This window comes from Mesorhizobium sp. B2-1-3A (genome assembly GCF_006442655.1).
Lineage (GTDB): Bacteria > Pseudomonadota > Alphaproteobacteria > Rhizobiales > Rhizobiaceae > Mesorhizobium.
On sequence record NZ_VFWK01000001.1, the window covers coordinates 843,413 to 899,903 of the forward strand.

Here is a 56,491-nt window from a genome sequence, read left to right on the forward strand (position 1 = left end):
TGAGCACGGCTCACAGAGTGAGAGGTTTTGCGAAGGGGATTGGGCTCCTGGATGTGGCCGAGCGATCGAAAAACCGAAAGGTCTTTTGGCTGAGGAGTCTGTTGAGCATCTATGATAGCGCAGACATGGCCAAGCTTGATGTGCCTTGGTGGGCCTTTTCAGCAATTGACTTTGTCGAGGCTCGTATCAAGGAGCGAAAGGGCCGTCTCCGCGTTTTCGAATACGGCTCCGGGGCAAGCACAATCTGGTTAGCAAGACGCTGTACGGAGGTAATCACCGTTGAGCATGACATAGGCTTCACTGAAGTCATGAGACCTCTGTTCTCTAAGTACCCCAATATACGACTGGAGATTCACCCCCCGGAAGTACCCACTCGGTTGAAATTTTCTGGATCACGCCGCAAAGGCTATACGAATTACTCGTTCGACCGCTACGTAGAATCGATTGATGCGCATAGCGGGAACTTTGACATGATTATCATCGACGGACGCTCTCGAATCCATTGCTTGGAAAAGGCAAAGGATCGTCTCGATGAAAATGGTTTTATTATATTTGATAACAGTGATCGTATTGAATACCGTGAGGCCATAAATACATCGCATCTAGATGAACATATAATGCGCGGCCTTACGCCCGCGCTACCTTTTCCGGGCCAAACTTCTATTCTCTACAAGAGCAAAAAATAATGAAATCGGTTTCAATTGTTATTCCAGTAAAGGAAGAGCGAGAAACAATTGTTCCTCTTGTCCAAGCCATTGACAGTGTATTCCAGTCCACGCTGGGAGGGAGCGCACATCTGAATGAGGTTATCTTCGTCGATGATGGCAGCCGTGATCAGACGTGGGCAGCGATAGAAAAGGTGATCGAAGAGTACCCTTTCGTTCTAGGAGTGAGGCTTCGCAGAAATTTTGGCAAGGCGATCGCGCTGCAGGAAGGAATTCAGCTCAGCACGGGTGAAATTGTCATCACGATGGATGGAGACCTGCAGGACGATCCAAATGAAATACCGCGCTTTCTCGACGCGCTCGAAGAAGGTTTCGATCTTGTCTCTGGTTGGAAAATAGTCAGGCACGACCCTCTTGGCAAAACTTTACCATCGAAAATATTCAATAAAGTAACTGCACTTGTTACCGGCGTCAAGATTCATGATTTTAATTGTGGATTTAAAGCATATAGAAGAAATATATTTGATAGCGTAAGAATTTATGGCGAGCTTCACAGATTTATCCCAACGATCGCACACAGCATGGGGTTTCGGGTTGGTGAAATCACGGTCAACCATCATCCCCGGCGATTTGGACAATCAAAATACGGATTAAACAGACTCCTGAAGGGATTTCTGGACCTTCTGACGGTGGTCACAATCACAAAATATAGCTACAGGCCAGGCCACCTTTTCGGAGGCCTGGGCGTAGCCGTTGGAGCAATGGGGGGCCTTATGCTCCTCTACCTCACAGCCGTGTGGTTTCACGGTCAGGCAATTGGGGGAAGACCGCTTCTAATCATCTCCGCACTCCTTCTGATTGTCGGCGTACAGTTTGTGCTCTTCGGGATGATCGCCGAGCTTCTGGTAAGCCTGAATCGCGACGGGCCGTCTAACAGTGCCGTCATAGTCGAAATCCGACGCCATGTGTTGCCTGCAGTGCGCAAAAAGAGAAAACAGAGCGCTACCGATAAATCGAATTGACGCGCATACGAGCTGAACTCCTCTGGTGACTGCCACTTGGGGAAAATAGATCGATAGGGTCGACATGGGCTTTGTTTCTAACGTCTTTGCAATTGCATATCCGGCCCTTCTCCTGGGCATATATATGATCGCCGTAGGACTGGCGATTGAAATAGCCCTTTCTGGTCAGCTGAAATTGCCTCGAAGCCTGGGAATAGCAATGGCTATCGGCGCTGGCGCCACAGTAATTCCAATGGCTTTCGCGTACCGTTTAACTGGCGACGCCATGCTTCCAGTTCTACCTTTAGGTGTTGCTGCTCTTATAATTTTTCTAATTTATCTAATCAATTCAGGGCGAATTTTGCTGCGTAACCGGACTGCGCCTTGGCAGCGTATCGCAGCGGGATTCAGTCGTCTCGCGGCACCCTCAGACTTTATTGCCGCAATCGCCGCAGTCTTGATCATATTGCCTGTCATCGGATTCGGCCTGACGTCCTGGACGTCAGGGACGAATGACTTCCCCAGCTATGCAGGATCCGCGCAAGTCTGGATGTCCGAGGCAGGCGCCTCTGATTTCATGACTAGACACACTGATGCATTTGGAGCGGGTCTCGCGAATAGGGCGAATTCGGAGAAGCCTATGGTAACGGCTCTCCTTGTCCTCGCCAGCGAAATATCTGGCGTACCGCCTTATCAGCTACTTACACCAATTATGCTGGTGTTGTTATTTATGCTATTTTCTGCACTTCTTATTTTATGCTCAAAGCTATTTATGATCAGCAATTTTTCAGCCACACTTGCTGTTATAATTCCGACTTTCTCGATTGTTCCTATTTCTCGTGTTTACGACGCTCAAATAGGCCAAGTTGCCGCCGTTGCATTGCTCGCCTGTTTTATCACAGTGATTGGAACCGGCTCAAGCCGAAAGACATGGGGAGGCAGTGCGGCATTCGCGGTTGTGGCAGGGTTGATTGGTGCTGCGGCCCTCGGATCGAACTTTACGCTCGCTATTGGATCGGGGCTAATGCTGTCGGCCTTGGCGATCTGGCTTTTGCTGCAGCGACCGGGAAACTTTCGCCGGCACTTATTAGCGGCAGGCATGTGTGCGGCTCTGATACTCATCTTGAGCGGCCCGATGCTGGATTGGTACTACTTCTCTTATCACCTCCAATCCACCGGCGAGGCTGGTTTCGACATACCGTTTGCGTCACCTCTCGCGGCAATCGGCCAGCAGGTCTTCCTTGTCTCCTCAGGATTGAAACAGGCATTGCTTTCATGGTGCATCGTGTTCGTGACCGTCGCGGCAATTAACTGGGCGGTGTTTCCGTACTACGGTCGGGAACGGATAACGAACATCTTTATCCTTGTTGCTGTAGCAATAAATGCATCGATAATTGGCCTAAAATTCGGATGGAACAACTATGCTATGCACAAGTGGCTTGGGGTGTTCATCGCATTGTGCATGCCACCGATTCTCGCTTACATAATATCGAGACTCCGTGGGAGGTGGAGGATCGCGGCTATATCTATCGCCGTGCCGCTAGCGGTCTCAAGCATAGCCATTGGCACTCAGAGGGGATCTTCAGTAACAAGTGTTATTCCTCAGGACTTGCTTGACCTCCAAGATGATGCGCGGATCAGCGCCCTGGACGCGATCAACATAAAGCTTGGGAATATCCACGAAAACTCCATTGCAGCGCTTGTTCTGAACTCAGGAGTAGTGACGGTCACAGAACAGACATATGCGAGCGGCACTTCGCCTACAAACGGGCCGTTTCTGGTGCATGCGGAGCAAACTTCTAGTAAACAGTATTCTAATGTAATCAAGCTGAACGACACCTACGCACTGGCATCGATAGATGATACGCCGGATGAAGGAGGAATTGACTTTAGCACTGATAACCCAGACGCGCGGCGTTTCCTTAGCGGGAAATGGTATGAATCGGAGAGTTGGGGTACGTGGTCGGGCGATAAAGACAACTATGTATCACTCGATCTACCTCCCAACCTCCATAACACCGATGTTGCCATGACGCTAATTGGAAGGGCCTTTGCCAACGACAAAGCGGCGCAAACGATAAGAATACTTGTGAATGGAGTACTTCTGTCGACTAAGAACTATACGAACACCGAAATGGATTCTCTTAAGATCGTATTACCACGCGATTTGATTCAATCCGGCGAGGGAAGGCTGACGGTGGACATTCAGACCGACAATCCACTGTCGCCCTCAGCATTTGGTTCCCCCGACAAAAGATTGCTGGCTTTCGGCTTGGCTCGGCTTGAAATTGAGGCTGGAGATAAGAACGGTACCGCCCCATAGGTAACATTGAGCAAGTGTGTTAGCCGCGAGTTTCAGGAATCCTTTGCTTAATTCGCGTCCGGAGACAAGATTGAGGATCGGGATCGACGGCAGGAATCTCGGATCGGCTACGGACGGGATCGGCCGGTTCGTCCACAATGCCCTGAAGGCATTGGCGGCTCTCGGCGCCGATGTGGTTGTCTATGCGCCTGGCAGGATCAATCCGGATTACGACCTTCCGCCTGGCGTCTGCGTGCGGGTCGCCAACTTCAAGGGGCCTGTCGCCCGCACGTTCTGGGGCCAGGCCGTGTTGCCCTCCTTGGCCCGGCGCGACCACGTGGAGGTGTTCTGGGGGCCGTCGCACCGTCTGCCCTTTGTGATGGGCGGCGACATCGCACGGGTGGTCACGATTCACGACCTCGTCTGGCTGCACGCCGCGCGGACCATGCGGACCCGGACCTGGGTGGGCGACCGCCTGCTGATGAAGCCCGCGCTGCGGACCGCCGATGCCGTGGTTGCCGATTCGACCGCCACGGCCACAGCCTTGACGGCCGAGTTCCCCTGGCTGAAATCGCCGGTCAGGACAGTCCACCCCGGCACGGTCACCCTGCCGGCCCCCGGCGATGTCTCGAGCCTGCGGCCGCTTGGCATCGGCAAGCCCTATGCGCTCTTTGTCGGCACAGTCGAGCCCCGGAAGAACCTCGGCAATCTGATAGAGGCCTACGGCTTGCTGCCGGCCGTCATCCGGTCCGGCTGCGATCTGGTCATCGTCGGCGGCACCGGGTGGAAACAGACGGGCCTTGCCGATAAGGTGCGCGCCGGCGGGCTGGAGGCGAATATCAAGTTTACCGGATTCGTCGACGACATGACGCTCGCCACGCTTTATGCGAATTGCCTGTTTCTGGCGATGCCATCTCTCTACGAGGGGTTCGGTTTTCCGATCGTCGAGGCACAGTCTTTCGGCAAGCCGGCGCTGACCTCGAACACGTCGTCAATGCCTGAGGTCGCGGGTGACAATGCCGCCCTCGTCGACCCGAATGACCCCGAGGCAATCGCCGCTGCATTCCACCGGTTGTGCGTCGAAGCGGAATTCCGAGACGGGATCGCCGCGGGCGCGAAAAGGAATGCCGGACGCTTCACCTGGGAAAACCACGCCAAGAGCATGCTGCGGATTTTTGAACAGGCCATCGAGCAAAGACGGAAGGCCCGCGTTTGAAAGTCCTGCACTTCTTCAAGACCTACTGGCCGGATTCGTTTGGCGGGGTGGAGCGCACGATACAGGCCATTGCCCAAAGCACCGCGAGCCACGGCATCGAAACGGGCGTGCTGTCGTTGAGCCCCACTCCGGCCGAGAATACCCAATGGTTTGACGGCCACATGGCCCATAAGGCCAAGCTCGATTTCGAACTCGCCTCGACCGGATTCTCGCGCGCGGTTTTTCGGAAATTCGCGGAACTCGCCGGGAAGGCCGACCTGCTGCACTACCATTTTCCATGGCCGTTGATGGATATGGTGCATTTTCATTCCCGCCACGGCAAACCGGCCGTCGTCACCTATCATTCCGACATCGTCAAACAGAGGCTGATACTGCCTTTCTACCGACCGCTGATGCTGCGTTTCCTGAAGGACGTGGACACGATCGTTGCGACATCCCCGGACTATTTGGGATCGAGCCCTGTCCTCAAAGCCTTCAAGGCCAAATCGACGATCATTCCCATCGGCATCGACGAAACCGCTTACCCCGCGTCGACCGAATCCGACACCATCTGGTGCCGGTCGGTGGTGGCGGAGCCCTTCGTGCTGTTCGTTGGCGTTCTGCGCTACTACAAGGGACTTGATGTGCTGATCGAGGCCGCGGACAGGGTTCGATGCAAGATTGTCATCGCCGGCTCGGGACCGATCGAGCAGCAACTCAAGCTGCAGGCCAGCACGTTGCGGCGCGACAATGTGATTTTCCTGGGCGAGGTTTCGGAGTCGCACAAGATGGCGCTCCTCCACGGCTGCCTCGGGTTCGTCTTTCCTTCGAACCAGAGGTCGGAAGCCTATGGGCTATCGCTGGTCGAGGCCTCAATGTGCGGCAAGCCGATGATTTCATGCGAGATCGGAACGGGAACCAGTTATGTGAACAAGGCCGGCGAAACCGGGCTGGTCGTTCCGCCTTCCGATCCGGCACGGCTTGCCGAAGCGATCAACCGGCTGGTCGATTCGCCTGACGAAGCAGCGAAGTGGGGGCGAGCCGCCCGAGAGCGCTATGCCAGGCTCTTTACATCGGACAGGATGGGAAAGGCTTACGCCGATCTCTATCACCAGCTCGACAGCCGTCGACGTTGAGTGCCGCTGCAAGGCACGCCTTGTGAAACTCGGCGAGCCGCCGTCAAGGACGCTTGGTCATCCGGCCGGGGCCTGCTCGCTTTGGAGCCGACGGACCACCGCCTCCGTCGACTGCCGCCAGTCGGGCGCGCTCCACCCGAATACATCAGCGAACTTCGCGCTCGACAGCCGCGAATTGGCGGGGCGCCGCGCCTTGGTCGGATAGTCCTTGCTGGCAATGTCGCGCGCTTGCGCCCAAGCACCGCCGGCCGCCCGGCTGGTGTCCAGGATGTGACGGGCAAAGCCGCTCCAGTTGGTCTCGCCGGTGCCGGCCAGATGATAGGTGCCGAACGCGCCGACGCTGTTGTCGCCATGCAGCGCCGCCGCCGCATGCAGGATGGCGTCTGCCATATCGAGCGCGGAGGTGGGATTTCCCCATTGATCGGCCACCACCGAAATCTCGTCGCGGTCGGCGGCCAGCCGCAGCATGGTTTTCACGAAATTCCTGCCGAACGGGCTGTAGACCCAGGCGGTGCGCAGGATCAGGTGGCGCGGGCCGGCGGCGGCCACGGCCTGTTCGCCGGCGAGCTTGGAGGCGCCGTAGACGCCGAGGGGCGCCGTCGCATCGGTCTCGACATAGGCGTGAGAAGCACTGCCGTCGAAGACATAGTCGGTCGAAAGATGGATGACGGGAGCGCCGAGCCGAGCCGCCGCTTCAGCCACCTTGCCGGCGCCGGTCGCGTTGACCGCAAAGGCGAGGTCGGGCTCGTCCTCGGCCTGATCCACAGCCGTGTAGGCGGCGGCCGACACCACGATATCCGGCTTCGCGGCCGCAAGGGCGTCGATGATGGTCTCGGGTCTTGCCAGGTCGAGTTCCGGGCGGCCGATGGCGACGACCTCCATGCCGGCCTTCCCTTGGCATGCCTCCAGCAGGCTTGCCGCGACCTGGCCTTCGCGTCCGGTGACGACGAGCCTCACGCGCCAGCCTTGCGCGCTTCGCCCAGTCTTTCTCCGGCATAGCGCTGCTCGCGGATCGGGCCCCACCACCATTTGTTGTCGAGGAACCAGTCCACGGTTCTGGCCAGGCCGCTGTCGAAATTCTCGGTCGGCGTCCAGCCGAGTTCACGGCCGATCTTGGAGGCATCGATGGCGTAGCGGCGATCATGGCCGGGGCGGTCGGTGACGAAGGAAATCAGCTCGCGATAGCGCTTGCCGCCGGCCCTGGGACGCCTGGTGTCGAGCAGGTCGCAGATCGTCTCGACGACGGCGAGGTTCGTGCGCTCCGAATTGCCGCCGACATTGTAGCTCTCGCCCGGCGTGCCCTTGGTGGCGACGAGTTCCAGGGCCCGGGCGTGATCCTCGACGAACAGCCAGTCGCGCACATTGGCACCGGCGCCATAGACAGGCAGCGGCTTTTCGTCGAGCGCGTTCAGGATGACCAGCGGGATCAGTTTCTCGGGAAAATGATAGGGGCCGTAATTGTTCGAACAGTTGGAGAGCACGACCGGCAGGCCGTAGGTCTCGTGCCAGGCGCGCACCAGATGATCCGAGGCCGCCTTCGAGGCCGAATAGGGCGAGGACGGGGCGTAGGGCGTCTCCTCGACGAACATGCCGCCGTCGAAAGGCAGATCGCCGAACACCTCGTCGGTCGAGACATGGTGGAAACGGAAGCGGCTCTTCCTGTCATCGGCAAGGCCACGCCAATATTCGAGTGCGGCATTGAGGATCCGGTAGGTGCCGACAATGTTGGTCTCGATGAAGGCGCCCGGTCCGTCGATCGAGCGATCGACATGGCTCTCGGCGGCGAGGTTCATGACGATGTCGATATCGTCACGGTGCAGGAAATCGAGCACCGCGTTCTCGTCGCAGATGTCGGCCTGGGCGAAGCGATAATTGTGGGCATTCTCGATCGACCGCAGCGAGGCCAGGTTGCCGGCATAGGTCAGCTTGTCGAGATTGGTCACGCGGTAGGCCGGATTGGCGCACAGATGACGGCACACCGCCGAACCGATGAAGCCGGCCCCGCCTGTCACCAGAAAGTTCATGCTGCTGTCCTCATCAGGCAAACACCTCGGTGTCGGCGAGCATCGGCGCCTTGCTGTCCTTGTCCGAAAGCTGGAACCCGCCGGCCACCGAAGGCCATTCGATGCCGATCGCGGGATCGTCGAAGCGGATGGACCGGTCGTGCTTAGGCGAGTAGGTGTCGGTCACCTTGTAGAGGACCTCGGTGTCGGGCACGAGGGTCAGGAAGCCGTGGGCAAAGCCCTTGGGCACCAGAATCTGGTTGCCCTTTTCGGCCGAAATCTCGTGGCCGGTCCATTTCCCAAAGGTCTTCGAACCGCGGCGAATGTCGACACAAACGTCCAGAATCCGGCCGCGTATAACGCGCAGCAACTTGTCCTGCGCTCGGGGCGCAAGCTGGTAATGGAGCCCGCGCAAGACACCTGCCTCGGCGGAATAAGAATGGTTGTCCTGCACGAAAAGCAATTTTATTCCAGCCTGCGCAAACCGCTCGGCGTTGTAGGTTTCCATGAAGAAACCGCGCGCATCGCCGTGCCGCTTTGGAACGATTTCCAGCACGCCTTCAATGCCGAGGGACCTGATCTCCAACGCCTAGCCCTCCGACAGATCGGCGACACGCCGGCGCAGATAGGCGGCATATTCATTTTTTCCCAACCGGGTTGCCCGCTGCAGCACTTGCTCCGCCGTCAGCCAACCCTGCTCGAAGGCGATCTCCTCAGGGCAAGCGACCTTGATGCCCTGTCGATGTTCGATCGTGCGCACGAAGGAAGACGCGTCATTCAGGCTGTCATGGGTCCCCGTGTCGAGCCAGGCATAGCCGCGCCCCAATCGGTGCACATGCAGCAGGCCGCGATCGAGATAGGCGTTGTTGACCGCCGTGATCTCCAGCTCGCCGCGGGCCGAAGGTCGAATGGACGAGGCGATGTCGACAACGGTGTTGTCGTAGAAATACAGCCCTGTAACAGCCCAGTTGGATTTCGGCTTTTGCGGCTTTTCCTCGATCGTAATCGCGGTTCCGGTGACCTTGTCGAAGGACACGACACCATACCGTTCAGGATCATCCACCCGGTAGGCGAAAACCGAAGCGCCCGCCTCGCGCGAAGCGGCGGCGCGGCAAAGCTGCGACAGCCCATCGCCAAAATAGATATTGTCGCCCAGGATCATCGACACGCTGTCCTTGCCGATGAACTCGCGGCCGATGATGAAAGCTTCCGCAAGCCCATTGGGGTGCGGCTGCTCCGCATAGGAAATGTCCAGACCGAACTCCGATCCGTCGCCGAGTAAATCGCGAAAAACGGGCAGGTCTCGCGGCGTCGAAATAACCAGAATCTCCCTGATATCCGCGAGCATCAGTACGCTCAGCGGATAATAGATCATCGGCTTGTCGTATACCGGAAGAATTTGTTTGGAGACTGCCAACGTCAGCGGATAAAGGCGTGTTCCACTACCCCCCGCAAGGATAATTCCTTTCAAGAAGCTCTCCCTGACATGCCCAAATCCCCTCGGCGGCAGTGGGAGCCATACTACACCCTGAAAAAGCTGCTGCCAGGGCCCGCTTTTACCGTAGAGTCGTTACCAAAATACGCCAGATACCACTCGACGAATCGCCCTACCCCTTCCGACACGGAGGTACCGGGGCGATATCCGACCGCCTCCTGCAATGCTGAAATATCGGCGAAGGTGTCGGGCACGTCCCCCGCCTGCAGCGGCAAAAGCTCGATGATGGCCTTGCGGCCAAGCGCGTTTTCCAGCGCCTCGACATAGGCGGTCAGCCTCACCGGGTTATTGTTGCCGATGTTGAAGATACGCCAGGGGGCGCTGCTCGTTGCCGGGTCCGGATGGCCGGAATCCCAGCCAGGGTTTCCCGCGGCAGGGCTGTCGCTGGTCCGGATCACGCCTTCGGCGATATCATCGACATAGGTGAAGTCGCGTGTGTGGTTGCCATTGTTGAACAGCTTGATCGGTTCGCCCGCCAGGATGCTCCTGGTGAACAGGAACAGCGCCATGTCGGGACGCCCCCAGGGGCCATACACGGTGAAAAAACGCAATCCGGTGGTCGGCAGCCCGAACAGATGGCTGTAGCTGTGCGCCATCAGCTCGTTGGCGCGCTTGGTCGCCGCGTAGAACTGCAGCGGGTGGTCGGCCGGGCGATGCTCGGAAAACGGCATGTCGGTGTTGGCGCCGTAAACGCTCGAGGTGCTGGCATAGGTCAGGTGCGCTATGCCGCCGCCGCGGCAGGCCTCCAGCATGTTGGTGAAGGCGACGATGTTGCTTTCGACATAGGCGCGCGGGTTTTCAAGGCTGTAGCGGACCCCGGCCTGGGCGGCGAGGTGGATCACCCGGTCAAAGGCGTGGTCGGCAAAGCAGCTGTCGACGATGCCCCTGTCGGCAAGATTGCCGTGGATGAAATGATAGCCGGAATTGGTGCTTCGGCTTGCCTCGGCAAGCAGCCGCAGCCGCGCCTGCTTGATCGCCGGATCGTAGTACTCGTTGATGCTGTCGATACCGACAACCTCGTCGCCGCGCTCCAGGAGCCGCCTGGCGACATGATAGCCTATGAAGCCGGCGACGCCGGTGACCAGAACTTTCATCAGAAGCGCCCGTCCTCGGGAATGGACCCCTGACGTCTATGGCACGCCAAGCTTCCTGAAGACCTCAGGAGCGCTTCAGAAGCGACCAGACGGCCGGCACAAGGCTTGCCGCCAGGGCAACCTTGATCAGGTCGCCGACGATGAACGGCACGACGCCGAACTGCCAGGATTTTTCCGGACCGATGAGCAGCGCCAACCAGGCGAAGCCCATCGCCATCATGACGACTTCGGCGACCAGCATTGCGTTGAAAAGCTTGATCGGGTGGCGATCCCAACCGCGATCCGCGGCCCAGCCGACGATCGCCGCCATGACCACGAAGCCAGCGAGGTAGCCGCCGGTCGAGCCAAGCATGTAGGCGATGCCGATGCCCTTCTCCGGCGTGCCCTGGAAGACCGGGAAGCCCATGGCGCCTTCCGCCATGTAGAGCAGCAGCGTGGCAACGCCGAGGCGCATGCCGAAGGTGGCGGCGATCAGCAAGACGGCGAGCGTCTGCATCGAGATGTCGACGGGGCCTAGCACAACCTTGGTCGTGGCCGACAGGGTCAGCAGCAGCGTTCCGGCGATGGCCAGGAAAAGCTGTGTTGCCAGTCGCGCCGCGCCATCCAGCGGCAAGGCCAGAGAAACAAGCGGGCGCATCGTCGTTGCAGTTGCCATGGTCTTCCCCTATCCGATCTGTCGCGATCCGATAATCGCGGTCTAGCGTTTTCCTATATTGGCTTGCGTGCTATGCGGCAATCGGTTTTGCCGTTCCGGGAACAATGTGCCGATATGGCTCTCAAATTCGATACCAGCTTCGATCCGCATTACGGCCATGGCGTGAGCGTGGCGCCGGACGTGCAGCGCGTCACGGTCCAAAATCCCAGCCCCTTCACTTTTCATGGCACCAACAGCTATGTCGTCGGGCGCGACACGCTGGCGGTGATCGATCCCGGGCCCGATGACGATGCTCATCTTCAGACCTTGCTCGACGTGATCGCCGGCAGGCCGGTCAGCCATATCTTCGTCAGCCACACGCATCGCGACCATTCCCCGCTGGCGGCCCGGCTGAAGCAGCGCACCGGTGCCTTGGTGATGGCGGAGGGGCCTCACCGGCCGGCAAGGCCACTGCATGTAGGCGAGACCAACGCGCTCGACGCCAGCGCCGACACCGCTTTCGTTCCCGACATCACCCTGCCGGACGGCACGTTGGTCGCCGGCGACGGCTGGGCGATCCGCACGGTTCTGACCCCCGGCCACACCGCCAATCACGCGGCATTCGCGCTGGAAGGAACCGGCATCCTGTTTTCGGCCGATCATGTCATGGCGTGGGCGACGTCCATCGTCGCGCCGCCGGACGGAGCGATGGCCGACTACATGGCATCGCTGGACAGACTGATCGAGCGCGACGACCGCATGCTGCTGCCAGGCCATGGCGGGCCGGTAACGGCACCGCGCGCTTTCATGCGCGGGTTGAAGACGCATCGCAAGATGCGCGAACGGGCCATTCTGGAGCGGGTCAGAGCCGGCGACCGGACGGTTCCCGACATGGTCAAGGCGATCTACCGGGATACAGATCCGCGGCTGCATGGTGCGGCCGGGCTTTCGGTGCTTGCCCATCTCGAGGATCTGGTGGCGCGCGGCGTGGTGTCGACCGACGCCGCTCCCGCCATCGACGGCATTTTCACGCCGGCCTGATAGGCCTGCCCTGGGCCCTCCCCCCAGCAGGCATGGGATCGGCGGAAAAATGGCTACTCTGCCGGAGCCGCCCCGACCTGGCCGGCGACTTCCTGGTCCAATTCCGCCAGGAAATCAGTGATGCGCGAGGCATTGTCGCCAAGGTCGTAGCGTCCGTAACGCGAGGCCGACCGCATGTCGACGATCACCGTATCGCCATCATCCGTCACGCGGATCGCCACATCGGCAGGAAGGCCGAGCACGAAACCCTTCGCGACAGCGGTAATGGTCACGTCGCTTTGCCCGGCGAGGTCGGGATAGGGTTCGGAAAGATCCCAGCCGCGCCGGTCGAGCACGGTCTCGACGGCATTGACGATGGTCTCGAATGGCAGGTCGTAGCTGCGCGCGGTGACCAGTGGATAGCTGTCGGTCTGCAGCCGCTGTTCGCCCGGCGTCGACGGCGAGAGCACGTTCATGTCCTTTGTCCGGTCGCTGATATCGAGCGCGGGCGGATCATCGAAATCGGTCGAGATGTCCCTGAGCGGCGGATAAATCGTCGCCCAGTAGGCGGCAACGCCGTAGGGAACGAGCACCAGCAGGGCCAGCAAGGCGCCGAGGGTCAGGTCACGGCCGCCGCGATCACCAAATTTCCATAGTCTCGAAAAGGCAAAGGCGGCGAACAGCAGCGCCAGCGCAGCGAGCAGCGCGACGATGCCCAGCACCCATAGGAACACCGGCGTTTCGACGAGATCGAAGCGATGGCCGACGAAATTGGTCAGCAGAAGCACCGCTGAAAATGCGGCCGTGCGCCGCGACCAGCCGGCAGCCTTCGAGGTTCGCCGTTCGGGAATGCTAACCATTGTTCTCTGCGCTGCCCCAACCCGGACGGAGGTTTAGTGCCTTTTCGCGTCGGCTTGAAGCCGAAACACGCAACATCCCCTCAATCCGTCGGCAGGCGGTAGTCCCTGAACTGTTGGCGCAAGGTGATCTTCTGGATCTTGCCGGTGGCGGTATGGGGTATTTCGCCGACGAAAGCGACATCGTCCGGCATCCACCACTTGGCCACCTTGCCGTTCATGAAGCCGAGAATGTCAGCCTTGGTCGGCTCCTTGCCCGGCTTGGCGACCACGACCAGCAAGGGCCGCTCGCCCCATTTCGAATGATGGACGCCGATTGCCGCCGCCTCCGCCACGTCCGGATGGCCGACGGCCAGATTCTCCAGATCGATGGTCGAAATCCACTCGCCGCCGGACTTGATGACGTCCTTGGCTCGATCGGTGATCTGCATGTAGCCGCCGGCGTCGATGTGAGCGACGTCTCCGGTGTCGAACCAGCCGTCCTCATCGAACTGCTCGGCACCGGCGCCGCCGTAGTAGGCGCGGGCAACGGCCGGTCCACGCACCTTCAGCCGACCAAAGGTCTTGCCATCCCAGGGTTGCGCATTGTTCTCGTCATCGGTCACTTTCATTTCGACGCCAAAGGGCGGGTAACCCTGTTTCTGCTTGACGTCGAGCCGGGCCTCCCCCTCCAGGGCTGCATATTCCGGCTTCAAGGTGCACAGCGTGCCGAGCGGCGACATCTCGGTCATGCCCCAGGCGTGGATGACCTGGACGTCGTAATTGTCCTGGAATTTCGTCATGATCGCACGCGGGCAGGATGAGCCGCCGATGACGACCTTGTTCAGATAGGGCAGTTTCTTGCCGGTCTCCTCCAGATATTGCAGCAGCATCATCCAGACGGTCGGCACGGCGGCACTGAAGGTCACCTTCTCGGTGTCGAGCAATTCATAGATCGAGGCGCCGTCCATCCTGCAGCCGGGCATGACCAGCTTGGAGCCGATCATCGGTCCGCTCTGGCCAAGGCCCCAGGCGTTGGCGTGGAACATCGGCACCACGGGCAGGATGGTGTCGCGTGACGACAGGCCCATGGCGTCGGGCATGGCGGCGATCATGGCGTGCAGTACGTTCGAGCGATGGCTGTAGACGACGCCCTTGGGATCGCCTGTCGTGCCCGATGTGTAGCACATGCCGGCGGCGGTGCCTTCGTCGAAGGTCCTCCAGGCGAAATCGCCATCGACCTCGTCAAGCCAGTCCTCATAGGCGACGGCATTGGGCAGGGTCGTTTGCGGCATGTGCGCCTTGTCGGTCAGCACAATCACCTTTTTCAGCGATTTGACGGTACCGGCGATCTTCTCGAGCAGCGGTATGAAGGTAAGGTCGACGAAGACGGCCTTGTCCTCGGCATGGTTCATGATCCAGACGATCTGCTCGGGAAACAGGCGCGGGTTGAGCGTATGATAGATCGCGCCGATGCCCATGATGCCGTACCAGGCCTCGATATGGCGCGCCGTGTTCCAGGCCAGCGTGGCGATGCGGTCGCCCAACCCATAGCCGTCACGCTCCAGCCTCTGGGCGACCTTGAGAGAACGACGATGGATCTCGGCATAAGTGGTGCGCACGATCGGTCCCTCGACCGAGCGTGACACGATCTCGCGCGCTCCATGCTGCCGTTCGGCGTTGTCGATAAGCTTGTGGCACAGCAGCGGCCATTCCTGCATCAGCCCCAGCATCCAGCTCCTCCTCCCTCGCGCATTTTGCGTCGTAGCTTCGAACCATTGTGAAGCGAACCGGCGGATTGTCCAGTCGCTCGCTTGCGCGGCGAAGGAATTTCAGCGCCCGTGCCGCAACGGCAAGCGGTTGAATCTTGACATGTTTTGGACTTCCGTCTCCTGGCCACTCGTGCCACCGAGATGGCAAGAGGGTCGAAATCGCCACAGTGGCGGCAGTGCCTTATCCGGCGAAATGACTTGAAAATCCGCCACAATCCGGCCATCGTCGGCGTTAAGTTTCGTTAACGGGCAAGGGGCGATTGGCGACTGAAAGAGGTTCGCATGGACGCGCAGCTCGACGACAAAGCCCTTGAGAGTACAATTGCGGAAAGCCTGGCCGATCTGGTGCCGGACGAAAAGACTGTTTCCGAAGACGAATTTGTTGAAGTTGTCGGCGGCGCGCTCGAAGCGGTCGGCGGCACGCTGCTGTTCAAGATGTGCGTCCAGAACGAAGGCGAAGGCCAGCACGTCGCGGCGGCATCCGTCGGCGATGGCGGCAACCGCCAGTTCCTGCTGCTCACCTTGCCAACCGTTGGTGGCTCGCTGAAAGTCGAAACCGTTTCGAGAAGCAGCAACCCGGTGGCGGGCATCGCAGCCGCCTATGCCGGACTGATGGACGCATTCAAGACCGCCGCCTGAGCTTCGGCGGATACTCGAAAGCGCTGCAGCGCCACGCCTCGGCGATTGGTGCGCCTGTTTTTGTGATGCAAACGGACCTTGCGCAACGGCTGTGCCCGCCACACCTTAGGGAGCCAGGCAAGGAGAACCAGCATGGACAAGATCGCCAACCCGGCACCCGGCTTCCAGCGCAATCCCGACAAGATCATCACCATCGAGCCCTATGTCGGCACCGTCACGGTACGCGCCGGCGATACGGTTGTCGCGTCTTCCACGAAGGCCAAGGTGCTGACGGAGGCTCCCTACCCCGCCGCCTTCTACATTCCGTTCGCCGACATCGATTTCGGCAAGCTGAGCGCTACCGAACACTCGACCCATTGCCCCTACAAGGGCGATGCCAGCTATTGGAGCGTGCGGCCGGCCGGCGAAACCGGTCAGAATGCGATGTGGGCTTACGAGCGGCCTTTCGACGAAATGACCGAAATCCGCGACCATGGCGCATTCTACGCCAGCAAGGTCAGCATCGAAGCCAAACCGGGCTGAACGCTTCGACTCGAAGGCATTGGGGTGCGTTGAGATTCAGGTCAGGCCTGCCTCACCTGAATGTCAACGCCCCTCAGTCGGTGGTGCCGTGATTGCCAGTACCGTCGGCGTCGTCCAGGCGCACGAAGGTCATGCCCTTGTCCTTGAGTGCCAGCAGGCCCTTCACCACGCCCTCGCCGGCGGCATGGGTGGGCTGGTTGATATGGGCGATGATGACGTCACCGTCCTTGGCAGCGGCGATGCGCTTGGCGGTTTCCTTGGCGCCCAGCAGCGAGCCGCCATCGCCATTGATCGAGAAGCCGGCGATCTTGAAACCGAGCTTGCGGATCATCGCGATCGCCGAGGGGCTGTATTCGGCGGTTGCGCCGCGGAACCATTTCGGCGCGGGCTCACCCGTCCTGGCAAGCGCCGCAGCCCCCGACTCGACCTCGGCCAGCACCGCATCCGGGCTGCCGGCGCTGCGTATGCCATAGATCTTCTGCGGCGTGTCGACCGCCGGAACATGGCGCCCGCCGTGATTTTCCAATTCGAAAAGGTCGCGATGCGCCTGCATGATCTCGACGGCCGCGGCATTGCGCTTCAGCCAGATGCCGGTGACAAAGATGGTGGCCGGTATCTTGTTCTCCACCAGCGCCGAGAGAATGCGCGTGTCGGTCTGTCCACCGCAGGCATCGAGCGTGAGCGCGACACGGCCCGCTCCGCTTGCCGCGGGCTTGATGTGCAGCGTGGGCTCGACCAACGGCGCGGCTTGGGCGCTGGATAGCGCCGCCAGCGACATGGCAATCATGCAGAGATGTCTTTGCAGCTGACGCATCAAGCCGAATTCCCGACTGGAGCAGTTCACCGTTTCACGCAAACGGCAACCCGCCCTTTGTTTTGGAGCATTTCCCATGGGGCGATTTCAAGCCGCCATCCCAAGACCCGCATGAAGGCGGAAATCGGGACGATGGGTAGCAGAAAAATGCATGGCGCGGCAATTTGACCGCCGGCCTTGCGAATGATCCATCCGGCGACAGCCGTTCAGACAGCGCGTTCCCGCTTCATCTCGGTGCGCGCAAGGACCTCGCGCGCCGCCTCGACGACAGGTTTCACTTCCAGGCGCCAGACGCAGCACGCCTTGCGGGGGTCGGTCCGGCGGCACAAGCCCTTGGCCACGCAGTCGCACGGCATCGGCGGACGAAGCGCGATGCTGGGCACGCCGAGAGGCCCCCAGCGCGACGGGTTCGTCATACCGAAGAGGCCGACAACGGGTGTGCCCGCGGCCGCGGCCATATGCATCGGGCCGCTCTCGTTGCCGAGAAACAGCCGCGCCTGCTTGAGCACAGCCAACAAGGTCTCGAGCGACAGCGTCCCGACAAGGTCGGCGACCGGCGTCGCCGTCCTGGCGATGATCCGCGCGGCGGTCCCCTGCTCCTCCGGCCCTCCGACCAGCACGAAGCCCAATCCGGTGTCGGTTGCAATCTCGTCGATCGCCTCGGCAAAGCGTTCGGGCTGCCATTGCCGGCCCTTGAAACTCGCTCCCGCGTGCACCGCGACGAAGCCGTTTGGGTCGAGACCATGCTTGCCCAGAAGCGCCAAGGCTTTCAGGGTCTCGAACGGCAGAGGCTGAATGCTTGGCACCGTCACGCGCAGATCGAGGCCGAGCGCTTCAATGGGCGAAAGATAGCGATAGACAAAATGCTGGCCGCCAAATCCGAACGGCTTGGCAAACACATTGGCGGGTTGCCGCTCCAGCAGCTTCAGAGGCCGTTCGGGAGGATTGTAGCCGACGCGGGTCTTGGCGTTGACGAACCCGCTGATGATGCGCGAGGTCTTTGAATCGGTCAGGTCGATCGTAAGGTCAAAGCGGAAGCCGCGTAGGGCCCGCACCATGGCATAGAGCTCTTTTCCACGCTCCAGCGCGGTGCCGCGCATGCGGGATCGCCTGAAGGTAACCACTTCCGAGGCGATACCATGCGCGACCACGAAGCTTTCGAACTGCGCCTCGCAGAGGAACACGATCCTGGCGCCGGGGAATTCGAGTTGCAGGTTCCTGGCGAGCGTCGAGGCGAGGACGATGTCGCCTATGAACTTCGTTTGAATGACCAGGATCGAGCGGAACGGCGCGGGTGATATCTGCAACATGTGATTCCCGGGACAATTGGCGGGCCGTCCGCAAATTGGGCAGGAACAATGTCGATATTACGCAATGCCTTCAGCACGTTCGCGTGAGTTTTCATACAAAACCGTAAGCTTTGATCGCCCTATCCGCGCCCCGTCTTTGCTACCTGCACCGCGGCCTGCGCGGCCGCCAGCCTGGCGATCGGCACGCGATAGGGCGAGCACGACACATAGTCGAGACCGACCTCCTCGCAGAAACGGATCGACGAGGGATCGCCGCCATGTTCGCCGCAGATGCCGAGCTTGATCTCAGGCCGTGTCGCCCTGCCCTTTTGCGCGGCCATGCGCACCAGTTCGCCGACACCGTCGATGTCGAGCGAGACGAACGGATCCTGCTCGATGATGCCCTTCTGGCGATAAGTCTCCAGGAACGAGGCCGCATCGTCGCGTGAGATGCCGAAGGTGGTCTGGGTAAGGTCGTTGGTGCCGAAGGAGAAGAACTCGGCCGACTCGGCGATTACATGGGCACGGATCGCCGCACGCGGCAGTTCGATCATGGTTCCAGTCAGATAGTCGATCTTGACGCCGGTCTCGTCCATGACGCTCTTGGCGACCGCATCGATGCGCGCCTTCACATAGTCGAGTTCCTTCACGAGGCCGACCAGCGGCACCATGATCTCGGGCACCACCAGCGCGCCGGCCTTCTTGCCGGCTTCGACGGCAGCCTCGAAAATAGCGCGTGCCTGCATCTCCGCGATCTCCGGATAGGAGACGGCCAGCCGGCAGCCGCGATGGCCAAGCATCGGGTTGAATTCGTGCAGGGCCTCGGTGCGCTGCCTGAGCTTGTCGGCCGATACATTCATGACGGCGGCGACCTCGGCGATTTCGGCCTCGGTCTTGGGCAGGAATTCGTGCAGTGGCGGATCGAGCAGGCGGATCGTCACCGGCAGGCCTGCCATGATCTCGAACAGTTCCAGGAAATCCGAGCGCTGCATGGGCAGAAGCTTGGCCAGGGCGGCGCGCCGGTCCTTCTCGGTGTCGGCCAGGATCATCTCGCGCATGGCGACGATGCGGTCACCGTCGAAGAACATGTGTTCCGTACGGCAAAGCCCTATGCCTTCAGCGCCGAAGGAGCGCGCCATGCGGGCATCGAGCGGCGTTTCGGCATTGGTGCGCACCTTCATGCGGCGCACGGCATCCGCCCATTCCATGATGGCGGCGAAATCGCCCGACAGTTCCGGCTGCAGCATGGCAACCGCGCCCTTCAGCACCTGGCCATTGCCGCCGTCGATGGTGATGATGTCGCCCTTGCGGAAGGTCTGCCCCATCGAGATCAGCGTGCCCGCCTTGTAGTCGACGCGCAGCGAGCCGGCGCCCGACACGCAAGGCTTGCCCATGCCGCGCGCGACAACGGCGGCATGGCTGGTCATGCCCCCGCGCGTGGTCAGGATGCCTTCCGCCGCATGCATGCCGTGGATGTCCTCGGGGCTGGTCTCGATGCGCACCAAGATCGCCTTGCGGCCTTGGGTCTTCAGATCCTCGGCCTCGCCGGAGGAAAAGACGATCTCGCCGGTGGCAGCGCCCGGCGAGGCCGGCAGACCGACGCCGATGACGTCACGCGCGGCTTTCGGGTCGATGGTCGGATGCAGCAACTGGTCGAGCGAGCCCGGATCGATGCGGGCGACAGCCTCCTCCTTCGAGATCAGGCCGTCCCTGGCCATCTCGACCGCAATCTTCAGCGCCGCCTTCGCGGTGCGCTTGCCGGAGCGGGTCTGCAGCATCCACAATTTGCCGCGCTCGATGGTGAATTCAAGATCCTGCATGTCGCGGTAATGCTTTTCCAGACTGTCGGAGATGGTGACGAAGGACTGGAAGGCGTCGGGCATCAGCTTCTGCAGCGACGGCTTGTCGGAGCCGGCGGCGATGCGGGCCGCCTCGGTGATGTTCTGCGGCGTGCGGATACCGGCGACGACATCCTCACCCTGCGCGTTCACCAGGAACTCGCCATAGAGCTGCTTTTCACCGGTCGACGGATTGCGGGTGAAGGCGACGCCGGTGGCCGAGGTCTCGCCCATATTTCCGAACACCATGGCTTGCACGTTGACCGCAGTGCCCCAGCTTTCGGGGATGTCATGCAGACGCCGGTATGTGATGGCTCGGTTGTTCATCCAGCTCGAGAACACGGCGCCGATGGCGCCCCAAAGCTGTTCTTGCGGATCCTGCGGAAACGGCCTGCCGAGCTCTTCCTCGACCTTGGCCTTGTAGAGCGCGATCACGCCTTGCCATTCGATGGCCGTCAGCTCGGTGTCGAGTTCATGGCCGAGGCCGGCCTTCTGGTCTTCCAGGATCTCCTCGAACACCTCGTGATCGAGGCCCATGACGACATCGGAATACATCTGGATGAAGCGGCGGTAGCTGTCATAGGCAAAGCGCGCATCGCCGGAATCGGCGGCCAACGCCTCGACGGTCTCGTCGTTGAGACCGAGATTGAGCACAGTGTCCATCATGCCTGGCATCGACGCGCGAGCCCCGGAGCGTACCGACACGAGCAGCAGCTTCGACGGATCGCCGAACTGGCGGCCGGTCAGCCGGCCAATGTGATCGAGCGCGATCGCGACATCGGCTTCCAACCCCGCCGGATAGGCGCGGCCATTGGCGTAATAGGCATTGCAGACCTCGGTGGTGATGGTGAAGCCCGGCGGCACCGGCAGGCCCAGGCTGCACATTTCGGCAAGGTTGGCGCCCTTGCCGCCCAGCAGATTCTTGTCGCCGGCACGGCCTTCCGCCGCACCATCGCCAAAGGTGAAAACCCATTTGGTCATGCTTTGCTCTCCGGTTGCAGGAGATTGGAAAGATTGGCGAAACGGAAAGTTCCGCCCTGGTCCGACTTTGGACCGATATGATGCTGCAGTGCGAAAGGCAAGCACCGGAAAAGCCGTTCCGCCGCTACAATCGATTAAGAAAAAGCCCGGCCCGGACATGCGGCAAAAAGACTTGCCACCTCACGGTTCGACAGCTAGAACATAAAGGGAACAAATAGGTGTCCCATGAAACTGACTGGAAAACTCGACTATCTGGAAATGCCGGCGACCGGCGGCACGCTGGATCGGCTGAAGGCTTTCTACAGTTCCGCCTTTGCCTGGTCGTTCACCGACTACGGTCCCACCTATTCGGCCTTCGCAGAGGGCCTTGATGGCGGTTTCCAGGCCGATGCCGCGGAAGCACCGGCCAAGCCGCTGCCCGTGCTCTACAGCGACGACCTCGAGGAAACGCTTGGCGCCGTCGAAAGCGCCGGCGGCACGATCGTCAAGCCGATCTTCGCATTTCCCGGCGGCCGACGCTTCCACTTCGTCGATCCGGCCGGCAATGAGCTGGCAGTGTGGTCCCAATAGCCTGTTCATGGACCATCTGGCGGCAAGGCGCCGCAGGCCAGCCGAGTGTTCTAGCGTCACTCATGAGCATTGTGCTTTGGCATTGTGCTTTTCGGCTGCTCTGCTAATAACGCGCCGCACAAGCGACTCTGACGGCTATTGGGGCGTCGCCAAGTGGTAAGGCATCGGTTTTTGGTACCGACATTCCCAGGTTCGAATCCTGGCGCCCCAGCCACCCCTACAGGTGCGTCCGGTTGTCATTGGGGCCGGTCTCACGCCTCGTCGGGATGACAAAAAGGAATGCGAGGTCAGGCGAGCGATGAATGCTTGCCACGGCATGACTTTCGTCGAAGCGGGCCACCGTCATCAATCAAAGCGATTTTCCTGATACGCAGGCTGCGTTAGAATGGCTCGTTAGCGAATTTGGAACCCGTCGTGGCCAAGACCAGCAACCGTTCCTTCAACGTGAACGTCTTCCTTAGTACGGTGGACGGCGGGAGGACGATAGCAACGTATCTCGAGAATGAGACGGTTTATTCGCAAGGCGATCCGGCGGATTCCGTCTTCTACATCCAGAAGGGCAAGGTCAAGGTCAGCATCGTGTCCGAACAGGGCAAAGAAGCGATCGTTGCTCTTCACCAGAGCGGGGACTTCTTCGGCGAAGGCTGCCTGTCCGGCCAGCCGCTTCGGTTGGCCACCGTTTCTGCAATGGTGCACAGCGTCGTCATGCGGCTTGATAGAGCGTCAATCACGCGGGTGCTGAGAGAAGAGCCAAAGTTCTCGGAGTTATTCATATCTTACTTACTGGCAAGGAACGCCCGCGTCGAAGGGGACTTGGTGGACCAGCTTTTCAATTCAAGCGAGAAGCGTTTGGCGAGGTTGCTTCTTCTGATGGCGAATTTCGGCAAGGAGGAGAGCCCGCAGCGCGTCATAGCGAACATAAGCCAGCAGACGCTCGCGGAGATGATCGGCACCACAAGGTCGCGCGTGAGCACCTTCATGAATAAGTTCCGCAAGCTGGGCTTCATCCAATATAATGGGGATTTGAAGGTACACAGTTCGCTGCTGAATGTCGTCCTGCATGACAATCCTAAGCTCAGGGATAGGGACCTCTGAGGATCTGTTCCGTATGGAACAGCCAAACCACTTCAAGCCATGTTAGATTTCGTGCTGGTCCCACCCTCCGGACCGGGCCTGCAATGCAAGGCCATCTCGGCGAGACGGCGTGCCCGCCCGCGCAACGCAGACCATTTGCGTGCGTCGACAAGATGGCGCGTTGTTGGTGACACGGCGCGTCCGTCCAAAGCCCCCCAACAGCGGACGCGCCGGCCTCCCGTTTGGGTTGCGGGTGACGCCACTGCGTTGGTTACATCATATGGCACGCTGGATGCGCTGCGTCCGGGCCAGACGCCGCGATCTTTGCGAGCGGACACCCGGATCCGGATTCACGCTCGCGTTCGCCAGCGGTATTTTTCCGATATTCGGGAAAGTCGATGCCAGAATCCACGACTTATCGCCTGCAATCCCTTTGTTACGATCGCCACGGATCACCAGACAGGGGTTGTCAAAGACATGTTGACGGACAAGCAGGCACGCGAGGCGGTGGAGCAGTACCGCGAGGAAGGATATGCGATCGTTCGACAGTTCGTCGACGGCGACGAGATGGCCCGACTGAAGAAGGAAACGGATGATGTCTACGCCGAAGGGCTCAAGCATCACGCCACCTACAGGCATGGCAATCTCAGCTTCCAGATTCTGCCCGAGTCGGATTTCGGCCAGCGTTACGTGCTGCAGGCCTACTGGTTTTCCTGGATCAATTCCTATTTCGAGCAATTCCGGCGCAGCCCGGACTATCTGAAACTGCTCGAGGGGCTGATTGGCCGCGACATCAGGCAAATCGCCCAGCAACTGCACTGGAAGCCGCCAGGCGCCAATGTCACGGGTTACCGCTTCCACCAGGACCTGCGTTTCCGCAACCAGGCCGCCTTCGACAATGTCGCCGACGCGACCGTGACCACCGGCCTCGCCGTCGACCGCGCGACGCTCGACAATGGCTGCCTCCAGGTCGTGCCCGGTAGCCACAAACTCGGCTATCTCGGCCTCTCGGACGAGGGAACCGGCGAGCTGATGAAGGGCCTGACCGCCGAGGAGGAGTTGCGCAAGGTCGGCATCGACCCGGCGACCATCGTTCCGCTGGTGCTGGAGCCGGGCGACCTTGCCATGTGGGGACTGCTTACCGTGCACGGCTCCTCGCCGAACAAGTCGCAGCACGACCGCGCCTTCGCCCTGTCGAGCTATGTGCGGGCGGACTCGACGCAGCGCGGCGAATGGGCGTTCCGGGATGGCGTCTCCGTGCCGCTCGGCGAGACGCCGACGCTGTGCAAATACGAAAAGCTCTTCGAGGAGCCGGGACCGATGTACGACACCACCGCCTGGTGGAAATGACATTGCCGCGCCGGGCGACGGGGGCAAAAGGGGCCTGGCGTTCGCGCCGGGCCCCTGGCTGCGTTCACCAGCGGCCTCGCAAAGTCTCAGGCGGTGAAATCCGCCGACAGTTCGCGCATCAGGAAATCGACGAAGGCGCGCACCTTGGCGGCGATATAGGTGCGGTGCGGATAGAGCGCGTAGATCGGGCTGGAGCCCGGGTGAAACTCGTCAAGCTGCACCTCCAGACGGCCGTCCCGGATCGCGGCATCAACCAGAAGGCTCGGCAGGTTGCCGATGCCGAAGCCGGCGATGGTCATCTGATAGGCGGCCTCCACGCTGTTGGTCGAGATGCGCCCGCCAATGGCGGCGTCGAACGGCCCGTCGGGCCCTATGAACGGCCATGTGCCCAGCCGCTTGGCGAAGTTGCTCAACACGCAGGAATGGCTTGCCAGCTGGTCCGGATGGGTCGGCCGGCCATTTCTGTTCCAGTAGTCCGGCGTGGCGCAGACATAGTTGCGAACCTCGCCAAGGCGCCTCGCGATCAACGCGGAATCAGCCTGTCCGCCGAAACGGATGGCGACATCGTAGCCCTCCTCGACAATGCCGACGACGTAGCGCGCGGTCAGGTCGAACTCGATGCTGGTGAGCGGATTCTCTTCCAGGAATTTCGGCACCAGCTTGGTGATGCGCGTGTGGCCAAGGACATTGGAGCAGGAAACCCGAATCAGCCCGCGCGTCTCCTTGTGCAGGCCGCGCGTCGAATCCTGCAGTTCCGAGATGTCGTCCAGCAGGCTGCGGGCCCGGGGAGCATAGTCACGTCCCGCCTCGGTGAGGCTGAGGCGCCTTGTGGTGCGGTTGATGAGACGCACGCCAAGATCCTCCTCCAGATCCTTGATCATGCGGCTGACCGCCGTGGTCGACATGTTGAGATCGCGCGCCGCCGCCGAGAGGCTGCCCAGCAGGCAGACCCGGTCGAACACCCGCATGGCCGTCAGAAGATTCATCCTGGCTTCCCCTCGCCGCCGCGTCTGCTCCACCCTTCGCGGCTTCCGGCAGAAGACAGCGCCCGGCGATCGTGCGGCAAGGGCATTCCACCGAATTTGGACGTAAAATCAACAATGGGAGAAACGATATGACATCCAAGCCTCTTCATCCCGCGATCGACGCTTTTGCGCGGGGTACAAAAAATGGCGCGCTCAGCCGCCGCGAATTCCTGGCGCTGGCCAGCGCCTTTGGCGCCAGCACGGCGGTCGCCTACGGCCTCATCGGCCAGCCGGTTCCGGCTCTGGCTGAAGAAGCGGCCCAGCCCAGGATGGGCGGTGTCGTACGCGTCGCCATGCAGGTGATGGAACTGGAGGATCCGCGCAGTTTCAAGGTTTCGCAGATGGGCAACATCGCCATGCAATTTCTCGAACCGCTGGTGCGCTGGAAGCCGGATTTCACCTTCGAGCCAGTCCTGCTGCAGAGCTGGGAAATCAACACGGACGCCACGGAGTACGTGCTCAAGGTCCGCCCAGGCGTGAAATGGTCGAACGGCGACGATTTCACCGCCACCGATGTTGCCTTCAACATCACGCGATGGTGCGAGAAGGGTGCCGCCGGCAACTCCATGGCCGGGCGCATGAGTTCGCTGATCGATCCCGACACCAAGGTGGCGCGGGCCGGCGCGATCACGATCCGCGATGACCACACCGTGGCGCTCAAACTGTCGCAACCCGACATCACCATCATCCCGGCGATGACGGATTACCCGGCATTGATCGTGCATCGCAGCTTCAATCCGAAAGAGGCGGCCCTGTCGGCAAATCCCGTTTCCACCGGCCCGTTCGAACTCAAGAAGCTCGATGTCGGCGTCGCCGCCTCGGTGCGCAAGCGGCCGGAAGGCTCGTGGTGGGGCGGCGAGGTTTTCCTGGATGGCATCGATTGGGTCGACTACGGCACCGACTCGGCCGCCACCGTCTCTGCTTTCGAATCGGGCGAGATCGATTTGAACGGCCAGACGCAGTCCTATGACGTCGCCATGCTCGACGGGCTGGGCCTGAAGAAGAGCGAGATCGTCACCGCCGCCACCATCGTCTCGCGCTGCAACGTCAACGCCAAGCCCTACGACGACAAGCGTGTGCGCAATGCCATTCAGCTTGCGGTCGACAATGAAGCGGTGCTGCAGCTCGGCGCCAACGGCATGGGCATGGTGGCGCAGAACGATCACGTCGGACCGATGCACCCTGAGCATGCCGACCTGCCGCCGATCAAGCGCGACCCGGTCCGGGCCAAGGCGCTGCTGGAAGAAGCCGGCCAGCTCGATTTCGAGTTCGATCTGATCTCTGTCGAAGCCGACTACCGCAAGGAAAGCTCCGACGTCGTCGCCCAGCAGATGCGCGACGCCGGCTTCAAGGTGAAGCGCACAGTCATCCCGGAATCGGCATTCTGGAACGATTGGACCAAGTATCCCTTCGCGACGACCAACTGGAACGCCCGCCCGCTCGGCATCCAGACCTATGCGCTTGCCTATCAGAGCGGCTCTGCATGGAACGAGACAGGGTTTGCCGATCCGGCGTTCGATGCCAAGGTTCACAAGGCCAATGCCATTGCCGATCCGGACCAGCGCCGCGCGGTGATGAAGGAATTGCAGCTGATGCTGCAGGAATCCGGCATCATCGTTCAGCCTTACTGGCGAAAGCTGTTCTGCCATATGAAACCTGCCTTGATGGGCTATCAGATGCATCAGGCCTATGAGCAGGATTTCACCAGGGCCTGGCTCGCCGCGTGATCATCAGGATGGCAGGGCGGCGCCTTCCGCGGCGGCGCCCTGCCATTTCTTTTCACCTCACCGAGCATTTCGCCCCACGGCAACACTATCGAAAGCCGATGAGGAGCAGCTCAGGCTTCGCATCGGGCACGTCGCGCAGATGCGTCCACACGTGCCTTGCCGCGACAGATCCGCAAGGATCCGTGGCCGTGTCGCCAGGTCCGCCGGACCATCAGGCATACGAGAAATCCCGGTTTCCGCGTCTGTCATCGTCGAGAAGCTCCAGTTCACCAGGAGAGCTTATCTTTGCCGAAATGAAGCGGAACCCGCTTTGACAGCCAACGACCTTCCCGAAAAACGGGAAAATTCACCCTTCCATGCAGGCGAAACCTCGTTGCTTTTCCGACGATCCGATGCAATCGTGACGCTCTGCGCTTCTCCTGCCTGGTGCATCGGGTTCAGTCGGCAGGCTTCGACCTCAGGGCGGTCGAAATCGCTGTTGGGGCACAATGACATCCTGCTCAGTCGTCTTGCGAACCGCATTTGTCGTTACGTTCGTTGCGGTTCTTATCCTCGCGCTGCTGCCGGAGCCTTGGCTCGAGCAATTCGGGATCGATGTCGGTTTCAGCGATGACAAGCTCAATCACGCCAGCGCATTCGCCGTCCTGGCCGCGCTTGGCAGCCTGGGTTGGCCCAAGCGCAAGCTCTGGCTGGTCATTTTCCTGGCCGCGGTCGGAGCTGCGATCGAAGTCCTTCAGGGGACGTCGGAGATAGCCCGCGATTTCGATGTGTTCGACTGGGTTGCCGATTGTATCGGCATCGCGTTCGGGCTCGTGGCGGCGGGTTGTGCAAGCTGGCTCATGCGCCGTCGAGGCTGACCGCCAATCGCACATTGTGCTGACGGCTGGAGCGCTGTCAGCCCGGACGTGTCAGCTCGCCTCGCGCATCGCTTCAGCGGCCTGCAGATCGACCGATACGAGTTGGCTCACGCCCTGCTCGGCCATGGTGACGCCGAACAGCCGGTCCATCCGGGCCATCGTGATCGGATTGTGCGTGATGATGACGAAGCGCGTCTCGGTGGTCTTGGCCATCTCGTCCATGAGATTGCAGAAGCGTTCCACATTGTGATCGTCGAGCGGCGCATCGACTTCGTCGAGGACGCAGATCGGCGCCGGATTGGTCAGGAAGACGGCGAAGATCAGCGACATCGCCGTCAGCGCCTGCTCACCGCCCGACAGCAGCGTCATGGTCTGCGGCTTCTTGCCCGGCGGGCGGGCAAGAATTTCGAGGCCTGCCTCGAGCGGATCCTCGGATTCGATCAGCTGCAATTCCGCCGTGCCGCCACCGAACAGGTGCGAGAACAGGCGCTGGAAATGGCTGTTGACCACGTCGAAGGCGGCGAGAAGCCGCTCGCGGCCTTCGCGATTGAGGCTCTGGATCGCTTGCCTGAGCTTGCGGATCGCTTCGATGATGTCCTCGCGCTCGGAAACGATCGCCTCCAGCCGGTCGGAGAGCTCCTTCTGCTCTTCCTCGGCGCGCAGATTGACGGCGCCGAGCCGTTCGCGCTCGATCTTCAAGCGGTCGAGCTGGCGTTCGATCTCGGCCATCTCGGGCATCGGAGCGTCGACTTCCAGGCCGGTATGGCGAATGACCAGATGCGGCGGCGTGTTCAGCGTTTCCTGGATGCGAGCCTCGACCTCAAGACGGCGCTCGTCGGCCGCCGTCAGCCTTTCCTCGGTACGGGCACGGGTCTCGCGCGCCTCGGCCAGCGACTGGATGGCTGATGTAGCCAGCTTGTCCAGTTCGGCCTGCCTGTTCTCCGCTTCCTGCAGGCGATCGGCGGCCGCCTTGCGCAAGGTCTCCGCCTCGGTGAGTTGCGACAGCAGCGCGCGCCGCTTGGCGTCGATCTCGTCGGGAGCATCAGCCAGGCGTTCGCGCTCGGCCTCGGCCTCGGCCTTGCGGTCGCCGAGCGAGGCAATCTGCGTCGAGGCGTTTTCGGCGCGCACCAGCCAGTTGCTGCGTTCGGCGCCGATGGCATCGAGCCGGCGTGCGCGCGCCTCGGCTTCACGCCGCAATCCCTCATGGACGGCGCGCGCATCGGCAAGCGTGGCGCGGTCGCGCGAGACATTGGCCGAGGACTGTTCGAGCTGCAATTGCAGGTCGCCGAGATCGGGCGCGTCCTGCAGCAGCATTTCGGCCTCGACGAAAGCCGCCGAGGTTTCCTCATGGCTGTCGACGATGCGCGCGCGGGCCTCGTCGAGGGCCGCGCGCCGGCTCGACAGCTCGCCGCCCGCCTTTTCGGCGTCGGCCAGCGCATTGCGGGCAGCGTCCAAGCGGTGCTGGGCGTCGCGTCCGGCCTGGCGCGTGTTGCGTTCGGCCTCGCTTGCCTGGCGAAGCGCCTGTTCGGCCTGTGCCAGTGCCTCCTCGGCCTGACGCAGGACAAGCGTCGCCTGCACCGCTTCGGCATCTAGTTCCGCAAGCCGGTTCTTCTGCGCCAGCCGTTGGGCAGCGGCCGTCGGCGCATCGGCGCTGGCCGTGAGACCGTCCCAGCGCCAAAGCGCGCCTTCGCGGCTGACCAGCCTCTGGCCCGGCGCAAGCAGCGCCTGCAGCCGGCGGCCGTCGGCCGCCTCGACGATGCCGATCTGCGCCAGTCGGCGAGCCAATTGCGCGGGGGCACGAACCACGCTGGCCAGGCTCTTGATGCCGTCCGGCAGGACCGCGTCGCCGGGCTGGATCTGGCTTTCGCCCCAATGCACCGGTGCGCTGCGGTCGAGCGGCACGTCGAGGTCTTCGCCAAGCGCCGCACCCAGCGCCGTCTCAAAGCCGCGCTCGACGCTGATCTGCTCAAGCACCGAAGGGAAGAGATCGCCGCTGGCGGCATTGAGTATCTTGGCCAGGGTACGCGCTTCGGTCTCGATGCCCGCCAGCTCGGCCCTGGCGTCCTGAAGCGGCGGCCGGGCGGCGCTTTCGGCGGCACGGGCATCGATGACCGACTGCTCGGCCTGCGCCACCGCCGCCTCGGATTCTTCGAGCAGCGCCACGGCCTGTTCGACCAGCACCCGCTTTTCGGCCGGATCCGGCAGGCCAGCCACCTTGGAGAGGATGTCCGACAATTCGCGGTCGACCTCGGCGAGTTGCCGGGCGAAGCGGTCGCGGCGCTCAGCGGTTTCGCGCAGCGTCCGTTCGATCTGATGGCGCGAGGCGGCGGCCTCGGCCCGTTCGGCGGTCAGCGCTGCGAGCTTGGCTTCGCTCTGCGCCAGCGTCGACGCCGCCTGTTCGAACGCCGCACGGGTGGTGGCCTCGCGTTCCGCGGCGCCGGCGTTCTCGGAATTCAGTACAGCCTCTTCGGTGCGCAGGCGTTCGAGAACATCGGCATTGTCGCGCACCATCCGCTCCTCGCGGGCGATGTCGCCGTCAAGTTGCTGCAACCGACGCTCGATTTCGGCCTGGCGGTTGCGGATGCGGCCGGCCTCCTCCTCGATCTGCGACTTGGCGATCGACAGGCGCTGGAAGGCGGCCGCAGCGGCGGCTTCCGCGTCGCGCAGGTCAGGCAGGCGGTGGGCGCCGATGCCTTGTTCCCTCGCGGCGGCCATCTGCGCGGCGGCGCGGTCGCCGACCAGGGCGGTGGCGGCAGCCAGCGCCGAACGCGCTTCGCCTTCCTGCGTCTTGGCCAGCGTCCAGCGCAGATGCAGCAATGTCGCTTCGGCCTTGCGGATATCGGCCGACAGGTTCTTGAAGCGTGACGCCTGGCGCGCCTGGCGCTTGAGGCTCTCGATCTGGCTCTCCAGCTCGCCGACGACATCGTCCAGGCGTTCGAGGTTCTGTTCAGCCGCCTTCAGCCGCAGTTCCGCCTCGTGGCGACGGGTGTGCAGGCCGGAAATGCCGGCCGCCTCTTCCAGCAGCGCACGGCGCGCCTGCGGCTTGGCCTGGATCAGTTCGCCGATACGGCCTTGCCCGACCATCGATGGCGAGCGCGCGCCGGTCGACTGGTCGGCAAACAGAAGCTGCACGTCCTTGGCACGCGCTTCCTTGCCATTGATGCGATAGAGCGAGCCGGCCTCGCGCTCGATGCGGCGCGACACCTGCAATTCGTCGGCATCGTTGAACGCGGCGGGCGCCGAGCGATCGGTATTGTCTAGGAAAAGCGTGACTTCGGCGGTATTGCGCGCGGGCCGCGTACCCGAGCCGGAAAAGATCACGTCGTCCATGCCGGACGCGCGCATGTTCTTGTAGGAGCTTTCGCCCATCACCCAGCGCAGCGCCTCGACAAGGTTCGACTTGCCGCAGCCGTTCGGCCCGACAATGCCAGTCAGGCCGCGTTCGATGACGAACTCGCCGGGCTCGACGAACGACTTGAAACCGAGGAGGCGAAGGCGCGAGAACTTCATTCACGCGCCCCATAAAGGCGAGCGCCGAAACGCTGCCGCTTCAGCGCTGACCTGATGTCAGAGCAGAGGGTCGATGATGGCCGACATTTCCTCAATCGACATCGCCCCTTTGTAGGTCTTACCGTTGATGAAGAAGGTCGGTGTCGAGTCGACCTTGAATTCATTGGCGCCGCGCTTCTGGACCGATCTCACATCGTCCAGAAGTTTCTGGTCCGTCAAGCAGGCCTCGAAGGACTCCTGTGTAAAACCGGCGAGCTTCGAGATTTGCAGCAGCGCATCCTTGGTGTTCGATACGCCAACCCAGTTCGCCTGCTGCCGGAACAGCACGTCGACCATCGGGAAATAGTTATCCTTGGCGCAGCGCGCCAGCATGAAACCGGCTTCCGCGCTCGGATCGAACGGGAATTCGCGCAGGATATAACGCGCCTTGCCGGTGTCGATGTACTTGGTCTTCAGATCCGGGAAGGTGGTCTCGGCGAAATGCGCGCAATGCGGGCAGGTCATCGAGGCGTATTCGACGATGGTGACTTTCGCGTCATCCTTGCCGAGCTGCTTGTCGGGCAGCGCGCCCGGCTTCAGCAATTCGGCCATGTCGACGGTGCCCTGCGCTTCCGGCACCTGGACCGCGGCCGGTGTTGCCGGCTTTGCGGGTGCGGCCGGATCAGCAGGCTTCACATCCGCCGCCTTGGCCTCTTCGCCGGAGTCACTGCAGGCAGCGAGCAGGGCAACCGCCGGGATTGCGGCCAGCGATGACAGGACGTTTCTGCGAGACAGACTTTTGCCGAACGAAGGACGGTTCATACGAATCACCTGACAAGGGTTGGATTTTGCAATGCAAAGGCACGAAAAGGCGAGAGTTGGCGCGAATTAAGGCATCTCCATCCCCAATCCAATCGCGGAACCTGACAAAGGCGATCACGAATGCGAGATGTTGACGACAAATCCATGACTGTCTTCAAGGGGTTTTTGACTTCCTTTCACCCAGGATGGTTGCGCCAAGCCTTTCCAGTGAGGCGCGCAACCCTTCATCCTCGATCAGTTCGACCGTGCTGGACAATTTCGTCTTCTCCGCCGCCGTCAAGGGCCTGAAGCTGGGTTTAGGCCGTCCTTTGTCCGACGTCACCGGTTTTTGCACGATCCTGATGCGGCCTATTGCCGTAAAGCCGAGGAAGGCGTTGACCCGGTTGATGATCTCGCCGGTCTCATGCTGCAGATGAAGCGCTGCCATCCCCTCGCAGGCGATAACCAGCACCGCCGGCTCGAACGGATCGTCCTCGTGCAGGCGACGCGGCCACTGGATCTTCTCGGGCCGCGAGCGGCTGGCAAGGCGCGGTCCGGCGATCTCTTCCCAGGACTGGACGAGACCGATCGAGATGCCTGCCCTTTTGCGCAGCACCGGATCGAGGATCTCGGTGGCGAGATCGCTCACCGGAACAGGATTGCCGAAGCGCCTTTTCCCTGCCATGTGCGTTTCTCCAGCCACGACCTCACCCGATATCGGCCAGGCCAACACAAGATCAATGGCACCAGCAGACCAGACCCGCAAGGCCCAGACTCACGGGGCAGTATCAGGCGATGCCGCCTCTCGGCTGCTTGCCTGGTACGACGTGCACCACCGCGAACTGCCGTGGCGCGTGACGCCGCGCGAGCATGCACGCGGCGTGCGGCCGGATCCCTACCGCATCTGGCTGTCCGAAGTCATGCTGCAGCAGACCACCGTCGAGGCGGTGAAATCCTATTTCCGCGCTTTTGTCGAGAAATGGCCAGATGTCGAGGCGCTGGCCTCGGCACCAACCGAGGACGTCATGAAAGCCTGGGCGGGGCTCGGCTACTATTCCCGCGCACGCAATCTCAAGGCTTGCGCCGATCTGGTGGCGGCGCGCGGCGGCCGGTTTCCCGACACCGAGGCTGCGTTGAGGGACCTGCCCGGCATCGGCGCCTATACCTCGGCGGCCATCACGGCGATCGCCTTCGACCGCCCTGCTGCCGTCGTCGACGGCAATGTCGAACGCGTCATCTCGAGGCTGTTTTCGATCACGACGCCTCTCAGCGAAGCCAAGTCAGAGATACGTGCCCATGTCGAGCGCCTGCTGCCGCGGACAAGACCGGGCGACTTCGCCCAGGCGATGATGGACCTTGGCGCAACGATCTGCACGCCGCGCCGGCCGCGCTGCATGCTGTGCCCGCTGCGCGAGGACTGCAGCGCCGTCGTTTCAGGCGATCCCGAAAACTTCCCGGTGCGGCTGCCGAAAGCCGACAAGCCGCTGCGGCGAGGCGCTGCTTTCGTGGCCGTGCGTGAGGACGGTGCCATTCTTCTGCGCAAACGGCCCGAGAAAGGTTTGCTCGGCGGCATGACCGAGGTGCCGACCACGGCCTGGACGGCGCGGGTGGATGGGGCCACCACACCGGCAGCAGCGCCCTTTTCCGGCGACTGGCGGCGTGCCGGGACAATCACGCATGTCTTCACCCATTTCGCGCTCGAGCTCGACGTCTTTCGCGCCAACATAAAAGGTGATGCGCCGGCAGGGTGTTTCTGGTCACCCGCCCATGAGATTGCCGGAGAGGCGCTGCCCACTGTCATGAAAAAGGCAATCGAGGCTGCGATACCCGGCGCGACGAAAAAGCCGTCACCGCTCAGTGCAAAGAGGCCCCATGACTGAAATCCGCCACATCGTTTTCGACATCGGCCGTGTGCTGATCCATTACGATCCAAACATCCCGTTCAGTCGCCTCATTCCCGATGCCGAAGAGAGACAGTGGTTCTTCGACAATGTCTGCACGCATGACTGGAACATCGAGCAGGATCGCGGACGAAGCTGGGAAGAGGCCGAGGCGCTGCTGATCGCGGAGCACCCAGATCATTCGGAAAACATCCGCAATTTCCGCCGCCATTGGCACGAAATGGTGCCGCATGCCTATGACGACAGCGTCGCCATCATGCTGGGCCTGATCGAGCGCGGCCATGATGTGACCATGCTGACCAACTTCGCCTCCGACACTTTGGCCGAAGCCCGCGAACGCTTCGATTTCCTGGATCGTCCACGTGGGGTGACCATCTCCGGCGAGATCGGCAAGATCAAACCGGATCGCGACATTTACGACCATCACGTGGCTGCGTTCGGGCTCAAACCATCGGCGACGCTGTTCATCGACGACAGCCAGAAGAATGTCGACGGCGCCCGGGCGGCGGGCTGGCAATCGGTGCTGTTCACCGATGCCAAGACGCTTAAAGCGGATCTTGAACGCTTCGGAATCAAGGCGTGATCTGAATCGCTTGCGGCGATCCGCTCAGATCCTGAATCAACGTGAAAGCAGCAATTGGCAGGGGGTCAACCCCCTGCCCGCTCCATGCCGAGGCGGGCAATGCGGCGCAGTTCGTCGATCGGGGTGAGCCCGCCGCTGCGCTCATAGTGCCAGAAGGTCCAGCCGTTGCAGGCATCCAGTCCCTGCACTTCGGCGCCGATCTTGTGGATCGAGCCGGCGCTGTCGCCGATCGCCACCGTGCCGTCGGCACGCACCTTGGCCGCCCAGCGCTTCTTGGCGTCGTAGAGGGTGGCGCCCGGCGTCACCAGCCCGGTGTCGATCAGGCTGACGAAGGCAACGCGCGGCTCGGCGCGCTTGCCGGTCAAGACCGTCAGATCGGCATCCTGCAGCGGCCGCACGGCATCGATGCGCTCGTTGGCGGCGTCGATATAGGCCTGCTCGCGCTCGATGCCGACGAAATGGCGCCCGAGACGCTTGGCAACCGCGCCTGTCGTGCCGGAGCCGAAGAAAGGATCGAGCACGATGTCGCCGGGCTTGGTGGAGGCCATCATGATGCGGGCCAGCAGGGCTTCAGGCTTCTGTGTCGGGTGCAGCTTGTCGCCATTGTCATTCTTCAGCCGCTCGCCGCCGGTGCAGATCGGGAACAGCCAGTCGGAGCGCATCTGGACATCGTCGTTGGACGCCTTCAACGCTTCATAGTTGAAGGTGTAGCCCTTGCCCTTCTGGTCACGCGAAGCCCAGATCATCGTCTCATGGGCGTTCTGGAAGCGGCGACCGCGGAAATTCGGCATCGGATTGGTCTTGCGCCAGACCACGTCGTTGAGGATCCAGAACCCCAGATCCTGCATCTTGGCGCCGACCCGGAAGATGTTGTGGTAGGAGCCAATGACCCAGATCGTGCCGTTGGGCTTCAGCACTCGCCGCGCCGCCAGCAACCAGGCGCGGGTGAAAGCGTCGTAGGCTTCAAAACTCTCGAACTGGTCCCACTCGTCGTCGACCGCGTTGACCTTGGACTGATCGGGGCGATGCAGGTCGCCGTCGAGCTGCAGGTTGTAGGGCGGATCAGCGAAGATGACGTCGACCGATTTTTCCGGCAGGCGGTCAAGGGCCGCGACGCAGTCGCCTTTCAGGATCGTGTCCAGCCATTCGGATTGCTGGGGGGCAAGGGAAAGCTCGTCGAGAAGACGCACGGCAGACATTTTTACACCCAAGGCACGCGTTACTGTTTACTCCCCGTTATGGTTACCGATCAGCGTAAATATTCGGTGAAGGCCGGCGCCGATCGTCCGTCAGGTTTGCGAAGGCCGGGCCATTGGTGTATGCCGCGCCGCTTGAGCCCGAGAGGCTATTCCTCCACCCTCCTTGTTCCGGATCACCATGCCCCAGCCAGACCTTGTCATCTTCGATTGCGACGGCGTGCTCGTCGATTCCGAAATCATCGCCGCGCGGGTCGAGGCGGAGTTGATAACCCTGGCCGGATACGAGATCTCGGCCGAGGAGATCGCGGAGACCTATGCGGGGCTGACGTTCAAGGACATCCTGATGCGGATCGAGGAGAAGTCCAAGATCCCGTTCCAGGCGTCGCTGATCGATCGCGCCGAGGATCTGGTCGACCGCAAACTGCGAAGCGACGTCCGCGCCATCGAGGGCGTGCGCGAGGCGGTAGCCTCGGTCACGACACAGCGCTGCATCTGCTCCAACTCACGTTCGGAGCGGATCGAATTCATGCTGGAGAAGGTGCATCTGCTGCCGTTTTTCGCCGGCCGTATCTTCTCGGCGCTGGAGATACCGAGCAAAAAGACCAAGCCCGCGCCGGACGTGTTCCTGCTCGCGGCGGAAAAACTCGGCGCGAATCCGGCGAACACCTTCGTCATCGAGGATTCCGTGCACGGCGTCACCGGCGGCAGGGCTGCCGGCATGCGCGTGATCGGCTTCACCGGCGCCAGCCACAGCTATCCCGGCCATGCCGACGCGCTGACAGAGGCCGGCGCCGAGACGGTCATTCGCCGCTGGGCGGAGCTGAAAAGCGTGATCGCGGCCCTATCGGAATGGTCGGCTGACGCCTGAGACGCGGGCGCCAAGATGGACGCACGCTGTGTCCATGGCCGCTCAGTTCGTCGCGGCGGCCTTCTTCCTGTGGGTCTTCTTCGGCTTGTCGGTCGTCCCCTTCGGCGCGGTTTCGTCATAGCCGGCATAGGCCTGATAGTCCTGCGCCGTCGGCGCCGGCACCACGATATTGGAATCGGTGAAGACGAACTGGGTGGCGACCGAGGGATCGGTGACCTGGACCTGATACTGGTGGATCTGCGAGTAGAGCACGTCGGTGCCGTGCATCACCGCGGTGCGGATCGGCATGGTGATGGTGCCGGGCGAGAACTTGGGTCCCGGCACGATCTTGCCGGCGACCGCTATCTTCATCGTCATCTGCCCGTCGGATCGGCTGCAGTCGCGGGTCACGTCGGCAATCGACGCCTGGTAAATGATCCTCGCCGAATCGTCGGGCGGAGTGGCAGCAGCGGCGTCGGCAGCAGCCTGGGCAGCGGCATCCGCCGCGGCGTCGCCTGTCTTCTTGACTTTGGGCTTGGCCTTCTTGACCTCGTTGGCATAGGTGTTGAAGAAGGCCGTACCGTCGCGCACCGTCACCCTCGGGCAATAGGCGTTCAACTGGCTGGCCAGGACCTTGGGATCCTGCGGCGGCGGTGGCGCTGCCGGGTCCTTCTTCTTGCCGAAGCCGAGGTCAAGGATGCCATTGTCGCCCGATTGGCAGCCGGCGGCGGCGAGCATAAAGCCGGTGAGCGCAAGACCCGCCAAAAAGCGGCCACGTGATGTACGAAACGCCATGAAACTGCACTTCCCTCTCGTAAAGCTGGTGACGTATATCAACGGCGCGGCAAAAATGCGACTGGAGCCGGCACAGAAATTAACCACCTTGTGGTGAACGGAAGAGCCGAGCAGCAACGGGACTGAGACATGCAATATGTGAGTACGCGCGGCGAGGCGCCCGCGCTTGGATTTTCCGATGCCGTGCTGGCTGGCCTGGCCCGCGATGGCGGGCTCTACGTACCACGCGAGTGGCCGCATTTCTCGGCGGCCGACATCCGTGCCATGCGAGGCCTTGCCTATCCCGACCTTGCCATACGCGTGCTGACGCCGTTCCTTGGCGGCGAGATCGCAGCGCCGGTCTTCGAACGCCTGGTGCGTGAAGCCTATGCCACCTTCCGCCACGAAGCGGTCTGCCCGCTGGTCCAGACCGGCCCCAACACGTTTGTCCTCGAACTCTTCCATGGGCCGACGCTGGCGTTCAAGGACGTGGCGATGCAGTTGCTCGCCCGGCTGATGGACCATGTGCTTGCCGAACGCGACCAGCATGCCACCATCGTCGGCGCCACTTCAGGCGACACCGGCGGCGCGGCCATCGACGCCTTTGCCGGGCGCAGCCGGACCGACATCTTCATCCTTTTCCCGCATGGCCGCGTTTCGCCGGTGCAGCAGCGGCAGATGACGACGTCGAAGGCTGAAAACGTCCATGCGCTGGCGATCGAAGGCAATTTCGACGACTGCCAGGGCCTGCTCAAGGACATGTTCAACGACCACGCTTTCCGCGACCGGGTGGCGCTGTCGGGGGTCAACTCGATCAACTGGGCGCGCATCATGGCCCAGATCGTCTACTATTTCTCCTCGGCCCTGTCGCTCGGCGCACCGGACAGGCCGGTGTCGTTCACGGTGCCGACCGGCAATTTCGGCGATATCTTTGCCGGCTATGCCGCCAAGAAGATGGGCCTGCCGATCGAACGGCTGGTCATCGCCACCAACGACAACGACATCTTGGCCCGCACCTTCGCCACCGGCGAATACCGCACCAAGGGCGTCTTCGCCACCACCTCGCCATCGATGGATATCCAGGTGTCGTCGAATTTCGAACGCCTGCTGTTCGAGGCCTCGAACCGTGACGCGGCGACCGTGCGGCGCTACATGGATGGCCTGAAGCAGTCCGGCGCCTTCACCATTGAAGCCCGCGAAATCAATGGGATGCGGTCCGAATTCGACGCCGACCGTGCCACAATGGACGAGGTCGCCGCCACCATCCGCTCGACGCTCGCGGCCAGCAACTATCTTCTGGATCCGCATACCGCCGCGGCTATGCATGTCGCGGTCGGCAAAGCATCGGGCGCCGTGCCGATGGTGGTGCTGGGCACCGCCCATCCGGCGAAATTTCCGGCCGCCGTCGAGGCCGCCAGCGGCGTCTCGCCCGCCCTGCCCGCATGGCTAGGGGGATTGATGACATTTGAGGAAAAATACACGGTACTTCCATCCGACCTGAAAATGGTGGAAGATTACGTCAGTCGCCGCGCGCGGGCGGCGCGTTAGGGAGTACGAGCCATATGGGTGTTGAGGTAAGCCGTCTGTCGAACGGCCTGACAGTCGCCACCGAAACCCTTCCAAGTATCGAATCGGTTGCCTTGGGTGCCTGGGTCAAGTCCGGCGCCCGCAATGAACGCGACGAAGAGCATGGCATGGCCCATCTGCTCGAGCATATGGCGTTCAAGGGCACGAAGCGGCGGACGGCCTTCGAAATCGCTTCGGAAATCGAGGATGTCGGCGGCGAGATCAACGCCGCCACCAGCGTCGAGACCACGTCCTATTACGCCAGGGTGCTGTCCGACGACGTGCCGCTGGCGGTCGACATCCTTGCCGACATCCTGCAGGAGTCCGAATTCGACCCGCAGGAACTCGAACGCGAGCAGCATGTGATCCTGCAGGAGATCGGCGCCGCGCACGACACGCCAGACGATATCGTCTTCGACCGTTTCACCGAGACGGCCTTTCGCCACCAGACAATCGGCCGCTCTATCCTGGGCACGCCAGAAACCGTCAAATCCTTCACTTCCAAGCAGTTGCACGACTTCATCGAACGCCAATATGGCGCCGAGCGGATGGTGATCGTGGCCGCAGGCGACATCAAGCACGACAATTTCGTGCGCGAGGTCGAGAAGCAGCTCGGCGGCTTTCGCAGCAAGGCCGACAGCACCATCCCGCAATATGCGCAATATGTCGGCGGCGATTTCCGCGAGGACCGCGACCTGATGGACGCGCAGATCGTGCTGGGCTTCGAGGGCCGCGCCTACCATGTGCGCGACTTCTACGCCTCGCAGGTGCTGTCGATGATCCTCGGCGGCGGCATGTCGTCGCGCCTGTTCCAGGAAGTCCGCGAGAAACGTGGCCTCTGCTACTCGGTCTATGCTTTCCACTGGGGCTTTTCCGACACCGGCATATTCGGCGTCCACGCCGCGACCGGCCAGAGCGACATTGCCGAACTGGTACCTGTCATCATCGACGAACTGCAGAAGGCCGGAGAGAGCATTCTGCAGGAAGAACTCGACCGGGCGCGCGCCCAGTATCGCGCCGGGCTGATCATGTCGGCGGAAAGCCCGGCCAGCCGTGCCTCGCAGATCGCGCGGCAACTGCTCTTGTTCGGCAGGCCGATCGCCAAGGAGGAATTGATGGAGCGCCTCTCGGCGCTGACGGTGGAGCGGCTGACCGACCTGTCGTCGCGGATGTTCTCGACCAAGCCGACGCTTACCGCTGTCGGGCCCGTGGGTACGCTGGCGCCATATGAGGCGATTCTCGATTCGCTTCCGGGCACCCAGACCACGGCCCGCAGGCTCGCCGTCTAAGTCCCCAAAGCGTCGTGTTCGCGCTCCCTTTCTTTCGCCGTGACCTGCCGGCGCTGAAGGGTAACCTCGTTACGCTTCGCGTTCCATACACCAATGACTACCGTGAATGGTCGACGTTGCGCGGCGAAAGCCGGGCATTCCTGGAGCCGTGGGAGCCGCGCTGGACGCCCGACGAACTCGACCGCACGGCATGGCGCCTGCGCATCTCCCGCTACCGCGAGGACTATGCACAAGGGACCGCGATCGCCTTCTTCATCTTCGAGAAGTCGAGCGGCAAGCTGGCCGGCGGAATCACGCTCGGCAACATACGCCACGGTGTCTCGCAAAGCGGCCATGTCGGCTACTGGATCGGCGAGCGCTTCGGCGGCCGCGGGCTGATGACCGACGCGGTCAAGGTCGTGGCCCGCTTTGCCTTCGATACGCTGAGGTTGCACCGGATCGAAGCGGCCTGTATTCCCGACAATATCCGGTCGGTCCGCGTGCTTGAAAAAGCCGGATTCCGGCGCGAAGGACTCTTAAGATCCTATCTCAGGATCAACGGCATCTGGCAGGACCACTACCTCTACGCCCGGATCGCGGACGATCCGCTGAGCGCTGGAACGAAGGACTGATTTTTGACGAATTTCCTGCGCAACGGGCCGCTGTTCGCCTTTGTCCTCGCGGCAATCCTGACGCTGTGCGCGGCATCGTCGGCCTTTGCCGTCGAACCGATCAAGATTGCCCGCGACGACGTCGCGCTCGACCTGTCGCGCGCCTTCGAAATCTACCGCAACCAGGGTGAGAACTTCCAGGTGTCGACGGCGCCCGGGCCAGACGGCATCGTGCGGCGCATCGAGGTCGAGGCCAATGACGCGCGCTCGACCGGCGACTGGGCGGTGTTCGCGCTGGCCAACACCACCGACCAGCAGCTCGACAGGCTGATCGTGGCGCCGCATTTCCGCTTGGTCAATTCCGGCATCTTCTGGCCCGATCTTGGCGCCACCCGCATTGCCGCCATCACGCCCAGCGAGGGCTTCGCGCTCGACCGCCAGACCAGCCCCGACGCCGATGTGTTCCGGGTGACGCTGAACCCGGGAACGGTGATCACCTTCATCGCCGAGCTCGCCTCGCCCAAGCTGCCGCAGGTGTATCTCTGGGAGCCGGAAGCCTACAAGGACTCGGTCAACTCCTATACGCTGTTTCGCGGCATCGTCATCGGCATCGCCGGTCTGCTGGCACTGTTCCTGACCATCCTTTTCGTGGTCAAGGGGACCTCCATGTTCCCGGCGACCGCAGCCCTTGCCTGGGCGGTGCTTGCCTATATCTGCGTCGATTTCGGCTTCCTCAACAAGGTCATCGAGATTTCGCCCGGCAATGAGCAGATGTGGCGAGCTGGAACGGAGGTGGCGCTTGCGGCAACCTTCGTGGTGTTCCTGTTCGCCTATCTCAACCTCAACAGATGGCACGGCCATTTCAGCTATGGCGCCCTGGTCTGGATCCTTGGGCTGCTCTTGATCGCCGGTGTCGCCATCGTGGATCCGGCGGTCGCCGCCGGCATCGCCCGTATCTCCTTTGCCGCCACCGCGTTGACCGGGCTCGGGCTGATCATCTTCCTCGGGATACGCGGCTATGATCGCGCGATCATGCTGGTGCCCAGTTGGGTCATGGTGCTGTTGTGGCTATGCGGGTCGTGGATGGCGATCACCGGCATGCTCGACAACGACATCGCCCAGCCGGCGCTCGGCGGCGGGCTGATCCTGATCATCCTGTTGATCGGCTTCACCGTCATGCAGCACGCCTTTGCCGGCGGTGCGCTGCATCAGGGACTGTTCTCCGACCTCGAACGCCAGGCGCTGGCGGTTGCCGGGTCGGGCGACACGGTGTGGGACTGGGACGTTCTGCGCGACCGCGTGGTCACCAAGCCCGATGTCAGCATCCAGCTCGGCCTGGCGCCCAACAGCCTGGGGGGTGCGGCGCGCAACTGGCTGCCGGTGCTGCACGCCGACGACCGCGACACGTTCCGCACGACGCTCGACGTGGTGCTGGAGCATCGCCGTGGCCGGGTGGCGCAGAATTTCCGTCTGCGCGGGGCCGACGGACATTACCACTGGTTCGCCCTGCGCGCCCGCCCCGTCATCGGATCGGACGGCGAGGTCATACGCTGCGTCGGCACCATGGTCGACGTCACCGAGCAGAAGAAATCCGAGGAGCGGCTGCTGCACGACGCCGTGCACGACAACCTGACCGGTCTGCCGAACCGCGAATTGTTCATGAACCGGCTGGAAGCGATCATCTCGATCGCCCGCACCGAAGAGAAAGTGCGTCCGACCGTCTTCGTCATCGACATAGACCGCTTCAAGCAGGTCAATGACGGGCTCGGCATCTCGGCCGGCGACACCATCCTGCTCACCATAGCGCGCCGCCTGCACCGGCTGCTCAAGCCGAAGGATTCACTGTCGCGCTTCGCCGGCGATCAGTTCGCGCTGATGCTTTTGTCCGAACAGGACCCCGCCCGCATCGCCGGCGTGGCGGATGCCATCAAGCATGCGATCAACAACCCGATCACCTTCGCCAAGCGCGAGATCGTGCTGACCGCCTCGATCGGCCTGATCACCTGGACATCGGCGCAGACCTCGGCCGAGGACATGGTCAAGGACGCCGAGCTTGCCATGCACCAGGCCAAGCGTTTTGGCGGCGACAGGATCGAGCCGTTCCGCCCGGCTTTCCGCACCGTCGGAACCGACCGGCTGCAATTCGAATCCGATTTGCGGCGTGCCATAGAACGGCGCGAATTCACGCTGGCCTACCAACCGATCGTGCGCCTGGAAGATGGCAGCGTTGCCGGCTTCGAAGCCTTGCTGCGCTGGGATCATCCGCGTCGCGGCATGATCCCGCCGGCGGACTTCATCCCAGTCGCCGAAAGCTGCGGGCTGATCGTGCAGCTTGGGCTGTTCGCCATGCAGCAGGCGGCCGAGGATCTCGCTGGATGGCAGAATCAGATCGGCGATGCGCCGCTGTCGGTCTCGGTCAATTTGTCCAGCCGTCAGCTCATCCGCCGCGACCTGGTCAGCGATGTCCGCTCGGTCATCGCGCGGGCGAATCTGAAGCCACGCTGCTTCCGGCTCGAACTCACCGAGTCCCTGGTCATGGACAATCCAGAGCAGACCGCCCATGTGCTGACCAAGCTGAAGCAGCTCGGCATCGGCCTGTCGCTGGACGATTTCGGCACTGGCTATTCCTCGCTCGCCTATCTGACGCGTTTCCCGTTCGACACCATCAAGATCGACAAGAGCTTTGTCGACGACAACACGCCCAAGCGCGCTGTCCTGCTCAAATCCATGGTCAACATGGCGCATGAACTCGGCCTGTCAGTGGTTGCCGAAGGCATATCGGACGAGCGCGACGCGCTGGAACTGCGCCAGATGGGTTGCGAATACGTCCAGAGCTTCATGTTCGGCGCGCCGATGCCGGGCGACCAGGTGCTGAAGACGTTGAAGGAGCAGTATCCGCTGACGCAGGCGTGATGGATTCAGGCCCCCCTTGCATGTAGCGGAAGCCTCAGTGATTAGCGGAGATGCATACCGCTTCGTCATCCTAGGGCGAAGCAGGAGCGAAGCTCCGTCGTGAAGACCCTAGGATCCATTCCGTGAACTCGATCGTAGGGCGCAGCGGCGCAGAATTCTGTACCGTTTTCAACGCCTTGATGTCGCGGCATGGATCCTAGGGTCTGCGCCGCGTCGCTTCGCTCCTTGCTTCGCCCTAGGATGACGAAGTCGGGGAGGCCTCGGCTAATCTCGAAGGTTGCGAAGGTGAGGCTCAACTGGCGACGACGACGAACTCAGGCGTGTCCGGCGGCGAGGCTGAGGTGCGCCAGATCGATGCCGATCGAGGCGAGAATGCGATCGTATTTGCGCTCTATATCGGCGTCGAACAGAAGCCCGGGGCTGGCCGGGCAGGTCAGCCAGCCATTCTCGGCGATCTCGGTTTCCAGTTGGCCGGCGCCCCAGCCCGAATAACCCAGTGCCATCAGCGCATGGCGCGGGCCGCGGCCCGACGATATGGCGCGCAAAATGTCGACCGTCGCCGTCAGGCAGATGTCGTCGGAAACGGTCAGCGACGATTCCACGCGATAGTCGCCGGAATGCAGCACGAAGCCGCGGCTGCGATCGACAGGGCCGCCATTGCGCACGACGAAATCGCGCGCCTGCGCCGGCAGGCGGATCGCCTCCTGCTCATTCATGATGCCGAGTTGCACAAGAAGGTCCGGAAACAGCATCTGCTGTGTCTGGTTGATGATCAGGCCCATCGCGCCTTCATCGCTGTGCGCGCAGATGTAGATGACCGAGCGCGTGAAACGGTCGTCCTTCATGCCGGGCATGGCAATCAGGAACTGATCGTCGAGGAAGCCGCGTCCAGCGGCCGTCTTCTTGTGGCGCAACAAATCCATGGCACGGAGGGTACCGTGTTTCCCGGGCGCCGAAAAGATGCGCCGCGCCGGATTCGACCAAAGCCCATGTTGCCGGTGCGGCCTTGGCTTGCCACCGGGGGTCACGCAAATATGATGCCGGCAAGACCATGAAATCATTGCACCGCCACGAACGGACGATCAAATCACCGCCATGCAAAGCTTGAAAATCCTGCTGCTCGGCGCCGCCATCGGATCGGCGACCGTCCTCCCCGCCTCCGCTTCCTCATCCGCCTGGTACAACAGCGAAGGCGGCAAGGTGCGGCTGGTGACATCAGGCAAACCTGACGAGGCCGGCCGCATCCAGGGCGTTCTCGACATAGCGCTCAAACCCGGCTGGAAGACCTATTGGCGCGATCCGGGTGACGCCGGCGTGCCGCCGCAACTCGACGTTTCGGCCAGCACCAATATCGCCGATGCCACCCTCTCGTTTCCGGCACCCCAACGCCACGACGATGGTTATGGCAAATGGGCCGGCTACAATTATCCGGTTTCGCTGCCCGTGACATTCACGCTGGCGACGCCGAACCAACCGGCGGTCATCGACGCCGATATCTTTCTCGGCATTTGTGAAACGATCTGCATCCCCGTGCAGACACGGCTGACCGTCGACCCCACTTCCGATCCCGACAATGCCGACGACGCAGCCCTGGTGAAGGCGAGTTTCACGGCCCTGCCGGCGCCGGCAAAGCCTGATTTCGGCATCAACGTGCTGCCGGGCGATCACGAGACACTGGTTGTCGAGGCAAGCTTTCCCGGTGACCCGGAGGCGGCGGATTTCTTCGTCGCCGGTGAGCGGGACTATATGTTCGGCACCCCTTCCCGCAGCGAGAAGGACGGCAAGCTGATCTTCACCGTGCCGATCCTCGACCGTCCGTCGACAACGCCCACGGATGGCGGGCTTCACTATACGCTGACGAGTTCGGCGGGCGCGGTCGAAGGACTGCTGCCTTTCCCTTGATGCCTCGATGGTTGCAGGAAGCCGCCGAGTTCGCTACGCAAGCACGCACTCTTCCCATTCCCCAAGCGAGGAACTCATGACCATTTCCGTTGGCGACAAGCTGCCCGAGGCGACCTTCAAGACAATGACCGCCGATGGCGCCAAGGCGATCACGTCAGCCGAGATTTTCCCGGGCAAGAAGGTGGTTCTGTTCGGTGTTCCCGGCGCCTTCACGCCGACCTGCAGCAACAATCATCTGCCCGGCTATCTCGAAAACCATGACGCCATCCTGGCGCGTGGCGTCGACACCATCGCAGTCGTTTCGGTCAACGACGTTCATGTCATGGGTGCCTGGGCCCGTTTCACCGGCGGTGAGGGCAAGATCCTGTTCCTCGCCGACGGCAACGGCGATTTCGCCAAGGCGGTCGGCCTCGATGCCGATTATTCCGGTGGCGGCATGGGCCTGCGCTCGAAGCGGTTTTCGATGGTCGTCGACGACGGCAAGGTGACCGCGGTCAATGTCGAGACCAAGCCCGGCGTCGACGAGTCCGGCGCGGCTCATATTCTCGGACAGCTCTGAGCTTCGACGATCGGTTCGGGCGAGGCCGCGACGGCTGGCCTCGCCCGAACCGCTTGCACTCCAGAACGGCGGATTTTCGGGGGATCCCAACAATGTTTGACGTCTTCTGGCGCGCAGTCGCGATTGGCATCGGCGCCACCGTCCTGATGGATGTCTGGGCCTTCTTCCTGCACAAGGCATTCGGCCAGCCGAAGCCGAATTGGGGACCGGTCGGGCGCTGGGTCTGGCATCTCAGTGACAAGGTCTTTCACGATGATATCGGCGATGCAGCGCCCTACGCGCACGAAGTGGCGCTGGGCTGGGCCTTCCATTATTTCGTCGGCATCGTCTACGGCATCATCCTGATCGTGGTGGCTGGTGCGGGCTGGCTTGCCGCGCCGACCTTCCTGCCGGCCTTCATCCTCGGCATCGTCACCGTCGGTGCCGGCTGGTTCCTGCTGGCGCCCGGCATGGGAGCGGGATGGGCAGCCTCGAAGCGACCCAATCCCATGCGGATCCGGGCGCTCAACCTGGTCTCGCACACAGTGTTCGCGCTCGGGCTTTGGGGCACCGCGCTGCTGGTCCGCTAGACAGCTAGAACAGACGGTTTAGATCCCGCCGCCCGTCCACCACACGGACGATTTCAACCGACTCGACTGGGCCGTCATCAGTGTCCGGAATCGTTTCGTAAAGCAGTACAAAAGGCGCCTCCACCAGCATTCGCGCTGAAGGCCTGATGTCCGGTCGCCTAACACCCATTCGGGGCTGGTCAGCCAGTTGCATGGCCCGCGCCTCCAGCCGATCATAATAGCGATCGGCCGCCCGTATGTTTTCGCTGCCTATTATCACGTAGATGTCAATCAGGTCCGCCCTAGCCGCGGGAGACCAGAGCAGCCTAACGGCCATTCGGCGAGGCTTCCGTCAGCTTTTGCCGAGCCTCCTTCCGCAATGCGTCGAAATCCACAGGCTCCGGTCTCCCGCTCGCCTTGCCTTCATCCCACAACCGCCTCAGCTGGCGGATATCGTCATGACGCAGTTCGCGTTTTGCCAGCCAATCCCGCACCGCTTCACGCACAATTTCACTTGCCGTGGCATACTCGCCCGCTTCCACGGCCTCCCGCATGAGGGCTGCCTGTTGCGGGGTTACAGCCACGCTCATTTTTTCAACGTTTGCCATGCTGCGTCCTTATTCATTGCTCCATGGTAGGAAATATTACTCCCATCCATATCATCGATCAACGGCAACGCCGCCAGAGGAGCCTAGCCTGGGCCCTATGCATAAGCCCGCCGGACGCCGGTCAAGGTAGCCTGTCGATCGGCCACCATCCGTGAATGACGTGACGCGCGCCGATATCGTAGGCAAAATAATTGCCGCCGCCGGCCGGCTGATCCTCGTCGCGGCTGATTTCCCGCCCACCGAGGGAGAGAAGGAGGAGCGTTCCCACGCCTCCATGGCCCACAATAGCAATGTCGCCAGCGTCATGGGTGCCGAGCACGGCGCGGACCTCGCTCACGATACGATGCTGCGCATCAATTGCCCGCTCCCACCCGCGAACGCTTTTATACGGATTGGCGAAGAACTCGTTGGCGACCGCTTCGAACTCCAGCGGCGGCAGGAAACCTGTCGCCGACCGGTCATTCTCATGCGTCCGTTCCCTCACATCGACGGCAAGGCCGACATGGCTTGCGAGGATCTCAGCGGTTTCTATCGCCTTGCGTTCAGCGGAAGATACGATGCGCCGGATCGATCCGACCCACGGTTGATCGAGCATCACAATCGCTCGTGCACGGCCAAAATCGGATAGGCCCCATTCCGGCACGGGAACGGTGGCATCGACCTGAACCTGGGGATGCGTCACATAGTAGAGGATCGGCATGATCGAGATTGCTGCCTGGGCACGGACCAGTTGCCGGAAATCAATAGCTCTGTGTCGAACGACGCGCTTTCGTGGCCGGCGGCTGTTTTGCCTGGACATCCGGCCTCGGCGCTGACCCCGCCGGCTTGAAGGAACCTTTCTTGAACGGCGCCATGCCTTCCCTGGCCAACTCGTCCGCGCGTTCGTTCTCGGTATGGCCGGCATGGCCCTTGACCCAGTTCCAGGTGACCTTGTGGCGCCGGTTGGCTTCGTCGAGCGCCTGCCACAGTTCACCGTTCTTGACCGGCTTCTTGTCGGCGGTCTTCCAGCCGTTCTTCTTCCAGCCATGGATCCATTTGGAAATGCCGTCCATGACATATTTGCTGTCGGTGTGAAGCTCGACCGTGCAAGGCTCCTTCAGCGCATTGAGCGCCGAGATGGCGGCCAGCAACTCCATGCGGTTGTTGGTCGTTTCGGCCTCACCGCCCGAAAGTTCCTTGGTCGTGCCGTTGAAGCGCAAGATCGCACCCCATCCGCCAGGGCCAGGGTTGCCCGAACAGGCGCCGTCGGTGAAGATTTCAACCTGTTTGCTCATGATACCCCGTATTCGGCCAACCCATATTCCGAAGCAGATTTGATCGCCCGATGGAAGCGCATCCGTCTGATGTATTCGGTCGGATCGCGTTTCATGACCAGGCCACCATCTGGAACGGTGAGCCAGTCGTAGAGCCGGGTCAGCATGAACCGCAACGCCGAACCGCGCGCCAGCATTGGAAGTGCTGCTTTTTCCTGATAGCTCAGGGGCCGCACGCTCTGATAGCCGGCGAGCAATGCCTTGCCTTTGGTGAGATTGAAGGAAAAGTCCTTCTCGAAACACCAGGCGTTGAGGCAGGTGGCGACGTCGTAGGCGTAGAGATCGTCGCAGGCGAAATAGAAGTCGATCAGGCCGGAGAGCTTTTCGCCGAGGAAAAAGACATTGTCCGGAAACAGATCGGCATGGATGATGCCTGCCGGAAGACCCTTCGGCCAGTTCCGCTCGAAATCGGCGAAGTCGGCATCGACCTCGGCCGCCAAGCCCGGCTCAACCTCGTCGGCCCGGCCGCGCGCTGCGGTCCACAGCTTGCGCCAGCCGTCGATGGCGAGCGCGTTGGGACGGGTCATCGAAAAATCGGCACCGGCCAGATGCAGGGCGGCCAGCGCCTTGCCGACCTCGGCGCAATGCGTGGCTGTCGGCCGTCGCAGCGAAAGCCCTTCCAGGAAAGTGATGATGACCGCCGGGCGGCCGGCAAGTGTGCCGATGACGCTGCCGTCATGCGCTGTCACCGGCAGCGGGCAGGACACCCCCTTGTTGGCGAGATGGCCCATCAGCCCAAGGAAGAACGGCAGGTCCGCCTTCTCGACGCGCTTCTCATAGAGCGTCAGAATGTAGGAGCCGGTGGAGGTGTGCAGCAGGAAGTTCGAATTCTCGGTGCCTTCGGCGATGCCCTTGTAGGACAGGAGATCGCCGACCGGGTAGTGCTTAAGGAAAGCGCCGAGTTCGCCCTCCGCAACATCGGTGTAGACCGCCATGTGCCTTACGCGGCTCCATTGACGAAGGCCATGTCGGCCGGCGTCAGTTCGACATCGCGCAATACCCGCATGACCGGAAAATCCTCTGTTTCGGTGGCCGTAACGGCCAGGTCGATGGTGACATCGAAGCGCTGGCGGAACGCGTCGATGATCTCGTCGACGATGATCTCCGGCGCCGATGCCCCCGCCGACAGGCCAAGGGTCGAAATGTTGCCGATGTCATTCCACGGAATCTCGGCGGCGCGCTGCACGAGAAGCGACATCCTGGCGCCGGCACGCTCGGCGACCTCGACAAGGCGGCGCGAATTGGAGGAATTCGGGGCGCCGACGATGAGGTAGAGATCAGCCCCGGGCGCGGTGTCCTTGACCGCTTCCTGGCGATTGGTGGTGGCGTAGCAGATCGATTCCGCCGCGGGCGCCTGAAGGTCGGGAAAACGGTCCTGCAGCGCACGGATGATGCCGGCGGTGTCCTCGACCGACAGCGTGGTCTGGGTGACGAAGCCAAGCGCCTTCGGATCGGTTGGCACAAGCCTGGCCGCATCGGCCTCGGTCTCGATCAGCGTGACCGCGCCCTCGGGCAATTGCCCCATCGTGCCGATCACCTCCGGGTGCCCGGCATGGCCGATCAGCAGTACATGGCGGCCAAGCCGCTGATGGCGCATCGCCTGCTTGTGGACTTTCGAGACCAGCGGACAGGTGGCGTCGAGATAGAACAGGTTGCGCGCCTGCGCGTCCGCCGGCACCGATTTGGGCACGCCATGCGCCGAGAAGACGACCGGCGACTGCCGATGCTCGGGCGGGATTTCGGAAAGCTCCTCGATGAAGACGGCGCCAAGGCTTTGCAGTCCTTCGACGACGTAGCGGTTGTGCACGATCTCGTGGCGGACATAGACCGGCGCGCCATATTTTTTCAGCGCCAGCACGACGATCTGGATGGCACGGTCGACGCCTGCGCAGAAACCGCGAGGCTGGCAGAGCCGTATCGTCAGAGGAGGCTTGGCGATTGTCTGAAGCATTGAATCCTAGCCGGTTCGTCAGCGCCGAAATGAGGTGCCTACCCCTGCTCTGTCAAGAGCGGGCCCTGTCAAGGGCGTCGGTAGAAGGGGGGCCTCGATGGAAAAGGGCGTCGGTCGCGCTCATTCCTCTTTCGCGGGACGGCGAAGCCGCAGGATGAGCACGGCGGCGAGTGCCGCGGCAAGCCCATACCAGGTGACAGCATATTGCAGATGGCTGTTCGGCAGGTCGATGATAGTGACGCCTCCGATCGGCAGACCACCGGGATTCGGCGTCTTGTCCGCATCGATGAAGATCGGCACCAGCGTGAACCCGGCGGGCAGGCCGGCGCTCGCCGCCATGACGTCGCGATCCTTCCAGTAGAAGATGTTCTTCGCCACATCATTGTCAGGAAGCATCATCGACGGTTTTGCCGGCAGCGGATTGCGAGCGAGCCCGGTGATCGTGACCTTGCCGGTCACCTGTCCCTTGGCGCGCTTGGCGGCGTCCTTGAGGTCGTAGGGGATGAAGCCGCGATTGATCAGCACGAAGCGGCCGTCGTCGAGGGCCAGCGGCGTGTAGACGTTGAAACCGGCCTCGCCTTCCCAGGTCGCGTAGAAATGCCGCTCGCCCGAATGCAGGAACGTGCCGGAGACCGTGACCGGCGTGTAGTCGACGTCGCCGGTCGAGGCGAATTCCTTCTCGACCTCGGCCAGCGGCACAGGCGCCGAGTGGGTGCGTCGATCGATGGTCTGCAGAAGGCCTTCTTTCCAGTGCAGGCGCTGGACCTGCCAGGTGCCGAGCGCCAGAAGGATCAAGAGCAGCAACAGGCCAAGGCCGAGCAGCAACGCCGATCGTGGCCGCGAACGGCCACGATCCTTGATGGAGGCCTCGCTCATTCGCTGTGGTCCAGCCGGCCTTCGGCCGCCTTGTTGGCATATTGCAGGGTGAGCAGCACACCCTTGATCAGCCGCAGCGCCGTCAGGCACAGCACCAGGGCCAGCGGAATCCATATCAGCAGATGCAGCCAGAGCGGCGGGCTCAGCGTCACTTCCACCCAGAGAGCCAGGCCGACGATGATGAAGCCGATGATCAGGATGACGAAGACCGCCGGCCCGTCGCCTGCATCGGCGAAGGAATAGTCGAGGCCGCAATTGATGCAGCGCTTGCCGACGGTGAGGAACCCGGAAAACAGCCGCCCCTCGCCGCAGCGCGGGCAGCGGCCATGCAGGCCGGCCGAAATCGGATCGATGGGAGGCCAGATCGCCTTGTCGTCATTCATGGTTATTTCTCGATCTCGATCGGTGTCCCATCGGTCACCATTCCCCAGATTTCGTCCATGTCGGAATCCGTAACGGCAATGCAGCCATCGGTCCAGTCGACCAATTGAAGCAGCCAGCCCCACCAGCCGAAGCCATTCGGCTGGCCATGGATCATGATCATGCCGCCGGCATCGACATTGCGCGCCTTCGCGGCCGCCAGATCTTCGGCATTGGGATAGGAGATGTGGATCGACTTGTGCGCGATGCTGTTGGGGTTGCGCCAGTCGAGAACATAGCGGCCCTCGGGCGTACGCTGATCGCCCTCCTGGCGTTTGTGGCCGAAGGGATCTCCACCGAGCGCGACGTCGTAGCTGCGCAGGACCTTGCCGTCACCGACCAGTTCGAGCCGCCGTTCCGCCTTGCGGACACGCACCAGATCGACCTTCTCGGCCGCAAGGACCGGGAATGCCAGGAGAATGAATACACAAATCGCCCAGGGAACTGTTCGCCGCATCGGCAACCGATCGGCGATCATTGCGCCGAAAAGAAGAAGGCGGCCCGTCGCCGTGGCCGCCTTCCTGAAATCCAGATGCTGAAGGCCCGATCAGTGGCCTTCGATCACCGCGCCGACCGATCCCCAGACGTAGATCGATGCAAACAGGAACAGCCAGACCACGTCGACGAAGTGCCAGTACCAGGCGGCCGCCTCGAAGCCGAAATGCTGCTTGGTGGTGAAGTCGCCCTTCATCGCCCGGATCAGGCAGACCAGCAGGAAGATGGTGCCGATGATGACATGGAAGCCGTGGAAGCCGGTCGCCATGAAGAAGGTCGCGCCGTAGATGGAATCCTTGAAGCCGAACGGAGCGTGCATGTACTCGTAGGCCTGCACCATGGTGAACAGCATGCCGAGGCCGACCGTCAACACCAGACCGTTGATCAGCCCCTTGCGATCGCCATGGATGAGCGAATGATGCGCCCAAGTGACCGTGGTGCCGGACAGGAGCAGGATGATGGTGTTATAGAGCGGCAGGTGGAAGGGATCGAGAACCTCCATGCCCTTCGGCGGCCAGACCCCACCGGTAAATGCCTTGCGCGCGTAGTTCTGTGCCTCGCCGGCAAAAAGGCTGGCGTCGAAATAGGCCCAGAACCAGGCAACAAAGAACATCACCTCCGAGGCGATGAACATGATCATGCCGTAACGCAGGTGTAGCGACACGACCCGTGTGTGATGCCCCTCATGCGCTTCCTTGATCGTGTCCGACCACCAGGCGAACATGGTGTAGAGCACGATCACCAGGCCGATGAAGAACAGCCACGGATTGGCGATATTGAAGCCGAAGATCGGGAAGGATCCACCCTTCAGATATTCCATCAGGGCGACACCGCCAAAGGCCATGACGAGCGCGCCAATCGAGCCCAGGAAAGGCCACGGGCTCGGGTCGACGAGATGATAGTCGTGATGTTTTGCGTGCGCGTCTGCCATATCAACCCCCGAGATTTGCTTCGGTATCTGAAACTGTCTTGCTGTTGCCCTTGGCCGGCTCCGAGGAGGCGACCGGCTTGTTCTTCTCGACCGGGAACATCGTGTAGGACAGCGTGATCGTCTTCACGTCCTTCAGTTCCGGCACATTCACGATATCGGGGTCCACATAGAACAGGACCGGCATGTCCAGCGTCTCGCCGGGCTTCAGCGACGTATCGGTGAAGCAGAAGCACTCGACCTTGTTGAAGTAAGGACCCGCCAGTTCCGGCTGCACGTTGAAGGTGGCACGGCCGGTAACGGGGCGATCGAACTTGTTGGTCGCCTGATAGTGCGCCTGCACCGTCTCGCCGATCTTCATGGTTATCGAACGCTGGACCGGCTGGAACTCCCACGGCACGCCGGCAATATTGGCGTCGAAGCGGACGGTGATCTCACGGTCGAGCACGCGGCCGGCGTACTGCTTCTCGACACGTTGCGTCGTGCCGCCATAGCCGGTCGCCTGGCAGAACATCTTGTAGAGCGGCACGGCGGCATAGGCCATGCCGATCATGCCAGTGAAGAAGGCAAGGCAAACTGCCGCGACGATGCGGTTGCTGTTTTTGCCGGCCGTCTTTCTAGGCGTCTCGACGCTCATCACATCTTGCCCGACAAATTGTGGCCGAACTTCACGATCGTCGCGATGTAGAAAATGACGACCAGCACCGCCAGCGCCACGCCTATGGCGATGGATCGGCTGCGCTGGGCCTTCCTCTGGCGATCGGTCAAGGTGACCGTCTCGAGCTTTTCCTCGACCATGATCATGCTCCACCCATGGCAAGCGCGCGTTCGACAACGCTGTCGGCCAGGTAGGCAGCGAAGATGGCGAAGAGATAAAGCAGCGAATAGGCGAACAGCGCCTTGGCCGGTTTCATGGCGCGGTCATCGTCGGCCATGCCGAGAACTTTCCAGGCGTACCAGACAAAGCCGAGCCCGAGCAGTATGGCGGCCACGCCATAGAAGGGCGTGGTGTAGCCGAGCACCCACGGCAGCACGCCGACCGGGGCCAGCACCAGCGCATAGGCGAAGATCTGACGGCGGGTCGACGCCTGGCCGGCGACATTGGGCATCATCGGGATGCCGGCGCGCTCATAGTCCTCGGACTTGAACAGCGCGAGCGCCCAGAAATGCGGCGGCGTCCACAGGAAGATGATCAGGAACAGAATGATGCTTTCGAGGCTGACCGAGCCGGTCACCGCGGCCCAGCCTATTACCGGCGGGATCGCGCCGGCCGCGCCGCCGATGACGATGTTCTGCGGCGTCCAGCGCTTCAGCCACATCGTGTAGACGACGGCGTAGAAGAAGATGGTGAAGGCCAGCAGCGTCGCCGACAGCCAGTTGACCAGCACGCCGAGCGTCATCACCGACAGCACCGAGAGCACCAGGCCGAAGCTGAGCGCCTCGTGCGGCTGGATGCGGCCGGACGGCACTGGACGGCTGGCCGTCCTGGTCATGACCGCGTCGATGTCTGCGTCGTACCACATGTTGAGCGCGCCAGAGGCGCCGGCACCGATGGCGATCGAAAGGATGGCGATCACCGCCAGCAGGGGATTAATGGTCACGGGTGCGGCGACCAGCCCGACGAAGGCTGTGAACACCACCAGCGACATGACGCGCGGCTTCAGCAGGGCGAAGAAATCGCCCGCCGTCGCTTCCGACATGCGGAAGCCCGCTTCGTCAATGCTGGTTTCGTCGACTAGGGCCATGCGTACTCAAGTCCATCATTCCGTTGGCCAAAACCGCCGGCGGGCCGGCGGTTTCGTGTTCGAGAGGGGAGCCGCCTTACTTGATCTTCGGCAGCTGCTCCCACTGGTGGAACGGCGGCGGCGAAGGCAGCTGCCATTCGAGCGTGGTGGCGCCCTCACCCCATGGGTTGGCACCGGCGATCCGCTTCTTCTGGAAGGCTTCGAACACGCCGTAGAGGAAGATCACCACACCAACGGCCGAGATATAGGAGCCGATCGACGACACATAGTTCCAGCCGGCAAACGCGTCCGGATAGTCGATGGTGCGGCGCGGCATGCCGGCCAGGCCAAGGAAGTGCTGCGGGAAGAAGATCAGGTTCACGCCGACAAAGGTGACCCAGAAGTGCGTGTTGGCGATGACAGGCGAATACATGTAGCCGGTCATCTTCGGGAACCAGTAGTACCAGCCGGCGAAGATCGCGAACACCGCGCCCAGCGACAGCACGTAGTGAAAGTGGGCGATGACGAAATAAGTGTCATGCAGCGAACGATCGAGACCGGCATTGGCCAGCTGGACGCCGGTGACGCCACCGATGGTGAACAGGAAGATGAAGCCCAGTGCCCACAGCATCGGCGTCTTGAAGGAGATCGACCCACCCCACATCGTTGCGATCCAGGAGAAGATCTTCACGCCCGTCGGCACCGCGATGACCATGGTGGCGAAGACGAAGTAGCGCTGAGTGTCGAGCGACAGGCCGGTCGTATACATGTGGTGCGCCCACACGATGAAGCCGACGGCGCCGATCGCGACCATGGCATAGGCCATGCCGAGATAACCGAACACCGGCTTCCTCGAGAAGGTGGAGACGATATGGCTGATGATGCCGAAGCCCGGCAGGATCAGGATGTACACTTCCGGATGGCCGAAGAACCAGAACAGATGCTGGAACAGCAGCGGATCGCCGCCATTGTCCGGCGCGAAGAAGGCCGTGCCGAAATTGCGATCGGTGAGCAGCATGGTGATGCCGCCGGCCAGAACCGGCAGGGACAACAGCAGCAGGAAGGCGGTGACCAGCACCGACCAGGCGAACAGCGGCATCTTGTGCAGCGTCATGCCCGGAGCGCGCATGTTGAAGATGGTGGTGATGAAGTTGATGGCACCGAGGATCGACGAGGCACCGGCGATGTGGATCGACAGGATCGCCAGATCCATGGCGGGCCCGGGCTGACCCGAGGTCGACAGCGGCGGATAGAGCGTCCAGCCACCGCCGACACCGTAGGCGCCAGGCGCGCTCGGCACGAACATCGAGGTGAGCAGCAGGATGAAGGCCGGAGGCAACAGCCAGAAGGAGATGTTGTTCATGCGCGGGAACGCC

The 56,491-nt window shown here is 62.0% G+C and carries 55 protein-coding genes and 1 tRNA gene (1 of these 56 only partly in view); 24 read left to right on the forward strand and 32 right to left on the reverse strand.

Annotated features, from left to right (window positions below; translation table 11 throughout):
* Positions 1-125: 125 nt before the first annotated feature.
* The 5 genes from FJ977_RS04180 to FJ977_RS04200 all read left to right on the forward strand — a co-directional run bounded on the left by FJ977_RS04180 (position 126) and on the right by FJ977_RS04200 (position 6,299).
* The gene (locus tag FJ977_RS04180; protein WP_246682812.1) at positions 126-686 is read left to right on the forward strand and encodes a class I SAM-dependent methyltransferase; all 561 of its coding nucleotides are present in this window, start codon (positions 126-128) and stop codon (positions 684-686) included.
* Positions 686-1,687, forward strand: a complete 1,002-nt coding sequence (locus FJ977_RS04185) for a glycosyltransferase family 2 protein (RefSeq protein ID WP_140768798.1) — start codon at positions 686-688, stop codon at positions 1,685-1,687. Before FJ977_RS04180 ends, FJ977_RS04185 begins: the two co-directional genes overlap by 1 nt.
* Before the next feature lie 64 nt (positions 1,688-1,751).
* Positions 1,752-3,989 (forward strand): hypothetical protein, encoded by a 2,238-nt coding sequence (locus tag FJ977_RS04190; RefSeq protein ID WP_140768800.1) that lies wholly within the window; start codon positions 1,752-1,754, stop codon positions 3,987-3,989.
* A gap of 16 nt (positions 3,990-4,005) precedes the next feature.
* Positions 4,006-5,184: a glycosyltransferase family 1 protein gene (locus tag FJ977_RS04195; RefSeq protein ID WP_281406796.1), complete on the forward strand. Its 1,179-nt coding sequence runs from the start codon at positions 4,006-4,008 to the stop codon at positions 5,182-5,184.
* Entirely contained in the window at positions 5,181-6,299 is a 1,119-nt protein-coding gene (locus tag FJ977_RS04200; protein ID WP_140768804.1) for a glycosyltransferase, read from the forward strand. Before FJ977_RS04195 ends, FJ977_RS04200 begins: the two co-directional genes overlap by 4 nt.
* A 57-nt stretch (positions 6,300-6,356) precedes the next feature.
* On the opposite strand, the gene rfbD is transcribed toward FJ977_RS04200, so the two are convergent.
* The 6 genes from rfbD to FJ977_RS04230 all read right to left on the reverse strand — a co-directional run bounded on the left by rfbD (position 6,357) and on the right by FJ977_RS04230 (position 11,546).
* On the reverse strand, positions 6,357-7,256 hold the full coding sequence (gene rfbD, locus FJ977_RS04205; protein WP_140768806.1) for a dTDP-4-dehydrorhamnose reductase: 900 nt from the start codon (positions 7,254-7,256) through the stop codon (positions 6,357-6,359).
* The gene (rfbB, locus tag FJ977_RS04210; protein WP_140768808.1) at positions 7,253-8,323 is read right to left on the reverse strand and encodes a dTDP-glucose 4,6-dehydratase; all 1,071 of its coding nucleotides are present in this window, start codon (positions 8,321-8,323) and stop codon (positions 7,253-7,255) included. Before rfbB ends, rfbD begins: the two co-directional genes overlap by 4 nt.
* A 13-nt stretch (positions 8,324-8,336) precedes the next feature.
* Positions 8,337-8,888, reverse strand: a complete 552-nt coding sequence (gene rfbC / locus FJ977_RS04215) for a dTDP-4-dehydrorhamnose 3,5-epimerase (protein ID WP_140768810.1) — start codon at positions 8,886-8,888, stop codon at positions 8,337-8,339.
* A gap of 3 nt (positions 8,889-8,891) precedes the next feature.
* The gene (gene rfbA / locus FJ977_RS04220; RefSeq protein WP_140768812.1) at positions 8,892-9,773 is read right to left on the reverse strand and encodes a glucose-1-phosphate thymidylyltransferase RfbA; all 882 of its coding nucleotides are present in this window, start codon (positions 9,771-9,773) and stop codon (positions 8,892-8,894) included.
* A 50-nt stretch (positions 9,774-9,823) separates the two neighbouring features.
* Entirely contained in the window at positions 9,824-10,891 is a 1,068-nt protein-coding gene (locus tag FJ977_RS04225) for an NAD-dependent epimerase (protein WP_140768814.1), read from the reverse strand.
* A 64-nt stretch (positions 10,892-10,955) separates the two neighbouring features.
* On the reverse strand, positions 10,956-11,546 hold the full coding sequence (locus FJ977_RS04230; protein WP_140768816.1) for a biotin transporter BioY: 591 nt from the start codon (positions 11,544-11,546) through the stop codon (positions 10,956-10,958).
* A gap of 114 nt (positions 11,547-11,660) precedes the next feature.
* On the opposite strand from FJ977_RS04230, the gene FJ977_RS04235 reads away from it, so the two are divergent.
* On the forward strand, positions 11,661-12,566 hold the full coding sequence (locus tag FJ977_RS04235) for an MBL fold metallo-hydrolase (protein ID WP_140768818.1): 906 nt from the start codon (positions 11,661-11,663) through the stop codon (positions 12,564-12,566).
* A gap of 53 nt (positions 12,567-12,619) precedes the next feature.
* Here the strand turns inward: FJ977_RS04235 and FJ977_RS04240 are convergent, their stop codons facing one another.
* Entirely contained in the window at positions 12,620-13,405 is a 786-nt protein-coding gene (locus FJ977_RS04240) for a DUF1499 domain-containing protein (protein WP_140768820.1), read from the reverse strand.
* 80 nt (positions 13,406-13,485) lie between these two features.
* Entirely contained in the window at positions 13,486-15,114 is a 1,629-nt protein-coding gene (locus FJ977_RS04245) for a fatty-acid--CoA ligase (RefSeq protein ID WP_140768822.1), read from the reverse strand.
* Between the two features lie 321 nt (positions 15,115-15,435).
* Here FJ977_RS04245 and FJ977_RS04250 point away from each other — a divergent pair, with 321 nt between their 5' ends.
* On the forward strand, positions 15,436-15,792 hold the full coding sequence (locus FJ977_RS04250) for a hypothetical protein (protein ID WP_140768824.1): 357 nt from the start codon (positions 15,436-15,438) through the stop codon (positions 15,790-15,792).
* 132 nt (positions 15,793-15,924) lie between these two features.
* Positions 15,925-16,314, forward strand: coding sequence for a DUF427 domain-containing protein (locus FJ977_RS04255; protein WP_140768826.1), 390 nt, complete (start codon positions 15,925-15,927; stop codon positions 16,312-16,314).
* Positions 16,315-16,387: 73 nt separating this feature from the next.
* On the opposite strand, the gene FJ977_RS04260 is transcribed toward FJ977_RS04255, so the two are convergent.
* The 3 genes from FJ977_RS04260 to ppdK form a co-directional block, all read right to left on the reverse strand.
* Positions 16,388-17,128, reverse strand: coding sequence for a polysaccharide deacetylase family protein (locus FJ977_RS04260; protein ID WP_140768828.1), 741 nt, complete (start codon positions 17,126-17,128; stop codon positions 16,388-16,390).
* A 206-nt stretch (positions 17,129-17,334) separates the two neighbouring features.
* Positions 17,335-18,438, reverse strand: coding sequence for a glycosyltransferase family 9 protein (locus FJ977_RS04265; RefSeq protein WP_140768830.1), 1,104 nt, complete (start codon positions 18,436-18,438; stop codon positions 17,335-17,337).
* 119 nt (positions 18,439-18,557) lie between these two features.
* On the reverse strand, positions 18,558-21,236 hold the full coding sequence (gene ppdK, locus FJ977_RS04270) for a pyruvate, phosphate dikinase (protein ID WP_140768832.1): 2,679 nt from the start codon (positions 21,234-21,236) through the stop codon (positions 18,558-18,560).
* Between the two features lie 225 nt (positions 21,237-21,461).
* Here ppdK and FJ977_RS04275 point away from each other — a divergent pair, with 225 nt between their 5' ends.
* The 4 genes from FJ977_RS04275 (at position 21,462) to FJ977_RS04290 (ending at position 24,230) form a co-directional block, all read left to right on the forward strand.
* Positions 21,462-21,806 carry a VOC family protein gene (locus FJ977_RS04275; protein ID WP_056563877.1) on the forward strand — a complete coding sequence of 115 codons (345 nt, stop codon included), beginning with the start codon at positions 21,462-21,464 and terminating at the stop codon, positions 21,804-21,806.
* A gap of 139 nt (positions 21,807-21,945) precedes the next feature.
* Positions 21,946-22,020, forward strand: a tRNA-Gln gene (locus FJ977_RS04280).
* Between the two features lie 200 nt (positions 22,021-22,220).
* Entirely contained in the window at positions 22,221-22,901 is a 681-nt protein-coding gene (locus tag FJ977_RS04285) for a Crp/Fnr family transcriptional regulator (RefSeq protein WP_140768834.1), read from the forward strand.
* Positions 22,902-23,357: 456 nt separating this feature from the next.
* Positions 23,358-24,230: a phytanoyl-CoA dioxygenase family protein gene (locus FJ977_RS04290; RefSeq protein ID WP_181179580.1), complete on the forward strand. Its 873-nt coding sequence runs from the start codon at positions 23,358-23,360 to the stop codon at positions 24,228-24,230.
* 86 nt (positions 24,231-24,316) lie between these two features.
* Here the strand turns inward: FJ977_RS04290 and FJ977_RS04295 are convergent, their stop codons facing one another.
* Positions 24,317-25,216, reverse strand: a complete 900-nt coding sequence (locus FJ977_RS04295; protein WP_140768836.1) for a LysR family transcriptional regulator — start codon at positions 25,214-25,216, stop codon at positions 24,317-24,319.
* A 128-nt stretch (positions 25,217-25,344) separates the two neighbouring features.
* On the opposite strand from FJ977_RS04295, the gene FJ977_RS04300 reads away from it, so the two are divergent.
* A complete protein-coding gene (locus FJ977_RS04300; RefSeq protein WP_140768838.1) occupies positions 25,345-26,982 on the forward strand; it encodes an ABC transporter substrate-binding protein in 1,638 nt (545 codons plus the stop codon).
* Between the two features lie 509 nt (positions 26,983-27,491).
* The gene (locus FJ977_RS04305) at positions 27,492-27,839 is read left to right on the forward strand and encodes a hypothetical protein (RefSeq protein ID WP_244735181.1); all 348 of its coding nucleotides are present in this window, start codon (positions 27,492-27,494) and stop codon (positions 27,837-27,839) included.
* Between the two features lie 51 nt (positions 27,840-27,890).
* Here FJ977_RS04305 and smc read toward each other — a convergent pair whose 3' ends face one another.
* The 3 genes from smc to FJ977_RS04320 form a co-directional block, all read right to left on the reverse strand.
* Complete coding sequence (gene smc / locus FJ977_RS04310; protein ID WP_140768842.1) at positions 27,891-31,349, reverse strand: chromosome segregation protein SMC; 3,459 nt, start codon at positions 31,347-31,349, stop codon at positions 27,891-27,893.
* 57 nt (positions 31,350-31,406) lie between these two features.
* Positions 31,407-32,150 (reverse strand): DsbA family protein, encoded by a 744-nt coding sequence (locus tag FJ977_RS04315; protein ID WP_140768844.1) that lies wholly within the window; start codon positions 32,148-32,150, stop codon positions 31,407-31,409.
* A 154-nt stretch (positions 32,151-32,304) separates the two neighbouring features.
* Positions 32,305-32,814: a DUF721 domain-containing protein gene (locus tag FJ977_RS04320; RefSeq protein WP_056563897.1), complete on the reverse strand. Its 510-nt coding sequence runs from the start codon at positions 32,812-32,814 to the stop codon at positions 32,305-32,307.
* A 55-nt stretch (positions 32,815-32,869) separates the two neighbouring features.
* Between FJ977_RS04320 and mutY the strand changes: the two genes are divergently transcribed.
* Both mutY and FJ977_RS04330 read left to right on the forward strand, forming a co-directional pair.
* Positions 32,870-34,009 carry an A/G-specific adenine glycosylase gene (gene mutY / locus FJ977_RS04325; RefSeq protein ID WP_140768846.1) on the forward strand — a complete coding sequence of 380 codons (1,140 nt, stop codon included), beginning with the start codon at positions 32,870-32,872 and terminating at the stop codon, positions 34,007-34,009.
* Positions 34,002-34,613 (forward strand): HAD family phosphatase, encoded by a 612-nt coding sequence (locus FJ977_RS04330; protein WP_140768848.1) that lies wholly within the window; start codon positions 34,002-34,004, stop codon positions 34,611-34,613. Before mutY ends, FJ977_RS04330 begins: the two co-directional genes overlap by 8 nt.
* A 65-nt stretch (positions 34,614-34,678) precedes the next feature.
* Here the strand turns inward: FJ977_RS04330 and FJ977_RS04335 are convergent, their stop codons facing one another.
* A complete protein-coding gene (locus tag FJ977_RS04335; protein ID WP_140768850.1) occupies positions 34,679-35,812 on the reverse strand; it encodes a site-specific DNA-methyltransferase in 1,134 nt (377 codons plus the stop codon).
* Between the two features lie 178 nt (positions 35,813-35,990).
* Here FJ977_RS04335 and FJ977_RS04340 point away from each other — a divergent pair, with 178 nt between their 5' ends.
* Positions 35,991-36,680 carry an HAD family phosphatase gene (locus tag FJ977_RS04340; RefSeq protein ID WP_140768852.1) on the forward strand — a complete coding sequence of 230 codons (690 nt, stop codon included), beginning with the start codon at positions 35,991-35,993 and terminating at the stop codon, positions 36,678-36,680.
* Positions 36,681-36,722: 42 nt separating this feature from the next.
* Here FJ977_RS04340 and FJ977_RS04345 read toward each other — a convergent pair whose 3' ends face one another.
* The gene (locus tag FJ977_RS04345) at positions 36,723-37,454 is read right to left on the reverse strand and encodes a hypothetical protein (protein WP_140768854.1); all 732 of its coding nucleotides are present in this window, start codon (positions 37,452-37,454) and stop codon (positions 36,723-36,725) included.
* A 129-nt stretch (positions 37,455-37,583) separates the two neighbouring features.
* Here FJ977_RS04345 and thrC point away from each other — a divergent pair, with 129 nt between their 5' ends.
* Genes thrC through FJ977_RS04365 form a run of 4 tightly spaced genes read left to right on the forward strand, consistent with a single transcriptional unit; the run spans position 37,584 to position 43,791 of the window.
* The gene (gene thrC, locus FJ977_RS04350; protein ID WP_140768856.1) at positions 37,584-38,981 is read left to right on the forward strand and encodes a threonine synthase; all 1,398 of its coding nucleotides are present in this window, start codon (positions 37,584-37,586) and stop codon (positions 38,979-38,981) included.
* A gap of 14 nt (positions 38,982-38,995) precedes the next feature.
* The gene (locus FJ977_RS04355; RefSeq protein ID WP_140768858.1) at positions 38,996-40,288 is read left to right on the forward strand and encodes a pitrilysin family protein; all 1,293 of its coding nucleotides are present in this window, start codon (positions 38,996-38,998) and stop codon (positions 40,286-40,288) included.
* Positions 40,289-40,302: 14 nt separating this feature from the next.
* Complete coding sequence (locus FJ977_RS04360) at positions 40,303-40,899, forward strand: GNAT family protein (protein WP_140768860.1); 597 nt, start codon at positions 40,303-40,305, stop codon at positions 40,897-40,899.
* A gap of 3 nt (positions 40,900-40,902) precedes the next feature.
* Positions 40,903-43,791 (forward strand): EAL domain-containing protein, encoded by a 2,889-nt coding sequence (locus FJ977_RS04365; RefSeq protein WP_140768862.1) that lies wholly within the window; start codon positions 40,903-40,905, stop codon positions 43,789-43,791.
* A 314-nt stretch (positions 43,792-44,105) separates the two neighbouring features.
* On the opposite strand, the gene FJ977_RS04375 is transcribed toward FJ977_RS04365, so the two are convergent.
* Positions 44,106-44,714, reverse strand: a complete 609-nt coding sequence (locus tag FJ977_RS04375; protein WP_056563921.1) for a YqgE/AlgH family protein — start codon at positions 44,712-44,714, stop codon at positions 44,106-44,108.
* A gap of 172 nt (positions 44,715-44,886) precedes the next feature.
* On the opposite strand from FJ977_RS04375, the gene FJ977_RS04380 reads away from it, so the two are divergent.
* The 3 genes from FJ977_RS04380 (at position 44,887) to FJ977_RS04390 (ending at position 46,821) form a co-directional block, all read left to right on the forward strand.
* Positions 44,887-45,693 carry a protein-disulfide reductase DsbD domain-containing protein gene (locus tag FJ977_RS04380; RefSeq protein ID WP_140768866.1) on the forward strand — a complete coding sequence of 269 codons (807 nt, stop codon included), beginning with the start codon at positions 44,887-44,889 and terminating at the stop codon, positions 45,691-45,693.
* Between the two features lie 76 nt (positions 45,694-45,769).
* Entirely contained in the window at positions 45,770-46,252 is a 483-nt protein-coding gene (locus tag FJ977_RS04385) for a peroxiredoxin (protein WP_056563927.1), read from the forward strand.
* Positions 46,253-46,344: 92 nt separating this feature from the next.
* Positions 46,345-46,821 carry a DUF2938 domain-containing protein gene (locus FJ977_RS04390; RefSeq protein WP_140768868.1) on the forward strand — a complete coding sequence of 159 codons (477 nt, stop codon included), beginning with the start codon at positions 46,345-46,347 and terminating at the stop codon, positions 46,819-46,821.
* 4 nt (positions 46,822-46,825) lie between these two features.
* On the opposite strand, the gene FJ977_RS04395 is transcribed toward FJ977_RS04390, so the two are convergent.
* The 14 genes from FJ977_RS04395 to ctaD form a co-directional block, all read right to left on the reverse strand.
* Positions 46,826-47,137 (reverse strand): type II toxin-antitoxin system RelE/ParE family toxin, encoded by a 312-nt coding sequence (locus tag FJ977_RS04395; protein ID WP_140768870.1) that lies wholly within the window; start codon positions 47,135-47,137, stop codon positions 46,826-46,828.
* Positions 47,127-47,408 carry a type II toxin-antitoxin system ParD family antitoxin gene (locus tag FJ977_RS04400; RefSeq protein ID WP_140768872.1) on the reverse strand — a complete coding sequence of 94 codons (282 nt, stop codon included), beginning with the start codon at positions 47,406-47,408 and terminating at the stop codon, positions 47,127-47,129. Before FJ977_RS04400 ends, FJ977_RS04395 begins: the two co-directional genes overlap by 11 nt.
* Before the next feature lie 121 nt (positions 47,409-47,529).
* Positions 47,530-48,108 (reverse strand): histidine phosphatase family protein, encoded by a 579-nt coding sequence (locus FJ977_RS04405; RefSeq protein ID WP_140768874.1) that lies wholly within the window; start codon positions 48,106-48,108, stop codon positions 47,530-47,532.
* Positions 48,109-48,148: 40 nt separating this feature from the next.
* Positions 48,149-48,682 carry a ribonuclease HI gene (gene rnhA, locus FJ977_RS04410; protein WP_140768876.1) on the reverse strand — a complete coding sequence of 178 codons (534 nt, stop codon included), beginning with the start codon at positions 48,680-48,682 and terminating at the stop codon, positions 48,149-48,151.
* Complete coding sequence (locus tag FJ977_RS04415) at positions 48,679-49,656, reverse strand: homoserine kinase (protein WP_140768878.1); 978 nt, start codon at positions 49,654-49,656, stop codon at positions 48,679-48,681. The genes rnhA and FJ977_RS04415 overlap by 4 nt, the downstream gene beginning before the upstream one ends.
* Before the next feature lie 5 nt (positions 49,657-49,661).
* Entirely contained in the window at positions 49,662-50,672 is a 1,011-nt protein-coding gene (gene ispH, locus FJ977_RS04420) for a 4-hydroxy-3-methylbut-2-enyl diphosphate reductase (protein WP_140768880.1), read from the reverse strand.
* A gap of 120 nt (positions 50,673-50,792) precedes the next feature.
* A complete protein-coding gene (locus tag FJ977_RS04425) occupies positions 50,793-51,548 on the reverse strand; it encodes an SURF1 family protein (protein WP_181179583.1) in 756 nt (251 codons plus the stop codon).
* Positions 51,545-51,931 carry a DUF983 domain-containing protein gene (locus FJ977_RS04430; protein ID WP_140768882.1) on the reverse strand — a complete coding sequence of 129 codons (387 nt, stop codon included), beginning with the start codon at positions 51,929-51,931 and terminating at the stop codon, positions 51,545-51,547. Before FJ977_RS04430 ends, FJ977_RS04425 begins: the two co-directional genes overlap by 4 nt.
* Before the next feature lie 2 nt (positions 51,932-51,933).
* Entirely contained in the window at positions 51,934-52,425 is a 492-nt protein-coding gene (locus FJ977_RS04435; protein ID WP_140768884.1) for a L,D-transpeptidase family protein, read from the reverse strand.
* A 90-nt stretch (positions 52,426-52,515) separates the two neighbouring features.
* Positions 52,516-53,394: a cytochrome c oxidase subunit 3 gene (locus FJ977_RS04440; protein WP_140768886.1), complete on the reverse strand. Its 879-nt coding sequence runs from the start codon at positions 53,392-53,394 to the stop codon at positions 52,516-52,518.
* 1 nt (position 53,395) lies between these two features.
* Positions 53,396-54,028: a cytochrome c oxidase assembly protein gene (locus tag FJ977_RS04445; protein ID WP_140768888.1), complete on the reverse strand. Its 633-nt coding sequence runs from the start codon at positions 54,026-54,028 to the stop codon at positions 53,396-53,398.
* Positions 54,028-54,189 carry a hypothetical protein gene (locus tag FJ977_RS04450; protein WP_140768890.1) on the reverse strand — a complete coding sequence of 54 codons (162 nt, stop codon included), beginning with the start codon at positions 54,187-54,189 and terminating at the stop codon, positions 54,028-54,030. The genes FJ977_RS04445 and FJ977_RS04450 overlap by 1 nt, the downstream gene beginning before the upstream one ends.
* Before the next feature lie 2 nt (positions 54,190-54,191).
* Complete coding sequence (locus FJ977_RS04455; RefSeq protein ID WP_140768892.1) at positions 54,192-55,136, reverse strand: heme o synthase; 945 nt, start codon at positions 55,134-55,136, stop codon at positions 54,192-54,194.
* A 76-nt stretch (positions 55,137-55,212) separates the two neighbouring features.
* Positions 55,213-56,491, reverse strand: partial view of a cytochrome c oxidase subunit I gene (ctaD, locus tag FJ977_RS04460; protein WP_140768894.1) — the 3' portion only. The gene runs 374 nt beyond the window's last position; only the last 1,279 of its 1,653 coding nucleotides appear in the window; the start codon falls outside the window, past its right edge; the stop codon is at positions 55,213-55,215.

Excerpts from the sequence above, each read along its gene's own strand:
- FJ977_RS04180 (WP_246682812.1), top strand. The coding sequence starts at position 126 with ATGGCCAAGCTTGATGTGCCTTGGTGGGCCTTTTCAGCAATTGACTTT.
- FJ977_RS04185 (WP_140768798.1), top strand. The coding sequence starts at position 686 with ATGAAATCGGTTTCAATTGTTATTCCAGTAAAGGAAGAGCGAGAAACA.
- FJ977_RS04190 (WP_140768800.1), top strand. The coding sequence starts at position 1,752 with ATGGGCTTTGTTTCTAACGTCTTTGCAATTGCATATCCGGCCCTTCTC.
- rfbB (WP_140768808.1), bottom strand. The coding sequence starts at position 8,323 with ATGAACTTTCTGGTGACAGGCGGGGCCGGCTTCATCGGTTCGGCGGTG.
- FJ977_RS04225 (WP_140768814.1), bottom strand. The coding sequence starts at position 10,891 with ATGAAAGTTCTGGTCACCGGCGTCGCCGGCTTCATAGGCTATCATGTC.
- FJ977_RS04230 (WP_140768816.1), bottom strand. The coding sequence starts at position 11,546 with ATGGCAACTGCAACGACGATGCGCCCGCTTGTTTCTCTGGCCTTGCCG.
- FJ977_RS04235 (WP_140768818.1), top strand. The coding sequence starts at position 11,661 with ATGGCTCTCAAATTCGATACCAGCTTCGATCCGCATTACGGCCATGGC.
- FJ977_RS04240 (WP_140768820.1), bottom strand. The coding sequence starts at position 13,405 with ATGGTTAGCATTCCCGAACGGCGAACCTCGAAGGCTGCCGGCTGGTCG.
- FJ977_RS04245 (WP_140768822.1), bottom strand. The coding sequence starts at position 15,114 with ATGCTGGGGCTGATGCAGGAATGGCCGCTGCTGTGCCACAAGCTTATC.
- FJ977_RS04250 (WP_140768824.1), top strand. The coding sequence starts at position 15,436 with ATGGACGCGCAGCTCGACGACAAAGCCCTTGAGAGTACAATTGCGGAA.
- FJ977_RS04255 (WP_140768826.1), top strand. The coding sequence starts at position 15,925 with ATGGACAAGATCGCCAACCCGGCACCCGGCTTCCAGCGCAATCCCGAC.
- FJ977_RS04260 (WP_140768828.1), bottom strand. The coding sequence starts at position 17,128 with ATGCGTCAGCTGCAAAGACATCTCTGCATGATTGCCATGTCGCTGGCG.
- FJ977_RS04265 (WP_140768830.1), bottom strand. The coding sequence starts at position 18,438 with ATGTTGCAGATATCACCCGCGCCGTTCCGCTCGATCCTGGTCATTCAA.
- ppdK (WP_140768832.1), bottom strand. The coding sequence starts at position 21,236 with ATGACCAAATGGGTTTTCACCTTTGGCGATGGTGCGGCGGAAGGCCGT.
- FJ977_RS04275 (WP_056563877.1), top strand. The coding sequence starts at position 21,462 with ATGAAACTGACTGGAAAACTCGACTATCTGGAAATGCCGGCGACCGGC.
- FJ977_RS04290 (WP_181179580.1), top strand. The coding sequence starts at position 23,358 with ATGTTGACGGACAAGCAGGCACGCGAGGCGGTGGAGCAGTACCGCGAG.
- FJ977_RS04295 (WP_140768836.1), bottom strand. The coding sequence starts at position 25,216 with ATGAATCTTCTGACGGCCATGCGGGTGTTCGACCGGGTCTGCCTGCTG.
- FJ977_RS04300 (WP_140768838.1), top strand. The coding sequence starts at position 25,345 with ATGACATCCAAGCCTCTTCATCCCGCGATCGACGCTTTTGCGCGGGGT.
- smc (WP_140768842.1), bottom strand. The coding sequence starts at position 31,349 with ATGAAGTTCTCGCGCCTTCGCCTCCTCGGTTTCAAGTCGTTCGTCGAG.
- FJ977_RS04315 (WP_140768844.1), bottom strand. The coding sequence starts at position 32,150 with ATGAACCGTCCTTCGTTCGGCAAAAGTCTGTCTCGCAGAAACGTCCTG.
- FJ977_RS04320 (WP_056563897.1), bottom strand. The coding sequence starts at position 32,814 with ATGGCAGGGAAAAGGCGCTTCGGCAATCCTGTTCCGGTGAGCGATCTC.
- mutY (WP_140768846.1), top strand. The coding sequence starts at position 32,870 with ATGGCACCAGCAGACCAGACCCGCAAGGCCCAGACTCACGGGGCAGTA.
- FJ977_RS04330 (WP_140768848.1), top strand. The coding sequence starts at position 34,002 with ATGACTGAAATCCGCCACATCGTTTTCGACATCGGCCGTGTGCTGATC.
- FJ977_RS04335 (WP_140768850.1), bottom strand. The coding sequence starts at position 35,812 with ATGTCTGCCGTGCGTCTTCTCGACGAGCTTTCCCTTGCCCCCCAGCAA.
- FJ977_RS04340 (WP_140768852.1), top strand. The coding sequence starts at position 35,991 with ATGCCCCAGCCAGACCTTGTCATCTTCGATTGCGACGGCGTGCTCGTC.
- FJ977_RS04345 (WP_140768854.1), bottom strand. The coding sequence starts at position 37,454 with ATGGCGTTTCGTACATCACGTGGCCGCTTTTTGGCGGGTCTTGCGCTC.
- thrC (WP_140768856.1), top strand. The coding sequence starts at position 37,584 with ATGCAATATGTGAGTACGCGCGGCGAGGCGCCCGCGCTTGGATTTTCC.
- FJ977_RS04355 (WP_140768858.1), top strand. The coding sequence starts at position 38,996 with ATGGGTGTTGAGGTAAGCCGTCTGTCGAACGGCCTGACAGTCGCCACC.
- FJ977_RS04375 (WP_056563921.1), bottom strand. The coding sequence starts at position 44,714 with ATGGATTTGTTGCGCCACAAGAAGACGGCCGCTGGACGCGGCTTCCTC.
- FJ977_RS04380 (WP_140768866.1), top strand. The coding sequence starts at position 44,887 with ATGCAAAGCTTGAAAATCCTGCTGCTCGGCGCCGCCATCGGATCGGCG.
- FJ977_RS04385 (WP_056563927.1), top strand. The coding sequence starts at position 45,770 with ATGACCATTTCCGTTGGCGACAAGCTGCCCGAGGCGACCTTCAAGACA.
- FJ977_RS04390 (WP_140768868.1), top strand. The coding sequence starts at position 46,345 with ATGTTTGACGTCTTCTGGCGCGCAGTCGCGATTGGCATCGGCGCCACC.
- FJ977_RS04395 (WP_140768870.1), bottom strand. The coding sequence starts at position 47,137 with ATGGCCGTTAGGCTGCTCTGGTCTCCCGCGGCTAGGGCGGACCTGATT.
- FJ977_RS04400 (WP_140768872.1), bottom strand. The coding sequence starts at position 47,408 with ATGGCAAACGTTGAAAAAATGAGCGTGGCTGTAACCCCGCAACAGGCA.
- FJ977_RS04405 (WP_140768874.1), bottom strand. The coding sequence starts at position 48,108 with ATGCCGATCCTCTACTATGTGACGCATCCCCAGGTTCAGGTCGATGCC.
- rnhA (WP_140768876.1), bottom strand. The coding sequence starts at position 48,682 with ATGAGCAAACAGGTTGAAATCTTCACCGACGGCGCCTGTTCGGGCAAC.
- FJ977_RS04415 (WP_140768878.1), bottom strand. The coding sequence starts at position 49,656 with ATGGCGGTCTACACCGATGTTGCGGAGGGCGAACTCGGCGCTTTCCTT.
- ispH (WP_140768880.1), bottom strand. The coding sequence starts at position 50,672 with ATGCTTCAGACAATCGCCAAGCCTCCTCTGACGATACGGCTCTGCCAG.
- FJ977_RS04425 (WP_181179583.1), bottom strand. The coding sequence starts at position 51,548 with ATGAGCGAGGCCTCCATCAAGGATCGTGGCCGTTCGCGGCCACGATCG.
- FJ977_RS04430 (WP_140768882.1), bottom strand. The coding sequence starts at position 51,931 with ATGAATGACGACAAGGCGATCTGGCCTCCCATCGATCCGATTTCGGCC.
- FJ977_RS04435 (WP_140768884.1), bottom strand. The coding sequence starts at position 52,425 with ATGCGGCGAACAGTTCCCTGGGCGATTTGTGTATTCATTCTCCTGGCA.
- FJ977_RS04440 (WP_140768886.1), bottom strand. The coding sequence starts at position 53,394 with ATGGCAGACGCGCACGCAAAACATCACGACTATCATCTCGTCGACCCG.
- FJ977_RS04445 (WP_140768888.1), bottom strand. The coding sequence starts at position 54,028 with ATGAGCGTCGAGACGCCTAGAAAGACGGCCGGCAAAAACAGCAACCGC.
- FJ977_RS04450 (WP_140768890.1), bottom strand. The coding sequence starts at position 54,189 with ATGGTCGAGGAAAAGCTCGAGACGGTCACCTTGACCGATCGCCAGAGG.
- FJ977_RS04455 (WP_140768892.1), bottom strand. The coding sequence starts at position 55,136 with ATGGCCCTAGTCGACGAAACCAGCATTGACGAAGCGGGCTTCCGCATG.